Annotated in this window: 56 protein-coding genes and 1 riboswitch (2 of these 57 running past the window's edge); of the genes, 24 read left to right on the forward strand and 32 right to left on the reverse strand. The window is 57.5% G+C overall.

Features of this window, described 5'->3' with window-relative positions; translation table 11 throughout:
- The 3 genes from secA to ACR0B8_RS11450 all read left to right on the forward strand — a co-directional run.
- On the forward strand, window positions 1–1259 hold the 3' end of the coding sequence (secA, locus tag ACR0B8_RS11440) for a preprotein translocase subunit SecA (RefSeq protein WP_170349600.1). It extends 1459 nt beyond the left edge of the window; the window shows 1259 of its 2718 coding nt (coding positions 1460–2718); the start codon falls outside the window, past its left edge; its stop codon occupies window positions 1257–1259.
- Between the two features lie 100 nt (window positions 1260–1359).
- Window positions 1360–2283: a hypothetical protein gene (locus ACR0B8_RS11445; RefSeq protein WP_170396792.1), complete on the forward strand. Its 924-nt coding sequence runs from the start codon at window positions 1360–1362 to the stop codon at window positions 2281–2283.
- A gap of 25 nt (window positions 2284–2308) precedes the next feature.
- A complete protein-coding gene (locus ACR0B8_RS11450) occupies window positions 2309–3865 on the forward strand; it encodes a phosphate ABC transporter substrate-binding/OmpA family protein (protein ID WP_480658490.1) in 1557 nt (518 codons plus the stop codon).
- A 4-nt stretch (window positions 3866–3869) separates the two neighbouring features.
- On the opposite strand, the gene radC is transcribed toward ACR0B8_RS11450, so the two are convergent.
- From radC to dnaK, 9 genes are all read right to left on the reverse strand, one after another.
- Window positions 3870–4625 carry a RadC family protein gene (gene radC / locus ACR0B8_RS11455; RefSeq protein ID WP_170349597.1) on the reverse strand — a complete coding sequence of 252 codons (756 nt, stop codon included), beginning with the start codon at window positions 4623–4625 and terminating at the stop codon, window positions 3870–3872.
- Between the two features lie 110 nt (window positions 4626–4735).
- Window positions 4736–5698, reverse strand: coding sequence for a HesA/MoeB/ThiF family protein (locus tag ACR0B8_RS11460; protein WP_226689035.1), 963 nt, complete (start codon window positions 5696–5698; stop codon window positions 4736–4738).
- Window positions 5695–6291 (reverse strand): thiamine phosphate synthase, encoded by a 597-nt coding sequence (locus ACR0B8_RS11465; protein ID WP_226689034.1) that lies wholly within the window; start codon window positions 6289–6291, stop codon window positions 5695–5697. The genes ACR0B8_RS11460 and ACR0B8_RS11465 overlap by 4 nt, the downstream gene beginning before the upstream one ends.
- Entirely contained in the window at window positions 6288–7052 is a 765-nt protein-coding gene (locus ACR0B8_RS11470) for a thiazole synthase (RefSeq protein ID WP_226689033.1), read from the reverse strand. Before ACR0B8_RS11470 ends, ACR0B8_RS11465 begins: the two co-directional genes overlap by 4 nt.
- Before the next feature lie 2 nt (window positions 7053–7054).
- On the reverse strand, window positions 7055–7249 hold the full coding sequence (gene thiS / locus ACR0B8_RS11475; RefSeq protein WP_226689032.1) for a sulfur carrier protein ThiS: 195 nt from the start codon (window positions 7247–7249) through the stop codon (window positions 7055–7057).
- Window positions 7233–8210, reverse strand: coding sequence for an FAD-dependent oxidoreductase (locus ACR0B8_RS11480; RefSeq protein WP_226689031.1), 978 nt, complete (start codon window positions 8208–8210; stop codon window positions 7233–7235). Before ACR0B8_RS11480 ends, thiS begins: the two co-directional genes overlap by 17 nt.
- Window positions 8207–9010, reverse strand: a complete 804-nt coding sequence (thiD, locus tag ACR0B8_RS11485; protein WP_170361001.1) for a bifunctional hydroxymethylpyrimidine kinase/phosphomethylpyrimidine kinase — start codon at window positions 9008–9010, stop codon at window positions 8207–8209. Before thiD ends, ACR0B8_RS11480 begins: the two co-directional genes overlap by 4 nt.
- Before the next feature lie 43 nt (window positions 9011–9053).
- Window positions 9054–9160: riboswitch (TPP riboswitch) on the reverse strand.
- A 128-nt stretch (window positions 9161–9288) separates the two neighbouring features.
- A complete protein-coding gene (dnaJ, locus tag ACR0B8_RS11490) occupies window positions 9289–10443 on the reverse strand; it encodes a molecular chaperone DnaJ (RefSeq protein ID WP_170349590.1) in 1155 nt (384 codons plus the stop codon).
- 74 nt (window positions 10444–10517) lie between these two features.
- Complete coding sequence (dnaK, locus tag ACR0B8_RS11495; RefSeq protein WP_170349589.1) at window positions 10518–12425, reverse strand: molecular chaperone DnaK; 1908 nt, start codon at window positions 12423–12425, stop codon at window positions 10518–10520.
- A 212-nt stretch (window positions 12426–12637) separates the two neighbouring features.
- Between dnaK and ACR0B8_RS11500 the strand changes: the two genes are divergently transcribed.
- Window positions 12638–13240, forward strand: coding sequence for an alpha-ketoglutarate-dependent dioxygenase AlkB family protein (locus ACR0B8_RS11500; protein WP_170361003.1), 603 nt, complete (start codon window positions 12638–12640; stop codon window positions 13238–13240).
- Here the strand turns inward: ACR0B8_RS11500 and ACR0B8_RS11505 are convergent.
- Window positions 13237–14058 (reverse strand): ABC transporter permease, encoded by an 822-nt coding sequence (locus tag ACR0B8_RS11505; protein WP_170361005.1) that lies wholly within the window; start codon window positions 14056–14058, stop codon window positions 13237–13239. The two genes, ACR0B8_RS11500 and ACR0B8_RS11505, sit on opposite strands and share 4 nt — an antisense overlap.
- A gap of 122 nt (window positions 14059–14180) precedes the next feature.
- Here ACR0B8_RS11505 and cysQ point away from each other — a divergent pair, with 122 nt between their 5' ends.
- The 7 genes from cysQ (at window position 14181) to ACR0B8_RS11540 (ending at window position 22179) form a co-directional block, all read left to right on the forward strand.
- Window positions 14181–14978: a 3'(2'),5'-bisphosphate nucleotidase CysQ gene (gene cysQ / locus ACR0B8_RS11510; RefSeq protein WP_226689030.1), complete on the forward strand. Its 798-nt coding sequence runs from the start codon at window positions 14181–14183 to the stop codon at window positions 14976–14978.
- Window positions 14978–15778, forward strand: a complete 801-nt coding sequence (locus tag ACR0B8_RS11515) for a 3-deoxy-manno-octulosonate cytidylyltransferase (RefSeq protein ID WP_226689029.1) — start codon at window positions 14978–14980, stop codon at window positions 15776–15778. The genes cysQ and ACR0B8_RS11515 overlap by 1 nt, the downstream gene beginning before the upstream one ends.
- 70 nt (window positions 15779–15848) lie before the next feature.
- Window positions 15849–16832 (forward strand): UDP-glucose 4-epimerase GalE, encoded by a 984-nt coding sequence (gene galE, locus ACR0B8_RS11520; RefSeq protein ID WP_226689028.1) that lies wholly within the window; start codon window positions 15849–15851, stop codon window positions 16830–16832.
- Window positions 16833–16839: 7 nt separating this feature from the next.
- Window positions 16840–17877, forward strand: coding sequence for a glycosyltransferase family 2 protein (locus tag ACR0B8_RS11525; protein ID WP_226689027.1), 1038 nt, complete (start codon window positions 16840–16842; stop codon window positions 17875–17877).
- A gap of 166 nt (window positions 17878–18043) precedes the next feature.
- Window positions 18044–19030: a glycosyltransferase family 2 protein gene (locus ACR0B8_RS11530; protein WP_170361014.1), complete on the forward strand. Its 987-nt coding sequence runs from the start codon at window positions 18044–18046 to the stop codon at window positions 19028–19030.
- On the forward strand, window positions 19027–20727 hold the full coding sequence (locus tag ACR0B8_RS11535) for a beta-1,6-N-acetylglucosaminyltransferase (RefSeq protein WP_226689026.1): 1701 nt from the start codon (window positions 19027–19029) through the stop codon (window positions 20725–20727). Before ACR0B8_RS11530 ends, ACR0B8_RS11535 begins: the two co-directional genes overlap by 4 nt.
- Window positions 20728–20733: 6 nt before the next feature.
- Window positions 20734–22179 (forward strand): nodulation protein NodH, encoded by a 1446-nt coding sequence (locus ACR0B8_RS11540; protein WP_480658484.1) that lies wholly within the window; start codon window positions 20734–20736, stop codon window positions 22177–22179.
- Here the strand turns inward: ACR0B8_RS11540 and ACR0B8_RS11545 are convergent.
- From ACR0B8_RS11545 to hslO, 8 genes are all read right to left on the reverse strand, one after another.
- A complete protein-coding gene (locus ACR0B8_RS11545; RefSeq protein WP_170361020.1) occupies window positions 22163–22681 on the reverse strand; it encodes a L,D-transpeptidase family protein in 519 nt (172 codons plus the stop codon). The genes ACR0B8_RS11540 and ACR0B8_RS11545 overlap by 17 nt on opposite strands.
- A gap of 56 nt (window positions 22682–22737) precedes the next feature.
- Window positions 22738–23523 carry an ion transporter gene (locus tag ACR0B8_RS11550; RefSeq protein WP_170361215.1) on the reverse strand — a complete coding sequence of 262 codons (786 nt, stop codon included), beginning with the start codon at window positions 23521–23523 and terminating at the stop codon, window positions 22738–22740.
- Window positions 23524–23543: 20 nt separating this feature from the next.
- On the reverse strand, window positions 23544–24773 hold the full coding sequence (locus tag ACR0B8_RS11555; protein ID WP_226689024.1) for a class I SAM-dependent RNA methyltransferase: 1230 nt from the start codon (window positions 24771–24773) through the stop codon (window positions 23544–23546).
- 57 nt (window positions 24774–24830) lie between these two features.
- On the reverse strand, window positions 24831–26663 hold the full coding sequence (locus ACR0B8_RS11560) for an ABC transporter ATP-binding protein (protein WP_226689023.1): 1833 nt from the start codon (window positions 26661–26663) through the stop codon (window positions 24831–24833).
- Window positions 26660–28498 (reverse strand): ABC transporter ATP-binding protein, encoded by a 1839-nt coding sequence (locus ACR0B8_RS11565; RefSeq protein WP_170506386.1) that lies wholly within the window; start codon window positions 28496–28498, stop codon window positions 26660–26662. The genes ACR0B8_RS11560 and ACR0B8_RS11565 overlap by 4 nt, the downstream gene beginning before the upstream one ends.
- Before the next feature lie 191 nt (window positions 28499–28689).
- A complete protein-coding gene (locus ACR0B8_RS11570) occupies window positions 28690–29844 on the reverse strand; it encodes a CCA tRNA nucleotidyltransferase (RefSeq protein WP_170506389.1) in 1155 nt (384 codons plus the stop codon).
- A complete protein-coding gene (locus tag ACR0B8_RS11575; RefSeq protein ID WP_226689022.1) occupies window positions 29841–30446 on the reverse strand; it encodes a CoA pyrophosphatase in 606 nt (201 codons plus the stop codon). The genes ACR0B8_RS11570 and ACR0B8_RS11575 overlap by 4 nt, the downstream gene beginning before the upstream one ends.
- Window positions 30430–31407 (reverse strand): Hsp33 family molecular chaperone HslO, encoded by a 978-nt coding sequence (gene hslO, locus ACR0B8_RS11580; RefSeq protein WP_226689021.1) that lies wholly within the window; start codon window positions 31405–31407, stop codon window positions 30430–30432. Before hslO ends, ACR0B8_RS11575 begins: the two co-directional genes overlap by 17 nt.
- A 76-nt stretch (window positions 31408–31483) precedes the next feature.
- Between hslO and ACR0B8_RS11585 the strand changes: the two genes are divergently transcribed.
- Window positions 31484–31930: an NUDIX hydrolase gene (locus ACR0B8_RS11585; protein WP_170349572.1), complete on the forward strand. Its 447-nt coding sequence runs from the start codon at window positions 31484–31486 to the stop codon at window positions 31928–31930.
- Here the strand turns inward: ACR0B8_RS11585 and ACR0B8_RS11590 are convergent.
- Window positions 31927–33198, reverse strand: coding sequence for a PP2C family protein-serine/threonine phosphatase (locus ACR0B8_RS11590; protein WP_226689020.1), 1272 nt, complete (start codon window positions 33196–33198; stop codon window positions 31927–31929). The genes ACR0B8_RS11585 and ACR0B8_RS11590 overlap by 4 nt on opposite strands.
- Window positions 33199–33354: 156 nt before the next feature.
- On the opposite strand from ACR0B8_RS11590, the gene ACR0B8_RS11595 reads away from it, so the two are divergent.
- Window positions 33355–33684: an Hpt domain-containing protein gene (locus ACR0B8_RS11595; protein WP_170577957.1), complete on the forward strand. Its 330-nt coding sequence runs from the start codon at window positions 33355–33357 to the stop codon at window positions 33682–33684.
- On the opposite strand, the gene ilvA is transcribed toward ACR0B8_RS11595, so the two are convergent.
- Window positions 33681–34907, reverse strand: a complete 1227-nt coding sequence (ilvA, locus tag ACR0B8_RS11600; RefSeq protein ID WP_170577959.1) for a threonine ammonia-lyase IlvA — start codon at window positions 34905–34907, stop codon at window positions 33681–33683. The two genes, ACR0B8_RS11595 and ilvA, sit on opposite strands and share 4 nt — an antisense overlap.
- Window positions 34908–34965: 58 nt before the next feature.
- Window positions 34966–35733, reverse strand: a complete 768-nt coding sequence (locus ACR0B8_RS11605) for a hypothetical protein (protein WP_480658481.1) — start codon at window positions 35731–35733, stop codon at window positions 34966–34968.
- A gap of 141 nt (window positions 35734–35874) precedes the next feature.
- On the opposite strand from ACR0B8_RS11605, the gene ACR0B8_RS11610 reads away from it, so the two are divergent.
- The 4 genes from ACR0B8_RS11610 to msrA all read left to right on the forward strand — a co-directional run bounded on the left by ACR0B8_RS11610 (window position 35875) and on the right by msrA (window position 38669).
- Window positions 35875–37101: an argininosuccinate synthase gene (locus tag ACR0B8_RS11610; protein WP_170361039.1), complete on the forward strand. Its 1227-nt coding sequence runs from the start codon at window positions 35875–35877 to the stop codon at window positions 37099–37101.
- Window positions 37098–37538: a DUF1810 domain-containing protein gene (locus tag ACR0B8_RS11615; RefSeq protein ID WP_226689018.1), complete on the forward strand. Its 441-nt coding sequence runs from the start codon at window positions 37098–37100 to the stop codon at window positions 37536–37538. The genes ACR0B8_RS11610 and ACR0B8_RS11615 overlap by 4 nt, the downstream gene beginning before the upstream one ends.
- Window positions 37539–37618: 80 nt before the next feature.
- Entirely contained in the window at window positions 37619–37900 is a 282-nt protein-coding gene (locus ACR0B8_RS11620) for an SCP2 sterol-binding domain-containing protein (protein ID WP_226689017.1), read from the forward strand.
- Window positions 37901–37997: 97 nt separating this feature from the next.
- Window positions 37998–38669, forward strand: a complete 672-nt coding sequence (gene msrA, locus ACR0B8_RS11625; RefSeq protein ID WP_170361041.1) for a peptide-methionine (S)-S-oxide reductase MsrA — start codon at window positions 37998–38000, stop codon at window positions 38667–38669.
- Here the strand turns inward: msrA and ACR0B8_RS11630 are convergent.
- Both ACR0B8_RS11630 and ACR0B8_RS11635 read right to left on the reverse strand, forming a co-directional pair.
- Window positions 38666–39535, reverse strand: a complete 870-nt coding sequence (locus tag ACR0B8_RS11630; RefSeq protein ID WP_170361043.1) for a ribokinase — start codon at window positions 39533–39535, stop codon at window positions 38666–38668. The two genes, msrA and ACR0B8_RS11630, sit on opposite strands and share 4 nt — an antisense overlap.
- A 3-nt stretch (window positions 39536–39538) precedes the next feature.
- Window positions 39539–41794 carry an NADP-dependent malic enzyme gene (locus tag ACR0B8_RS11635; RefSeq protein ID WP_170506403.1) on the reverse strand — a complete coding sequence of 752 codons (2256 nt, stop codon included), beginning with the start codon at window positions 41792–41794 and terminating at the stop codon, window positions 39539–39541.
- 162 nt (window positions 41795–41956) lie between these two features.
- Between ACR0B8_RS11635 and mutS the strand changes: the two genes are divergently transcribed.
- Window positions 41957–44572 carry a DNA mismatch repair protein MutS gene (mutS, locus tag ACR0B8_RS11640; RefSeq protein ID WP_226689126.1) on the forward strand — a complete coding sequence of 872 codons (2616 nt, stop codon included), beginning with the start codon at window positions 41957–41959 and terminating at the stop codon, window positions 44570–44572.
- A 31-nt stretch (window positions 44573–44603) separates the two neighbouring features.
- Here the strand turns inward: mutS and ACR0B8_RS11645 are convergent, their stop codons facing one another.
- On the reverse strand, window positions 44604–45167 hold the full coding sequence (locus ACR0B8_RS11645) for a nucleotide exchange factor GrpE (protein WP_170349562.1): 564 nt from the start codon (window positions 45165–45167) through the stop codon (window positions 44604–44606).
- 10 nt (window positions 45168–45177) lie between these two features.
- Window positions 45178–46242, reverse strand: a complete 1065-nt coding sequence (hrcA, locus tag ACR0B8_RS11650) for a heat-inducible transcriptional repressor HrcA (RefSeq protein ID WP_170361045.1) — start codon at window positions 46240–46242, stop codon at window positions 45178–45180.
- A 112-nt stretch (window positions 46243–46354) separates the two neighbouring features.
- Between hrcA and rph the strand changes: the two genes are divergently transcribed.
- Genes rph through ACR0B8_RS11670 form a run of 4 tightly spaced genes read left to right on the forward strand, consistent with a single transcriptional unit; the run spans window position 46355 to window position 49180 of the window.
- Complete coding sequence (rph, locus tag ACR0B8_RS11655; protein WP_170349560.1) at window positions 46355–47068, forward strand: ribonuclease PH; 714 nt, start codon at window positions 46355–46357, stop codon at window positions 47066–47068.
- Window positions 47065–47679 carry an RdgB/HAM1 family non-canonical purine NTP pyrophosphatase gene (gene rdgB, locus ACR0B8_RS11660; RefSeq protein ID WP_170361047.1) on the forward strand — a complete coding sequence of 205 codons (615 nt, stop codon included), beginning with the start codon at window positions 47065–47067 and terminating at the stop codon, window positions 47677–47679. Before rph ends, rdgB begins: the two co-directional genes overlap by 4 nt.
- Entirely contained in the window at window positions 47669–48823 is a 1155-nt protein-coding gene (gene hemW, locus ACR0B8_RS11665) for a radical SAM family heme chaperone HemW (RefSeq protein ID WP_170361049.1), read from the forward strand. The genes rdgB and hemW overlap by 11 nt, the downstream gene beginning before the upstream one ends.
- A 3-nt stretch (window positions 48824–48826) precedes the next feature.
- The gene (locus tag ACR0B8_RS11670; RefSeq protein ID WP_170349840.1) at window positions 48827–49180 is read left to right on the forward strand and encodes a YbaN family protein; all 354 of its coding nucleotides are present in this window, start codon (window positions 48827–48829) and stop codon (window positions 49178–49180) included.
- Here ACR0B8_RS11670 and ACR0B8_RS11675 read toward each other — a convergent pair.
- From ACR0B8_RS11675 to ACR0B8_RS11705, 7 genes are all read right to left on the reverse strand, one after another.
- Complete coding sequence (locus ACR0B8_RS11675; protein WP_170361051.1) at window positions 49170–50063, reverse strand: ParB/RepB/Spo0J family partition protein; 894 nt, start codon at window positions 50061–50063, stop codon at window positions 49170–49172. The two genes, ACR0B8_RS11670 and ACR0B8_RS11675, sit on opposite strands and share 11 nt — an antisense overlap.
- A 20-nt stretch (window positions 50064–50083) precedes the next feature.
- Window positions 50084–50887, reverse strand: coding sequence for a ParA family protein (locus ACR0B8_RS11680; RefSeq protein WP_170349556.1), 804 nt, complete (start codon window positions 50885–50887; stop codon window positions 50084–50086).
- Window positions 50880–51494: a 16S rRNA (guanine(527)-N(7))-methyltransferase RsmG gene (gene rsmG / locus ACR0B8_RS11685; protein WP_170376533.1), complete on the reverse strand. Its 615-nt coding sequence runs from the start codon at window positions 51492–51494 to the stop codon at window positions 50880–50882. The genes ACR0B8_RS11680 and rsmG overlap by 8 nt, the downstream gene beginning before the upstream one ends.
- Window positions 51491–53359 carry a tRNA uridine-5-carboxymethylaminomethyl(34) synthesis enzyme MnmG gene (mnmG, locus tag ACR0B8_RS11690; protein WP_170424843.1) on the reverse strand — a complete coding sequence of 623 codons (1869 nt, stop codon included), beginning with the start codon at window positions 53357–53359 and terminating at the stop codon, window positions 51491–51493. Before mnmG ends, rsmG begins: the two co-directional genes overlap by 4 nt.
- 12 nt (window positions 53360–53371) lie before the next feature.
- Entirely contained in the window at window positions 53372–54658 is a 1287-nt protein-coding gene (mnmE, locus tag ACR0B8_RS11695) for a tRNA uridine-5-carboxymethylaminomethyl(34) synthesis GTPase MnmE (RefSeq protein ID WP_170396853.1), read from the reverse strand.
- Between the two features lie 30 nt (window positions 54659–54688).
- The gene (gene rho / locus ACR0B8_RS11700; protein ID WP_170349552.1) at window positions 54689–55960 is read right to left on the reverse strand and encodes a transcription termination factor Rho; all 1272 of its coding nucleotides are present in this window, start codon (window positions 55958–55960) and stop codon (window positions 54689–54691) included.
- A 122-nt stretch (window positions 55961–56082) separates the two neighbouring features.
- On the reverse strand, window positions 56083–56532 hold the full coding sequence (locus ACR0B8_RS11705; protein ID WP_170361059.1) for a CopD family protein: 450 nt from the start codon (window positions 56530–56532) through the stop codon (window positions 56083–56085).
- 404 nt (window positions 56533–56936) lie between these two features.
- Between ACR0B8_RS11705 and ACR0B8_RS11710 the strand changes: the two genes are divergently transcribed.
- Both ACR0B8_RS11710 and ACR0B8_RS11715 read left to right on the forward strand, forming a co-directional pair.
- On the forward strand, window positions 56937–57536 hold the full coding sequence (locus ACR0B8_RS11710) for a Maf family protein (RefSeq protein ID WP_480658475.1): 600 nt from the start codon (window positions 56937–56939) through the stop codon (window positions 57534–57536).
- On the forward strand, window positions 57533–57671 hold the 5' end (the start) of the coding sequence (locus tag ACR0B8_RS11715) for a shikimate dehydrogenase (RefSeq protein ID WP_170361063.1). It continues 695 nt past the right edge of the window; only the first 139 of its 834 coding nucleotides appear in the window; it begins with the start codon at window positions 57533–57535; its stop codon lies beyond the right edge, outside the window. Before ACR0B8_RS11710 ends, ACR0B8_RS11715 begins: the two co-directional genes overlap by 4 nt.

Consider the following 57671-nt stretch of genomic DNA (forward strand, 5'->3'; position numbering starts at 1 on the left):
TGGGTGCGGTGACTATCGCCACCAACATGGCTGGCCGCGGCACCGATATTCAGCTGGGCGGCAATGTGGAAATGAAGGTTCTGCAGGCACTGGCCGAAAACCCCGAGGCCGACCCGGCCCAGCTGCGTGCCGCTGAAGAATCCCGCCATGCCGAGGAAAAGGAAAAGGTTCTGGCAGCCGGTGGTCTTTATGTGATGGCGTCCGAGCGTCACGAAAGCCGCCGCATCGACAACCAGCTTCGTGGCCGTTCGGGCCGTCAGGGCGATCCGGGCCGCACCGTGTTTTACCTGAGCCTCGAAGACGACCTGATGCGAATCTTTGGGTCAGAACGCCTCGATAAGGTGCTGACCACCCTGGGCATGAAAGAAGGCGAAGCCATCGTCCACCCCTGGGTGAACAAGTCACTGGAGCGGGCACAGTCCAAGGTCGAAGGCCGCAACTTTGACATGCGCAAGAACGTCCTGAAATTTGACGACGTGATGAACGACCAGCGGAAGGTAGTGTTCAGCCAACGGCGTGAGATTATGTCTTCGGACGACCTGTCCGAAATCGTCTCGGATATGCGCGAACAGGTGATCGACGATCTGATCGACGAACACATGCCGCCAAAATCCTATGCCGATCAATGGGACACGGACGGTCTGCACGAGGCGGTCAAGGATAAGCTGACCATCGACGCCCCTGTACAGGACTGGGCCGCCGAAGAAGGCGTGGATGACGAGCAGGTACGCGAACGTCTGATCAACGCCGCAGACGAGATGATGGCGCAGAAAGCGGCGGCCTTTGGTCCCGAAAACATGCGCAACATCGAAAAACAGGTGCTGTTGAACACCATCGACGGTAAATGGCGCGAGCATCTGTTGACGCTGGAACATCTGCGCTCGGTCGTTGGGTTCCGCGGCTATGCCCAGCGCGATCCGCTGAACGAATACAAGAACGAAAGCTTCCAGCTGTTCGAGTCGATGCTCGATAGCCTGCGTGAGACCGTGACTCAGCAATTGTCACGCGTGCGCCCACTGTCTGAAGAAGAGCAGCGGGAAATGCTGGCGCAGATGCAAGCACAACAGGCTCAGGCGCAGCAGCAGGTCGAACAAGCGACCGAACGGGCCGAAGCGGTAGCCGAGGCCGAAGCCTCGGGCGATCCGCGTCCCGGCTTTGTCGAGGATGATCCAAGCACCTGGGGCAACCCGTCGCGCAATGACCGTTGCCCCTGTGGATCGGGCAAAAAATTTAAACACTGCCACGGGCGCCTGACCTAACGTCAGCGTAATTCAGACACATTGAGTCCTCCTCACGGCCACATATTGGCCGTGATTCAGAATCAATATGCGACTCGCTCCTTCAACTGGGGAGGGTGTCTTGTTTGTAATAAAGAACTACGTGACCACCGGCGGCACAGTCGTTTGCGCGCTGGCAATTGGTTACCTGATGCAAAATGGATTTCCTGCGTGGTCTGACGACGTGCAGGGCACTGAACTTGCGGCCGCTGATCAAGGTGCCGGTATTCCCGGGCTGGAGGACATCGTCTTGACCTCCTCGACCCCCGCCCAGGAAACGGTTCGCGCCATCCCTTCTGCACAACGAGTTGAGACTCCCAGCCGGTCAACCCCCTCTGATCACGCTGATTGTAGCCTTAGTGCCCGCGCACGCGCCGTGCCCGGTGCTGCCGCGCGCCTGATCATCAAGGCCCCCTGCCACGGTAATGAACGGATCGAGGTGCATCACAGTGGACTGACCGTAACCCAGCAGACAGACGCCAATGGCACGCTGGACCTGACCATACCGGCCTTGTCGGAATACGCGATCTTCCTGATCTCACTTGACGATCAGAAAGGGACCGTAGCCACCACTCACGTTCCCGACATCAGCCAGTATGCCCGCGTTGTATTACAATGGCAGGGCACGACCGAGCTGCAGATCCACGCGCTGGAATTTGGGGCCAGCTATGGGGATGCAGGTCATGTTTCGGCTCAGTCTGACTCGCAAGGCGCAGGCAGTGTCGTTCAGCTGACGCAACCGACCTTCAGCGATGCGCGCAACCTCGAGATCTATTCCTTTCCCGCCGCGCAATCGGATCAATCGGGCTCGATCGAATTGACGGTCGAGGCTGAGGTGACGTCAGAAAATTGCGGCACGGACCTGCACGTTCAGTCGCTGGAGTTGCGCGAAGACCGGAAACTGCGGCCGCGCGAATTAACGCTGAACTTTCCAGACTGCTCCAAAACAGGTGAGTTTCTGGTGTTGAATAATCTGTTCCAAAACCTGACAATCGCGGCAAACTAAAACCGCAGGCAGGCTCGAACTTCCTATGACATTTCTTCGTGTGGCGGCGGTCACACTGTTTTCGGCAACACTTTCCTCAGCCGTTCAGGCGCAGGATATCTCGCTCACCTCTCATGACGGCAAGGTCGAGGTGACAGGCACTCTGCTTGGCTTTGACGGAGAGTTCTACCGCGTCGACACCCAATTTGGTGAGCTGACGGTGGATGGCTCGGGCGTGACCTGCGATGGCCCTGCCTGCCCCAACCTGACCGATTTCGTGGGCGAACTGAGGTTTTCAGGTTCTTCCGTCATGGCCGAGAAGGTGTTGCCTGCCCTGTTGATGAGCTTTGCCGAACAGGAAGGGCTGTCAGTCACGTCCCGTCAGCCCGCTCCGGACAGTTTGATATACGAGCTTCATCAGGATGGGCGCGACGCGCCGCTGGGCCGATTCTATTTCGATATCGGCAATACCGGTCAGGGCTTTGCCGATCTGATCGCGGATCAGACCGACATTGTCATGGCTTTGCGCGAAATCCGCCCGTCAGAGCAAGAGGCTGCCGAGGCCGCTGGTTTGGGCGATTTGACCCACGCACGCCGGTCGCGGGTTATTGCGTTGGATGCGTTGGTGCCCATCGTGGCGCCGGACAATCCCGTGCCCCAAATCTCTCCGGCGGATCTTGCCTTGGTGTTTTCTGGCGCGATTGACAATTGGTCCACCTTGGGTGGACCCGACGCACCAATTGCTCTGCACCTGCCCGACGTCGGATCAGGTCTGGCACAAGGGGTCGAGGATCAACTGCTTTCACCCGCCAGTATCGATCTGTCTGATGCCGTTATCCGGCATAAGCGCAGCAGCGATCTGGTTCAAAAGGTCATCAAGGACCCTTTTGCCATCGGCATCGCTAGCCAGGCCGAGGCTGACGCGGCCCGCGCACTGCCCCTGACCGGTGGATGTGGTCACGTGTTGATGGCCACCCGGCAGACGATCAAGACCGAGGACTACCCGCTGACCTCACCCATGTTCCTGTACCTCCCCAAGCGCCGCCTGCCCCGTATTGCCCGGCAGTTTCTGGCCTATACCCAAGGCGACGCAGCCCAAAAGGCGATCCGCAATGCGGGTTTTGTCGATCAGGAACCCGAGATGATGCGGATCGGACTGCAGGGCGATCGTCTGGCCAATGCGGTGGCCTCGGGTGGCCCCGAGGTTGGGTTGGAGGAATTGCAGCGTATGGTCGATACCCTCAGACCCATGTCCCGGCTGTCGCTATCGGTCAGGTTCGAGGCAGGCTCGTCCCGCCCCGACGCACAATCACGGTCGAACATCCAGCATTTGGCCCAACAGCTTGAGGCCGGGACGCTGAATGCGCGCAAGCTGGTGTTCGTTGGTTTCAGCGACGGCGACGGAGCCGCGACTGCAAATAAGCGGATCGCCTTGCTGCGGGCCAAAACCGTTCGCAATGCGGTGTTGGCGGCGGTGGAAACTGCCATTCCTGATAGTGTTGAATTGCAAGTCGATGCGTTTGGTGAGGCGATGCCGATGGCTTGCGACGACACCGAATGGGGCCGAAAGATCAACCGCCGGGTCGAGATCTGGGTTCAGTAACTCGCTACAGATATCCCTGCGACCGAAAGCTCAGTTCATTCGATTTGCCGATGATCAGATGATCATGCAGCGTCAGCCCCAGGGCCAAACATGCGTCCTGTATCCGGTTGGTCATGTCGATATCTGATTGCGACGGGGTCGGATCGCCCGAAGGGTGATTGTGTACCAGGATCAAGGCTGACGCATTCAATTCCAACGCCCGTTTCGCAACCTCGCGCGGATATACCGGTACGTGATCGACGGTGCCCGTGGCCTGTTCCTCATCCGCGATTAGCACGTTCTTGCGATCCAGATAGAACACCCGGAACTGCTCCGTCTCGCGATGGGCCATCGTGGTGTGACAATAGTCCAGCAGTGCATCCCAACCTGAAATCACGTGCCGCTGCATCACCCGCGCGCGGGCCATGCGATGGGCGCAGGCCTCAAGTATCTTCAGATCGGTGATCACCGTGTCACCAACGCCCTTGATCTGACGCAGCCGTTCCTCGGGCGCGGTCAGAACCCGGTTGAAATCCCCAAACGTGTCCATCAGCGCCCGTGCCAGCGGCTTTACATCCTGCCGCGGGATTGAACGGAACAGCACCAGTTCCAACAGTTCATAATCCGGCATCGCCGCCGATCCGCCTGACATGAACCGTTCCCGCAGGCGTTTCCGGTGGTCTTTGATGTAGGACGGTAACCGACCCGAGGGCAGGGGTGCCACCGGGGCTTCGTCACTTTCAAACAGCATCGGGGCTTCGGCAAAGGCGTCCTGAGTCATGCGTTCAGATTTACGCAGAATCGGTTTCCGAAAGGTTAACGCGCCCAAACGACCCTAGACCCCTTTGGTCGATAGTCACCGGTTTCCACCTACCTCGTGTATCAATTCACTCATGTAGTTGAGGCTGCAACCAGGACAATCTCACCGGACCAATCCGATTGAATTTGCTCAGCCGCCCGCCATGCGCGCAATCCGCTAGAGCAACAAAGCGCAAGTCTTTTTCCTTTGTTAGGCTCTGTTTTCAGGGATTCAACAATGTCCCGACGTGCTCTGCTGTGAAGAGGCTCGGGGGCCTCGTCCCGGGTGCGCAGTTCAATGATCACATCATCTTCGGTCAATTGGCTGGCGGAAAGAAATCGAAAGTGGTGCGCCGGTTCCGGTGCGCCGTCAAATCTGAATGTGCTGTTGCGCAGCGTGCGGGCGTCAAACTGTACCAACTGTCCCAGAGGCGAGGGGTCCAGGCCAAGGATCACGCCCAGCGCCATTTGCGCCTGCAAGGCACCTATCACCCCAACGACAGGGCCCAGCACGCCGGCCGTTGCACAGTTCGCGCCGCTATCCGGTGCATCCGGAAACACCGCACGCAAGGACGGCGCGCCAGCACAAAACCCACCGACATAGCCGGTCAGCCCCAATACGGATGCGCTGATCAGCGGCTTGCCCTGCAACAAACAGGTATCCGACAAGATATAGCTGGCCGCATAACTGTCCGCGCAGTCCAGAACAATGTCAGAGCTGCGGACAAAATTTAACACATTCTGGTTTGTTAGAGCCTGATTCTCGGCCATTACGGTGATGTCACCATTCAGCGCCCGGCAGCGTTCTGCGGCGACTTTGGCCTTGGCGCGCCCACAGTCGGATTCAGCGAACAATGTCTGCCGATGCAGGTTCGATAGCGCGATTTCATCTCTGTCCAGGATGGTCAAATGCCCTACCCCGGCCCCGGCCAACAAGGGTAAGACCGGGGCGGCTAACCCGCCTGCGCCCACCACCAGAACCCGCGCTGCTGACAGGCGGGTCTGGCCTGCCGGTCCAACCTCGGGCAGGATCATCTGGCGGGCATAGCGGCTCATCTCGCGACCTCGATCCATTCGCGAACACGGGTTTCTGGATCGGAATTCAGCGTGATGTCCGTGACGACCGAGACGATGTCGGCCCCCGCCTGCAAGACGCCCGGCGCCCGCTCAACGCTCATGCCGCCAATCGCGACCAGAGGGATATCCCCTACCCGCGCCTTCCATTCGGTGACGCGTGGCAGGCCCTGCTGTTCCCATTTCATTTTTTTCAGGATCGTCGGATAGACCGGGCCCAAAGCCACATAGTCCGAGTCCATGGTCAGGACTCGCTCTAATTCATCATCATCGTGGGTGGAGACACCCAGTTTCAGCCCCGCCTTGCGGATGGCTTTCAGATCAGCCACGTCCAGATCCTCTTGCCCGAGATGAATCCACTCACAACCAGCGTCGATAGCCGCCTGCCAATGATCATTGACCACCAGCACGGTGCCGTGGGCACGGCATAGTTCCAACGATTGGGCGATCTGTTCCCGTATGACCACATCAAGCTGATCCTTAATCCGCAGTTGCACCAGCTTCACACCCAGGGGCAGCATCCGGCGCAACCAATCAGAGTGGTCGAAGATCGGATAAAATCGGCCTAACATCATGATAAGAAGGCCTTTCCGATTACCGGAGTTGACGGTTCGGCCATATCGCGCGCCTCGATCGGGTCGGCTTGATGCGCCAGTTGCCCGGCCTCAATCGCCAGTATCATCGCGCGGGCCATGGCCACAGGGTTTCCAGCACGAGCGACAGCGGTATTCAGCAGAACGGCGTCATAACCCAACTCCATCGCCTGCGCGGCGTGACTGGGCAGGCCGATCCCGGCATCCACAACCAATGGAACATTGGGGAACTCGGCCCGCATCGCGCGTAGAGCATATTCATTGTTCAGCCCGCGCCCCGACCCGATGGGTGCACCCCAAGGCATCAGCACCTCGCACCCGGCGGCCAGCAGACGCTCGCCCACGATCAGGTCGTCGGTGGTGTAGGGGAAAACCTGAAACCCGTCCTCGGTCAGTATGCGCGCGGCCTCGACCAGTTGAAACACATCTGGCTGCAAACTGTCAGTGTGGCCGATCAATTCCAGCTTGATCCAATTAGTGTCAAACACCTCACGCGCCATATGGGCGGTGGTTACAGCTTCTTTGACGGTGTGGCACCCAGCGGTGTTTGGCAGGATCAGCACGCCCAGCTCGCGGATCATCTGCCAGAAGGTCTGCCCAGCCCCAGATTCACGGCGCAAGGACACTGTGGCAACACCCGCGCCGCTCTCGCGAAACGCCTGTTCCAAAATAGCGGGGCTTGGATACTGCGCCGTTCCCAACATCAGCGGATTGGGCAGCTGAGTTCCGTAGAAGGTCTTCATCCTCAGCCTCCCTGCATCGGCGCGACGACTTCAACCCGGTCGCCATCGGTCAACTTTTGAGCAATGCGCAGACCCGAGGGCACAAAGTCTTCGTTTACAGCTGTCGCCACCCTCCCCAAGAACCCGCATTCGACCAACAGGTCCGAGAGGATTTCGGCGCGCACCTCGCGCAATTCACCATTAAGCACGATCTTCATCGACCATCTCCGAATGTTTGTTGTCCAACGCCAGATCGGCCACTCCCTGCGCCAGCGCTGGGGCCAGCAGATAGCCATGGCGGTACAGTCCGTTGGCATAAATCGTATGCCCCAGCCGCCGGATGCGGGGCAGGTTGTCGGGAAAAGCCGGGCGCAGATCGACACCGATCTCAAGCACCTCGGCCTCGCCAAAGGCGGGGTTCAGCGCATAGGCGGCGCTGAGCAGTTCCAGCATGGATCGGGCCGTGATGCGGCTGCTGTCTTCGCTTTCGATCATCGTTGCGCCCAGCATGTAGACACCATCCTCACGCGGCACGATGTACAGCGGCATCCTTGGATGCAGTAGACGTACAGGTCGCGTCAGGGTCACGTCCGGGCAGCGGATCACCAACATCTCTCCCTTGACGCCGCGCAGGTCGTGCAAAACCTCACGCGCGTGCAGACCGCGGCAATCGATTACATTCTCCAGCTGGGTCGGGGCCAGTTTCCGGTGGAAGACTACCCCTTGGTCCTGTAATTGGCGGTGCAGATCCCGCAGCGCCTGTCGTGGGTTCAGATGAGCCTCATCCGTGAAATGCAGACCTTTGGCGAAACTGGTTAAATCAGGCTCTAAATTGGCAATTTCAACCTGATTAATCTCGGTATACCCCCCGGTCCGACGGGCGAACCGACGCAAGTCCGGCAGATCACGCGGGTTGGCAACAACCAGCGTGCCTCGTTGTTCCACCCGAGTACGCGTAGACCACCACTCGAACGCAGCCTTTCCCAGCCGCAACACCGGTTCTTCAGCGTTTTCAAACTCGCACCATGGGGCCAGCATACCGCCAGCCCACCAAGAACACCCATGCGGGCCAGGTGGACCACTGGGATCAAAGATCTGAACCTTGGCCCCGCGCGACACTAGCTCGCTGGCTGCTGCCAGCCCGGCCACACCGGCCCCTATGACCGACCAGACCGTCACGCGGGCCAGACCCGATGGAAATGATGAACCGGGCCATGCCCCTGTCCGACCATCAGACCGTCAGCTTTAGCAATGGCCCCTTGCAGATACTCATGCGCCTGCGCGACCGCATCGGTCAGGCCCAGCCCTCGCGCCAGCCCGGCTGCTATCGAAGACGACAGGGTGCAACCGGTGCCATGCGTGTTGCGCGTATCGCACCGGGGGGCGGTGAATTCTGCCACAACTCCCGAAGGATCAAGCAAGACGTCGTGGCAAACGTCGCCGCGCCCATGTCCGCCTTTCATCAATACCGACCGCGCCCCCAGCCCGCACAGCGCCATCCCCTGCGCGATCATCTGATCGGGGGATTCGGCGTCCGAGGTGCCCAGCAAACAAGCGGCCTCGGGTAAGTTCGGGGTAAGCATGGTCGCTTGGGGCACAAGAACATCACGCAGGGTGCGAACCGCATCCTGTGCCAGCAAGGCATCGCCAGATTTGGAGATCATCACCGGGTCCAAAACGACGGGGCCATCAAACCCAGCGATGGCCCCGGCAACGGTTTGAATAATTTCAGGGGTCGCAAGCATGCCGATCTTGATCGCGCTCACATCCAGGTCGGTCAGCACCGCCTCGATCTGAGCGGCCACTACGTTGAGCGGTATGCCATGCACTGCGGTCACAGCCCGCGTGTTCTGCGCCGTGACCGCCGTGATCACGCTGGCCCCATACACGCCCAACGCAGACATAGCCTTGAGATCCGCCTGAATCCCGGCCCCACCGCCACTGTCCGAGCCCGCAATTGTCAGGGCAATATGCGCCATATCGTTGCTCCATCATCAGGGGGCAACGCAGCATGGAAAACGTCTGTGTGTGTAGACCGTTCCCTACGCCGGTATTGCCCGGATCAGGTTCGATGGGTTAGCGCATTCACGCCTCTCAGCCCCTTGATCAGGGCACCCCAACGGTTGGCGCGACAATCTCAGGGGATACGAAGGGATTCAAGGGCCAATTTTCGCGAAGTTCATGGACAAACTGGACCTATAAAACGAAAAAAGCCGACCCAAGGGGATCGGCCTTTTAGCAACTTGGTGGAGTGATCTTAGCCCTTCATCCCGTCCCAAAAGGATTTGACGGATGAGAAAAAGCTTTTTGATTCCGGGTGGTTATCCTCACCCAAATCGTCGAACTCTTTCAACAGTTCCTTCTGGCGGCTGGTCAGATTGACCGGCGTTTCCACCGCCAGTTCGATGAACATGTCGCCCACACCACCACCGCGCAGGGCGGGCATGCCTTTGCCGCGCAGGCGCATCTGACGGCCCGATTGGCTGCCTGCTGGTATTTGCACGCGGCCGCGGCCACCATCGATGGTTGGCACTTCGATCGAACCGCCCAGCGCAGCCTTGGCCATGCTGACCGGGACGCGGCAATACAGGTTCACGCTGTCGCGTTCGAACAGCTTGTGATCCGACACTTCGACAAAGATATACAGATCACCCGGAGGGCCACCGCGCATCCCAGCTTCACCCTCACCCGCCAGGCGGATGCGGGTTCCGGTCTCGACACCGGCGGGGATGTTGACGGACAGCGCACGCTCTTTTTCCACGCGGCCTGCACCGCCACAGGCTTTACAGGGGTTCTTGATGATCTGACCCAGACCCGAACAGGTCGGGCAGGATCGTTCGACGGTAAAGAAACCCTGCTGTGCACGCACCTTGCCCATGCCCGAACAGGTTGGACAGGTGGTTGGCTCCACTCCGCCTTCTGCACCCGATCCGTCACAGGCCGAACAGGCCACGGCAGCAGGAACACTGATAGTTTTCTGCAGGCCCGCGAACGCCTCTTCCAGCGTCACGCGCAGGTTATAGCGCAGGTCCGATCCGCGCGCCGCACGGCGCCCGCCACCGGGGCCGCCACGCTGACCGCCCATGAAATCGCCGAACAGATCGTCGAACACGTCTGAGAATGCGCTGGAGAAATCACCCTGACCAAAGCCGCCGCCCGGACGACCACCACCGCCGCCCATACCGTTTTCAAAGGCGGCATGGCCGAAACGGTCATATGCGGCCTTTTTGTCGGCGTCGCGCAGAACATCATAAGCCTCGTTGGCTTCTTTGAACTGCGACTCGGCATCCGGGTTGTCTTTGTTGCGATCAGGATGCAACTCTTTGGCTTTCTTACGAAAACCCTTTTTGATTTCATCCGCTGATGCGCCCTTTGATACACCGAGCACATCGTAGTAGTCGCGTTTTGACATCAGTATTTCCTTCAGCCTCAACGTATTTGGGCCGGCCCGGCAACCGGACCGGCCCACATTGGCCCGGTTACCCGTTAGTTACGCTTGTCGTCGTCCAGATCTTCGAACTCGGCGTCAACAATGTCGTCCTCACCCGGCGCAGCATCTGCCGCCGCAGGCTCATCCTCACCTTCTTCGGCTTGTGCCTTGTAGATGGCTTCGCCCAGCTTCATGGCCGCTTCGGTGACGTTCTGGATGCCCGACTTGATCTTGTCGGCATTCTCGGTCTCCAGTTCGTCCTTCAGCGCGGCAATTGCCAGCTCGATGGCTTCGATGGTGGTCGGGTCGACCTTGTCGGCATGCTCTTCCATCGACTTTTCGGTCGAGTGGATGAGGCTTTCCGCCTGGTTCTTGGCGTCGACCAGCTCGCGGCGTTCCTTGTCGGCTTCCGCGTTCTCTTCGGCGTCCTTGACCATCTTGTCGATGTCTTCATCCGACAGACCGCCCGAGGCCTGGATGGTGATCTTCTGCTCTTTGCCGGTGCCTTTGTCCTTGGCCGAAACCGAGACAATGCCGTTGGCGTCGATATCAAAAGTCACCTCGATCTGAGGCATGCCGCGCGGTGCAGGCGGGATATCTTCGAGGTTGAACTGACCCAGGATCTTGTTGTCCGCAGCCATTTCACGCTCACCCTGGAACACGCGGATGGTTACGGCGTTCTGGTTGTCTTCGGCGGTCGAGAAGACCTGAGACTTTTTGGTCGGGATCGTGGTGTTGCGGTCGATCAGACGGGTGAACACGCCACCCAGCGTTTCGATACCCAGCGACAGCGGGGTCACGTCCAGCAGAACCACGTCTTTGACGTCGCCCTGCAGAACACCAGCCTGAATGGCGGCGCCCATGGCAACCACTTCGTCCGGGTTCACACCCTTGTGCGGCTCTTTCCCGAAAAACTTGGTGACCTCTTCGATCACTTTCGGCATCCGGGTCATACCACCGACCAGAACAACCTCGTCAATGTCGCCAGCCGACAGACCAGCGTCTTTTAGAGCGGCCTGACACGGCTTCATCGACTTTTTGATCAGGTCCGAAACCAGCGATTCCAGCTTGGCACGGGTCAGTTTCATGACCATGTGCAGCGGCTGACCGTTCGAACCCATCGAGATGAACGGCTGGTTGATTTCGGTTTGCGAAGTCGAAGACAGCTCAATCTTGGCTTTCTCAGCAGCTTCTTTCAGACGCTGCAGCGCCATCTTGTCTTGCGACAGGTCGACACCGTGTTCCTTTTTGAACTCATCCGCCAGGTAGTTGACGATGCGCATGTCAAAGTCTTCACCACCCAGGAAGGTGTCACCGTTGGTCGATTTGACCTCGAACAGGCCGTCGTCGATTTCCAGAATGGTCACGTCGAAAGTACCGCCACCAAGGTCATAGACCGCGATGGTTTGGGTTTCTTCCTTGTCCAGACCATAGGCCAGCGCAGCCGCTGTCGGTTCGTTGATGATCCGCAGCACTTCCAGACCGGCGATTTTACCGGCGTCTTTGGTGGCCTGACGCTGTGCGTCGTTGAAATATGCAGGAACGGTGATCACGGCTTGCGTGACTTCCTCACCCAGATAGCTCTCGGCGGTTTCCTTCATCTTGCCCAGAGTGAAGGCCGAGATCTGGCTTGGGGAGTACTTTTCACCGCGGGCTTCAACCCACGCGTCGCCATTGCCGCCATCGACGATGGCGTACGGCACCATTTTCTTGTCTTTTTCGACTTCTGCATCATCCACACGACGACCGATCAGACGCTTAACACCAAAGATCGTGTTGTCGGGGTTGGTGACCGCCTGGCGTTTTGCAGGCTGACCGACCAGTCGCTCATCTTCGGTGAAGGCGACGATCGAGGGCGTGGTCCGCGCCCCTTCGGCGTTTTCGATGACCTTCGGCTGCGAGCCGTCCATGATGGCCACACACGAGTTGGTGGTTCCGAGGTCAATCCCGATTACTTTTCCCATATGTTCAATCCCTTTCTCTTCAAGGCGATGTCCCGAGGTCCGAACCCGTTATGGCACCCGGCCCCGATCTGATGTGCGCAACAGCCCTACACCATCGCGCGTCCCGGCGTATATAAGGGCGGGATCAGAGGCCTGCAAGCGTTGTAAAACGCTGGTTTTCGGGAATCTGTGGCCTTTTTGGCAAGGTTTTTGCAAGGATCGGGGACTCTCGGATGGCGCGGCTGCTTTTACGCGGTTTTGATATCAGGAAAGCCTGGCTGGACGGGCCCGCGCAGGAGCGGCTGATCGACAGCCTGCGGCCGATTCTGAAATCGGCCCCTTTGTTCCGGCCGGTCACGCCATCGGGTAAGGAAATGTCCGTGCGTATGACGTCGGCCGGGTCACTGGGCTGGGTCACCGACAAGACGGGTTACCGATATCAGGCGCAACACCCCAAAGGCGCGGTTTGGCCCGCGATCCCGGATCAGATTCTTGGTATCTGGCGCGACCTTGCCAGCGCGGATCGCGATCCTGATTGCTGTTTGATCAACTACTACGGCGAAGGGGCCCGGATGGGGTTGCATCAAGACAAGGACGAGGCCGATTTTTCCTGGCCGGTCCTGTCGATCTCACTGGGGGATGATGCCCTGTTCCGCATCGGCAACCAGACACGGGGCGGCAAGACCGAATCCATCTGGCTGAATTCGGGTGATGTGGTGATCATGGGCGGGCCCGCCCGGCTGACCTATCACGGCGTCGACCGCATCCGGTTCGGGTCTTCGAAACTGTTGCCCAAGGGTGGTCGGATCAACCTGACGCTGCGTGTGGCCGGTTAGCGGCGCGCCTCCCAGCTTTGGGACACATGCTGACGGGAAAAGAAAATTCCCAACAAGCCGATCAGCAGCAGGATCAGCCCCACCCAAAGCGCGTATTCCCAGCTGGTATTGCGAGGAAAATAATTGCGGAAAAGAAAACCGCGGCACTGATCGATGAGGTGAAACAGGGGGTTCCAGGTGAACATGGCCAACGTGGCACCGCCCAGCGCATTCGCCACGAACATTTTACCCGAAAAGATCATGTTCAAGCGCCGGTAGATATTGGTCAGGACTGTCACAAAAGTGGGAAACCACGGTCGCAGAGCCATGAAGACGACGCCAATTGCGCAGCCAACAAACCAGCTCAGGATCAACATGCCAAAAGCGCCGCCCGGTTCCTGAATTTCAATTGGCGCGACTGCTACACTGTAAATAAAGAGGATCACGATGATTGTCACAATCTGCGTGTAAAGCGCCCCAAAAGCGGTGGCCAACAGGACGACAACCATGTTCATAGGCGAATGCAGCATCATCGGGTTGTTGCCGGTCCCAACCCCCGCTACCGCGCTGACGGATTTGATATGGGTGATGAACAGAAACACGCCCGACAGCAGAAACAGGACAAATTCGCCGCGGATTCTTGCAATACGTGGTCCCAGGAAAGACAGGATCGTATATAACACCAAAACCAGGGCCAGAACCTGCAAGATGTTGATGATTATGGCCACGACCGCGTTGTGATGCTGGGACCGTATGCTGCGAACAACGGCGTGGAAAATCAGCTCGACCGTTGTGAACGCGCCGCCCAGTAAGGACTGGTTTCGCTTGAAATAATACACCCGAAGCGTCTTTCCCGTTTTTTCGCCTGCAATCTGTCACGAAATTCTTGCCGTTCCGTAACCGGCACATCATAAGGCCGTCAGGCTATTCGATCAACAAATCACAGGAACGGAGCTTTTTTGTGACCTACGACGCCCTCATTCCCGTCATTCGACGGCTGGCCCTGGAAGCCGGTGACAAGATCATGGAGATCTACAATTCGGATGATTTCGACGTAAAGGTCAAATCCGATTCCAGCCCGGTGACCGAAGCAGACGAAGCTGCCGATGCCCTGATTTCGGCCGGTCTGCGCGATGCCTTCCCGGATATTCTGCTGGTGACAGAGGAACAGGCAGCCTCGCATTCAGAAAAGGGTGACAGATTCCTGATTGTTGATCCATTGGACGGCACCAAGGAATTCATCAACCGGCGCGGCGATTTCACGGTGAATATTGCGTTGGTCGAAAACGGCGTTCCAACCCGTGGCGTGGTTTATGCGCCTGCAAAGGGCCGCATGTTTTATACACAGGCCGATGGTCAGTCGGTTGAAGAGACCGGAGCATTGGACAAAGCCCAGGCCGGGGAGGTGACTTCCATATCAGTGTCTAATCCGGACAATTCAGCGCTTATGATCGTGGCGTCGAAATCGCACCGGGATCAGGCCACCGAGGATTACATCAACAAATATCAGGTGAAGGACAGCAAGAGCGCGGGCTCATCCCTGAAATTCTGTTTGGTGGCCACGGGCGAGGCAGATCTTTACCCCCGCGTTGGCCGCACGATGGAATGGGACACCGCCGCGGGCCATGCCGTGCTGGCCGGTGCGGGCGGCAACGTGGTGCGCTTTGATGATCATTCACCGCTGACCTATGGCAAGGACGGCTATGCAAACCCGTTCTTTATCGCCTACGCTCCGGGTGTTGACCTGAAGGAGGCCTGATGTCCGTTCTGATCGCCATTCCCGCCCGCTATGCCTCGACCCGCTATCCGGGCAAACCGTTGGTTCCGCTGACCGGCGCCAATGGCACCGCGATGACGTTGATCGAGCGGTCCTGGCGCGCTGCCTGTTCGGTGTCGGGCGTCGACAAGGTGGTCGTTGCCACCGATGACGACCGCATCCGCGAAGTGGCCGAAGGGTTCGGGGCCGAGGTGGTGATGACCTCGGAAAGCTGCGGCAATGGCACCGAACGCTGCGCTGAGACCCATGCCAACCTTGGCGCTGGCTATGACATCGTGGTGAACCTGCAAGGCGACGCGCCGCTGACACCGCATTGGTTTGTCGAAGACCTGATCGCTGGCCTGCGCGCTGCGCCCGGGGCGGGCGTGGCCACACCCGTGCTGCGCTGCGATGGTGACGCGCTGAACAGCCTGCTAAACGACCGCAAGCACGGGCGCGTTGGCGGCACCACCGCCGTCTTCGCCGCGGATCACAGCGCCATGTATTTCTCAAAAGAAGTCGTCCCGTTCACCGCCGAGACCTACGCAGGCGAAGAAGAGACCCCGGTTTTCCACCATGTCGGCGTCTACGCCTATCGCCCCGATGCTTTGGCCGCCTATTCCACCTGGCCGGTGGGCCCGCTGGAACAGCTGGAAGGGCTTGAGCAACTGCGCTTTATGGAGAATGGCCGCAAAGTTCTGTGCGTTGAGGTTGAGGCCAAAGGTCGCCAATTCTGGGAGCTGAACAACCCGCAGGACGTTCCCAAGCTTGAGGAAATGATGGCCGCGATGGGGTTGGATTGAGCCATTTTCCCCCTGACCTAAACACACCTGTTGGCATAGCAGGGCACAAACTTCTTTGTCTGGAAGACAGATGACCAATATTCTTGTAACCGGCGGAGCTGGATATATCGGATCGCACGCCTGCAAGGCGCTGGCGCAGGCGGACTATACACCCGTGACTTATGACAACCTGATCACCGGCTGGCAGGACGCGGTGAAATTCGGACCGTTCGAACAGGGCGATCTGCGGAATCGCGCTCGGTTGGATGAGGTCTTCGCCAAATACCAGCCCGCCGCCGTAATGCACTTCGCCGCCCTCAGTCAGGTGGGCGAGGCGATGTCCCAGCCCGGCAGATATTGGACCAACAATGTCACCGGATCACTGAACCTGATCGAGGCAGCCGTGGCAGCCGGTTGCCTGAACTTTGTGTTCTCATCGACCTGCGCCACCTATGGCGAGCATGACAATGTGGTGCTGGATGAAGACACACCGCAACTGCCGCTGAACGCTTATGGTGCCTCAAAGCGGGCCATCGAAGATATCCTGCATGATTTCGAGGCCGCATATGGCCTGAACCACGTGATCTTCCGCTATTTCAACGTAGCCGGTGCCGACCCCGAGGGTGAAGTGGGGGAATTCCACCGTCCCGAAACTCATCTGGTGCCGCTGATGCTGGACGCCATTGACGGCAAGCGCGACGGGCTGACTGTGTTCGGCACCGATTACGACACGCCCGACGGTACCTGCATCCGCGACTATGTGCATGTCTGTGATCTGGTCGATGCCCATGTTCTGGGGTTGAACTGGCTGGAACAGGGCAAGGGCAGCCGCGTGTTCAACCTTGGCACCGGATCGGGCTTTTCGGTGATGGAGGTGATCGGCCATTCCAAAGCCGTCACCAACCGCGAGGTGCCCTATTCCATCGGCCCCCGCCGCGCTGGCGATTGCACCAAGCTTGTTTCAGGCTCGGTCCGCGCCGGGCAAGAGCTTGGTTGGACCCCAAAAAGATCAACGTTAGAGACTATGATCAGTGATGCCTGGCGCTGGCATCAGAACGGCAATTACGAAAAGTGAGCCATAGGTGACAGATCATGCAGCCGATAATCTTCCACCCATTGGATGGGTGCAGAAGTACCGGTTGCGTCTGAAACGACGGCGGTTGCTTTGGCGATCCTTTCGCAGCCGCCATCAGCTAGCCAGCCTCAAGGATCAGACCGCGCAAATCAGACCCGGCGCGGTACTGGCCTTCACCACGTTGCGCAATGAAATCAATCGCCTTCCGTGGTTCTTCCGCCACTATCGCGGGCTTGGGGTGGATCACTTTCTGGTCGTGGATAACGGCAGCGATGACGGCTCGGTAGAATTTCTGCGCGATCAGCCCGATGTGTCGCTGTGGCAGACCCTTAACAGCTATCGCGACGCGCGATACGGTTTGGATTGGCTGACATGGCTGCAAATGCGCTATGGCCACGGACACTGGACCTTGATGGTGGACGCGGATGAGCTGCTGATCTACCCCAACCACGACAGCAAATCCCTGCATGACCTAACAGGCACCTTGGACCAACAAGGCCACATCGCCTTTGGCGCGCTGCTGCTGGATCTCTACCCCAAGGGGCCACTGGGCGCGCAGCCCTATGACCCCGAAATGGACCCGACCAAAACCCTTAGCTGGTTCGATCCCGGCCCCTACCGGGCGCAGCGCCAAAGCCCATTGGGCAACCTGTGGGTGCAGGGTGGCGCGCGAGAACGGATGTTTTTTGCCGACAGGCCGCGGCATTCACCCACGTTGAACAAAATACCCCTAGTGCGCTGGTCACGGCGCCATGCCTATGTGAACTCGTGCCACTCGGCCCTGCCCCGACACCTGAACACGGTCTATGACGGCCCCGGCGGCAAGACGCCTTCGGGCGTGTTGCTGCACACCAAATTTCTTCCTGAGGTGGTGGACAAGTCATCGACCGAAAAAACCCGACGGCAGCATTTTCATGATCCCGACCTATTTGGGTCATATTATGATGCAATTGGAAACCGCCCCGACATGTGGACGCCTCAGTCCGTGCGTCTTGAGGGCTGGGCCCAGTTACAACAATTGGGTCTGATGGGGAAAGTTTGCTGAAAAGCAGCATATGTGACTAACGGTTTTTAAATTCGTTGCCTTGAAAGATGCATCAATGGCATAAAACGGCACTTGCCCGGCACCACTCTGGATCGTCCAGCCCCCGGGCATGCTCGCGTAACGAAAAAGGCAGTGCAAACGCGTGAGCCTGTTGGATTCATACCGAATGAGATTGCGGCGCAAGCGTCGTCTGGTGCGCTGCCTGCGCAAACGTCGGCAATTAAAGCCGATTTCCGACAAGACCAACAATATCCAACGCGAAGATGTCTTGTTGATGAGCGTTCTGCGGAACGAGAAAATCCGCCTGCCTTACTTTCTGGAATACTACCGCAGGTTGGGCGTCGATCATTTTCTGTTTGTCGACAACGACAGCGATGATGGCTCGGGCGAATACCTGGCAAGCCAACCCGACGTTTCGGTCTGGCGGGCAAATGCCAGCTATAAACAGGCTTCGTTTGGATTGGATTGGTCAAACTACCTGTTGCGAAAATACGCACACGGACATTGGGTTCTGACAGTCGACCCGGATGAGTTCTTTATCTATCCGTTCTGCGACACCCGTCCGATCCGCGCCCTGACCGATTGGCTGGACGGCTGCGCGGTACGCAGTTTCGGCACCATGCTGATCGACATGTATCCGCAAGGACCAGTGGATGCTCAGCCGTATCACGAAGGGCAGGACCCGTTTGAGATCGCCCGCTGGTTTGATGCTGGCAACTATATGATCACAAAGAACCCCGAGTATAAGAATCTGTGGATTCAGGGGGGACCTCGTGCGCGCGTGTTCTTTCGCGACACCCCCTTGCAAGCGCCTGCGCTGAACAAGATCCCCTTGGTCAAATGGGACCGTCGCTATGTCTATGTCAGCTCGACTCATTCGCTGCTGCCGCGTGGATTGAACCAGGTTTATGACGATTGGGGCGGTGAAAAGACCAGCGGCGCGTTGCTGCACGCCAAGCTGATCAGCACGCTGGGCGACAAAGCCCGCGAAGAGATGCAGCGTGGCCAGCATTACCGCCGCTCGGGCGAATATCGCGCATATGCCCAGGGGCTGGACGAGCAGCCGGTGTTTTGGTGTGACCGGTCCGAGAAATACATCAACTGGCGTCAGCTTGAGATCCTTGGCCTCATGTCGAAAGGAAACTGGGCATGAGCCGTCTGGGCGTTGTCATGCTGGTTCATACAGCACTGCACCGGGCCGAGCAGGTGGCACGGCATTGGACGGCATCGGGCTGTCCGGTGGTGATCCATGTGGACCGCAAAGTGCCGGATCAAGTTTATTCCGATTTCGTTGCCGCGTTCGCGGATGAAGCGTTGATCCGGTTCTCGGAACGCCATACCTGCGAATGGGGTAGTTGGGGAATTGTCGCGGCCTCACAATCCGCGGCCGAACTGATGCTTGACGCTTTTCCGGATGTACATCACGTCTACCTGTCTTCGGGGGCCTGCCTGCCCCTGCGGCCCGTGGATGAGCTGATCGACTATCTTTCTGACCGGCCTCGGGTCGATTTCATCGAAAGCGCAACGACCGCCGATGTCAGCTGGACGATCGGTGGTCTGGATCAGGAACGTTTTACACTGCGCTTTCCGTTTTCCTGGCGCCGGAACCGCAAACTGTTCGACGCTTATGTAAAACTGCAACGCGCCCTCGGGATGCGCCGCAAAATCCCCGAAGGGCTGATGCCGCATATGGGCAGCCAATGGTGGTGCCTGACCCGACAGACCCTGTCGGCCATTCTGCAGGACCCCAAGCGGCAGACCTATGACCGCTATTTCCGCCGCGTCTGGATTCCGGATGAAAGCTATTTCCAGACGCTGGCCCGACTGTATTCCACCCACATCGAAAGCCGGTCGCTGACCTTGTCGAAATTCGACTATCAGGGGCGACCACATATCTTTTATGATGATCATCTGCAGTTGCTGCGCCGCTCGGACTGTTTTGTGGCCCGAAAGATCTGGCCGCGTGCTGATCGGCTGTATCAGGCCTTTCTGACCGATCAGAGCAGCGCCATGCGACCAGCCGAACCCAACCCGGGCAAGATCGACCGGGTGTTTTCCAAAGCGGTCGAGCGTCGAACCCGTGGGCGCGACGGGCTGTACATGCAAAGCCGCTTTCCTCGCCACGGCAGTGAGAACGGCCTGACCTCATTCCCTTATTCGGTATTTCAGGGCTTTTCCGAGCTGTTCGAGGATTTTGAACCCTGGCTGGCTGAGACCACAGGCGCACGGGTGCATGGGCACCTGTTTGGCCCCGCTCGGGCCGAGTTTGCCAACGGGGACACGATCACAAACGGTGCGCTCAGCGATTGTGCGGTTCTGCGTGACTATAACCCAACTGCCTTTATCTCGAACCTGATCTGGAACACACGGGGTGAGCGGCAGTGCTTTCAATTCGGTCCCAGGGACACGCAAAAGATCAGCTGGTTTCTGGCGCGGGATAAGAACGCGCAAATCTCGGTTATCACCGGGGCCTGGGCGATCCCACTGTTCCGGTCGAACATGAATTTCGCCGATATCCGCTGTGAAGCGGCGCGCCTTCAACAGATTGAAACCAAACAGCTTGAGGTTCTGGGCTCGGTCTGGACCAAGGCGCAGGTGCGGACCTGGTCCTTGGCCGAATTTGTGGAATCTCCGATGGAGCCCATGCAGACCGTGATCGAGGAAATCGGCACCCATCGCGCGAACCATTTGACCGAGGCGCCAATAATGGTGGATTTGACTGGCTTTGGACAATTCCTCCAGAACCTCAAAAATCAGGGAATGCATCCTTATATGGTGGGGGATTTTCCGGCGGATGATATTTTCGGCGCGCGGGTTCGGCCATTCAAGAAACCCTATCTGGTGCAATAGTCTGTCATGACATCCAAGTTCGACTATTTCGTCATCCTCGCCGCGATGCGCACCGGGTCCAACCTGCTTGAGTTCAATCTCAACGCGCTTGAAGGCGTCACCAGCTTTGGTGAGGCATTCAACCCACATTTCATTGGTCGGCTGAAATCTGAAAGCCTATTGGATGTAACTTTGGAAGATCGTGACGGCGATCCGATGAAACTGGTACAGGCAATCAAAGATGCACCCGGCGAGTTAAATGGGTTCCGCTTCTTTCAGGGGCACGATGCCCGTGTGTTAGAGCCTGTTTTGGCTGACCCACGTTGCGCCAAGATCATTTTGACGCGCAATCCTCTGGACAGTTACGTTTCGTTGAAAATTGCGCGGGAAACCAAGCAATGGCAACTGAAGAACATCAAACGCCGCCGCGAAGCACAGGTAGAGTTTAATACGGAAGAGTTTGAATCCTATCTGGATAGACAGCAGGATTTTCAGCTCTTGTTGCTCAATACCCTTCAGCGAACGGGTCAAACCGGGTTTTACATTTCCTATGACGACCTGACCAATCTGGAGGTACTGAACGGGCTGGCCGCGTGGTTGGGTATATCGGCGCGGTCGGCTTCGATTGACGATACGATCAAGCCGCAGAACCCGGGCCCGACCCTGTCCAAGGTGACAAACCCGGAAGAGACCGAGCATGCCTTGGCCCGGATCGACAGTTTCAACCTGCATCGCACCCCGAATTTCGAGCCCCGGCGCGGATCGACCGTCGGCAATTATGTTGCCGCGCCGCATACGCCCTTGATGTTTATGCCAATACGCGGCGGGCTTGAGGCACCGGTGACCCAATGGATGGCCGATCTTGACTCGGTCAGCACCGACAAGCTGGTCACCAATCTGAACCGCAAACAGATGCGGCGATGGCTGCACGCTCATCTCGGACACCGAAAATTCACGGTGCTACAGCACCCTCTGGCACGGGCGCATTCGGCCTTTTGTTCCAACATCCTCAGCACCGGGCCCGGCGCTTACCTGAAAATCCGAAATATGCTGCGCAACCGATTCAAAATTCCGATCCCGGGTCAGTTGCGTGACGGCAATTACCCGGTTGATCAGCATTATGAGGCGTTTTCGGCTTTCCTAATCTTCCTACGCCAAAATCTGGCCGGACAGACGCCCGTTCGTGTGGATGGAACGTGGTGCAGCCAGTCTCAGGTATTAGACGGGATGGCATCCTTTGCTCTGCCTGACCTCATCCTGCGCGAGGATGAGATCGCAACAACCCTGCCCGATCTAGTCAGACGGATGGGGCATCACAGCCCACCAACACCCGGGTTTTGCGCGCCGGAAATCCCGTTCACGTTGGCCGAAATTTATGACGATAAATTAGAAACGCTGGCGGCTGAGGCCTACCAGCGCGACTATGTGCAATTCGGGTTCGGGGATTGGGAACCAGTTACGGGCGCAACGTGATCAGTGTGCCCTTGTTGACCATCGCATAGATCTCTTCGATCTCTTCATTCTTGACGGCGATACAACCGGCGGTCCAATCCGCTGTCTTCTTGGCGCGTTTCAGTTCCGACCGCTTTTTCGGCTGACCGTGAATGAAAATATCACCACCCGGATCAACACCGGCCGCCTTGGCCTGCGCGATATCATTGGAATTCGGATAGGAAATCCCCAGCGACAGGTGATAGCGACTGTTGGGGTTGCGACGGTCGATCAGATAACTGCCTTCGGGGGTGCGGCCATCACCGCGCTTGGTCTTTGTGCCATTCGGCGCAAAGCCCAGATCCACCTTATATTCCTTGAGAATGGTTTCGTTGTGCAGAAGATACAACTTCCGCGAACCCTTGTTGATGACCAATGAGGTCACCTCGGGGCCATCGTATGTCAGAAATCGTGGGCTAGCTGTGGCACAGGCCGAAAGGCCCAGCGTTGCCATAGCGCCCAATCCAAATGCTCGACGATCCATGTTTCACTGCCTGCTCTTTTTTTTCAGCATTATGCCAGATTTCCGAAAAACTGAAATCACTTTTTGATGTGCTGCTGTTCGGTCAGGCGGCGCTCGATGCTTTCCAGCCGTTCCAATACTTCGTCGCGATAGGCGTCAGTTCGCACCTCATCCTCGGCATGATGCGCATCCTGCATCGAGTTCACAATCAGACCGACCAGCAAGTTCACCACCGCAAAGGTGGTGACCATGATGAACGGAACAAAGAACAGCCAAGCATAGGGATAGACCTCCATCACCGGACGGACAATGCCCATGGACCAGCTTTCCAGCGTCATGATCTGGAACAGCGTATAGGCCGACAGACCTAGGTCGCCGAACCAGTCCGGGAAAGTGGCCGAGAACAGCTTGGTCGAGATCACGGCACCGATGTAGAACAGGATCGCCATCAACAGGAATACGCTGGCCATGCCCGGCAGGGCCGAAATAAAACCCTCGACCACCCGCCGCAGGCGCGGCGCGACCGAGATAACCCGCAGTACCCGCAGGATTCGCAACGCCCGCAGCACCGACAGCCCCCCGGCGCTGGGGATCAGGGCGATGCCGACAACGATAAAGTCAAAAACGTTCCAGCCGCTGAGAAAGAACCGTCGCCTGGTCGCCAACAGCTTCATGGCGATCTCGGCCACGAAAATGGCCAGACAGATTGTGTCCAGCGTCACGATCAGGGGTCCCGCGGCCTCCATCAGGGTTGGCGATGTCTCCATCCCCAACAACACAGCATTAAAGATGATGACCGCAGTGATGAACCGGCCAAAAGTGGGATGTTCGATGATGGTCAGCAGACGCTGATTGAAGCCCATATTGACACTCTCCTGTCTGCTCATGATGCGGACCCCCATACAAACCGCGCGGCAAGTTCCGTGTGTGACGACCATCGAAATTGGTCCACCACCTGTACCCATTCAAGAGTGTAGCCCGCATTAACCAGCGTTTTTGCGTCCCGCGCGAAGGTCACCGGGTTGCACGAGACATATGCAATCACCGGGCGCTGCGCCTGTGCCAGTTCGACAACTTGCGCCTCGGCCCCGGCGCGGGGCGGGTCCAGCACAACAGCGTCAAAGGATTTCAGCTCATCGGGCATCAGCGGGCGGCGGAACAGGTCGCGGGACTCGGTCGTGACCCGTTTCAACCCTTGCGCGCGGCGCCAGCCCTGATCCAGCGCATCCGTCATCGCGGCTTCACCTTCGACCGCGTGAACCTCGGCATTTTCGGCGAGGGGGAGTGAGAAGGTCCCACTGCCTGCAAACAGGTCGGCAATGCGCTTTTTACCCTGCGTCGCCTGTAATACTGACTGTAATAGAGCCTGTTCTCCATCTCTTGTCGCCTGCAGGAATGCTCCGGGCGGTGGCACAACCCCAGCATCCCCAAAGCGTTGCATCGGAGGTTGGCGCATTGCGATCACTTCACCATCCCAGCTAAGCCGCGCCAAGCCGTGCTTCTCGGTTGCCTGCGCCAATGCCAGTTCCAACGGCCCATCCAGCGGCTTGCCGCCCTTGACAGCCACATCCAGCCCGCCTTCGGACAAGGTCAGTGTCACGGCCAGCACGCCCTTGCGACTACTGCCCAGAATAGCCAGCGCCTCGGCCACCGGTATGGCAGCAATCAGGGCCGGGTCCAGCAGATGACAATCGGGGATTTCGGTGATCGTGTCGGACGCTCGGCCATGGAATCCGGCCAGCGTGCCCTTTTTGGTCCGACGCACGGCGATCGTGGCACGGCGGCGCGACCGCTCGGGAGAAGTATGGATCGGGCGCATCTGTGCCTCTAGCCCCTGCGCCGCCAGTGCAGTGCGCACCACTTCGACCTTCCAGTCGGCCACAAAATCATCTGCGGCGTGCTGCAATTGGCATCCACCACAGGCCTTGTAGTGACGGCAAGGAGGTTTCACCCGTTGGTCCGAGGGTGTTTCAACCCGTAGGTCAGTCAGCAGCTGCCCTATTAATGTACCACTTACCACCTCACCTGGCAGGGTACGCGGCGCGTAAACCGGGCCGTCAGCAATGCCGTCTCCCTGATGACCCAGGCGATTTATGGTGAAGTATTGCGTCATAAGGGGCCTGATACCGGGGCTTTGCGCGCAACAAAACCCCCTAGCACGCTTTGTGCGTTATTCGGCGGCTTCGGCCTGAATGAACCCGCCCGATTGGCGATGCCAGAACCGAGCGTACAGCCCGCCCTGCTCCAACAACGCATCATGGGTGCCGGATTCGACGATCTGCCCCTGATCCAAGACGATAATCCGGTCCATCTCGCTGAGCGTGGACAGGCGATGTGCAATCGCCAGGACCGTCTTGCCCTGCATCACCCGGTGCAGGGCGGTTTGAATCGACGCCTCAACTTCGGAATCCAGCGCCGAGGTCGCCTCATCCAGCACCAGAATCGGCGCATCTTTGAGGATAGCGCGCGCCAGAGCGATCCGTTGCCGCTGCCCACCGCTGAGCTTCACACCGCGTTCGCCCAGATGCGCGTCATAGCCGCTGCGGCCATGGGCATCCTGTAGGCTTAGAATAAAATCATGCGCTTCGGCCTTTTTCGCCGCTGCAATCATGTCGTCTTCTGACGCGTTTGGGCGGCCATACAGGATATTCTCACGCGCCGAGCGGTTGAACATCGCAGTTTCCTGCGTGACCATGCCGATCTGACTACGCAAACTGTCCTGCGTTACCTGGCTGACATCTTGCCCATCAATGCGAATAATGCCTTTTTCCCCGTCATAGAGCCTGAGCAACAACGAGACCAAAGTGGATTTCCCAGCACCCGAGGCCCCAACAATTCCCAGCTTTTCACCCGGATGCACGGTCATGCTCACATCGGACACACCACCCACATCGCGACCATAGGCAAAGCTGACATGGTCGAAATCTATCCGCCCCTCGGTCACTGTCAGGTCAGTGGCTTGCGCGGCGTCCTCGACCCGGTCGCGTTTGGCAAGCGTCTTCATACCGTTCTCGACCTCACCCACATTCGCGTAGAGCCCCATCAGTGTGAAACTGACCCAGCCGGTCATCTGCGCAATTCTGATCGAAACCGCGCCAGCCGCCACGATATCACCCGCCGTCGCAATCCCGTTTCTCCACAAAAGCAGCGTCGCGCCCAGCAAGAGAACCGGAAGAACCCCGGCCAGCACCATCAGGATAAATCGGAAGCTGGCGGACAATGCCCCGAAGGCCAACATCTTTTCGCGTAGATCAACCATCGAGTTTCGCGCGGCCTGATCCTCGAACGCGGAATGGGCGAACAGCTTTACGGTCTTGATATTGGTGATGGTATCAACCACTTGCCCGGACACCATGGCGCGCGCGCCAGCCCGCGCAGCAGACCGGGCGCGAATGCGTGGCAGATACCAGCGGATCAGCAGAAAATACACCACTAGCCACCCCGCGAAAGGTAACATCACCAGTGGATGAATAGACCCTAACAAAAGCAAAGAACCGGCAAGTGAGGCCAAGGCAAACACAATTGCACTGATTGTCTCGGACACGACCGAGGCCAGCGCATTCGACGTCTGCATCTGTTTCTGCGCGATCCGGCCTGCAAAATCATCGTCGAAATAAGTGACCGATTGGCCAAGGGTCCAGCGGTTCAGCTTGGCCAGCACCAGCGGCGGCACATTGGGCATGACGATATAGTTGTTCGTCACCGAAGACAGCCCGAACAGGGCCGGACGCAGCAACATGAAAAATGCCACCACGCCCAGAATCATCCACAGATTATCTGCGTTGAAAAAACCCTGAGGTCCATTTTCCGAGGCAAGATCGATCACCAGACCCAACATCCAGGCCGTTCCGGCCTCCATCGCGCCAGCCATGGCCGAAAAACTCGCCGCGACAAAAATCATCGGCCACGCGCCGGACAGACACCAACGGATGAACGCCCCCAGCGTTTGCGGCGGGGGCGTCTCAGAGTTTTTGAATGGATCTATAAGATCGGCAGCCTTCATTCCGCAGCCTCCGGGTTCAGGAAGCCACCAGATTGCCGCGCCCAGAACTGAGCGTAAAGCCCCCCATGCGCCAACAATTCGGAATGCCCGCCCTGCTCTACAATCCGACCTCCATCCATAACCAGAATACGATCCATCTGCGCAATGGTGCTCAGCCGGTGGGCAATGGCGATCACGGTTTTACCTTGCATCATGCCGTAGAGGGTCTCCTGAATCGACGCTTCGACCTCGGAATCCAGGGCGGATGTCGCCTCATCCAACAGCAGGATCGGTGCGTCTTTCAGGATCACCCGCGCCAGCGTCACCCGCTGCCTCTGTCCACCGCTCAGCTTCACGCCCCGTTCCCCCACATGCGCGTCATAGCCGGTGCGCCCTTGTGGGTCTTGTAGGTCGAGGATGAATTCATGCGCCTCGGCCTGTTTGGCGGCAGCGATCATCTGTTCCTCGGATGCCTCGGGACGACCATACAGGATATTGTCGCGCACTGACCTGTGCAGCAGCGCACTGTCCTGCTGAACCATGCCGATATGGCTGCGCAGACTGTCCTGCGTGACGCTCGCGATGTTTTGGTCGTCAATCAGGATCGCACCCTGTTCCACGTCGTAAAACCGCAAAAGCAGCTTAACTAGGGTCGATTTTCCGGCACCGGACCGCCCGATCAGACCAATCTTTTCACCCGGTTGAATGGTCATGTTGATATGATCCAGCCCACCGGTTTTGCGGCCATAGTGATGCGACAGGTCGCGGATGTCGATCTGACCTGTGGTCAGTTGCAAAGGTTTCGCATCCCGCGCATCCAGCAGGTCGATAGGCTGGGCAATCGTCTCCATCCCTTCAGCCACCACACCAAGCTGGCGGAAGAAACTGGTCAACGCCCACATGATCCAACCGGTCATCGCATTCAGTCGCAAGGTCAGTGCGGTCGCCGCTGCCACCACACCGACCGTGGCACTGCCCTGCATCCACAAGGCAATGGCCCAACCGACAACACCAACGATCAGCAGGCCGTTCAACGTCACCAGAACCACATCCATAATGGTGAAGATCCGCATCTCAACCTGGAAGGTGCGACGGGTTTCAGCGATGGCTTCGCGGGCATAGTCCAACTCTTGATCATTATGCGCGAACATCTTGACCGAATGGATGTTGGTGTAACTGTCCACCACCCGACCCGTCACCGCCGAGCGCGCATCCGACGCCGCCTTGGACGCCGGTCCGACCCGAGCGACCGTCCAGCGCACCAACAATGCATATAGTGCAAACCAGATCAGCAGCGGCAACAACAGGCGCGGATCGGCCGCCATCAACAGGATCGCCGCCCCGATCAGATAAGCCAGCGAGAAAGAAATCGCGTCAAAAACCTGAAACACCGCTTCGCCCGCAGCTGGGGGCGTCTGCATGATCCGGTTTGCGATACGGCCCGCGAAGTCATTCTCGAACCACCCCACGGACTGACGCAGCACGTGCTTATGCGCCCGCCAACGTATGATGGTGCCAAAGTTCGGCAGGATCGTGTTGTTCAGCAGCAGGACATCGACCACATGCAGCATCGGCCGTAACAGCAGCACAAACACAGCCATCAGAATCAATTCGGTCCCGTGGGCCTGCCAGACCTCAGCCGGAGGGCCAGACAACAGGTCAACCACGCGACCCATGTAATAAATCAGCCCGACCTCGACCGCGGCGACGATGACTGAAATCAGCGCGGTCCAGAAAAACACCCGCATGAAAGGTCGGGAATAATCCAGCATAAACGGCCACAGCCGCGTGGGCGGTGTGTCGGTCTCGGTATAGTCGGCAAAAGGGTCAACAAGGTTTTCGAAATAGCGAAACATGGAGAGTGCTCCGATTGAGCAGTAAATAGGTCATGCGAAGAAAGATGGCGCCAGAACACCACCCCTACGGGTCAAAGTGTTCCGGCTTTAGCCGAACCAGATCCCGTAATACATTCGCATCCCTCCATTCATGTGACAGGCGCACGAAACCACAAAGAAGTTGATTTGTCATCCCCTTTTGAGACTTCGTGTCAGATGCTCAGCAATTCCTCGCGGGTCAGAGCAAAGCCTGATGCAATCCAGCGCGCCTCAAGCTCGGCCAGTTTTTTGCCCAGCGCGGGACCGGTGAAATCGGGAATCAGGTCGGTGGCCTTGATCGGGAAATCAGCCTCAGCCCCTTTGTGCAGATCGGTGCGCAAGGTTTCGCTCCACGGCTGTTCAAGGAAGGCGCAGCGCAGCAGGGTTTCGTGCAAGCCGCCCTCTTCGCCATAGCGAAACCCCAGTTCGGCAACGCTGGCGGTACCGGATGCCTCATCCCGCATGCGGGTCAGACGTTGTAATTGCGCCTTGCTCAGGCGCAGGGTCTTGGCGATTTCTGGCGTTGTGATTGCGGCCAGACGCCGAATTGACTCAGGGGCGGCCCCGGCCTGTTCCTCTAGCGCTATCAACGGTACCAACGCACGGTCCTCGGCCCCTGGCAACAGCCGGGCCAGAACACCCGATTGACGCATCGCGGCAATCGAGGGTGCCGGATCGGGTGCGCCCATAAGTTTCAGAAGTTCAGCCCCGACCCGTTCACGAGACAGGCCCTCTAGCCCGTCCAGGTTGGACGCAATCGCCGCCAGAGCGTCCGGATCAAACCCAGCCTCTGCATCGCCGTACCAGGCGTGAAACCGGAAATACCGCAGGGATCGCAGGTAATCCTCTCGAATGCGGTTCTCGGCGTTGCCGATAAAGCGCACGCGGCGGGATTGTAGGTCAGGCAGCCCGTTCAACGGGTCGAGAATACTGCCATCGGGCCGCGCATAGATCGCATTCATGGTGAAATCGCGGCGCGCGGCGTCTTCTTCCACCTTGTCGGAAAATGCCACCACCGCCCTGCGGCCATCGGTTTCCACGTCGCGGCGAAAAGTGGTGATCTCATGCGGGGCACCGCCACTGACCACAGTGATCGTGCCGTGGTCGATTCCGGTGGGGATGGCCTTGAGGCCCGTTGCCTGCGCCAGCTCCATCACCCGTTCGGGGCGCGCATCGGTGGCGATATCGATATCCGAGACCGGCGCGCCCAGCAACGCGTTGCGCACGCAACCCCCGACGAACAACGCCTGCGCACCGGCGCCCGTCAACGCTGCACAGACCTTTTGCGTTGCCGGATCAGTAACCCAGGCCTCAGAAATTCGCGTCATTCATTCACCCGTGCGGCCAATCCCCGCAACATTCGGGCCGTCGCGCCCCAGATGTAGTAGGGGCCGAACGGCACCGTGAAATAATACCGTTTGTGACCACGCCAGCGGCGCGCTTCAACGATATAATTCGCAGGGTTGAGGACATGTGCAAGCGGAACCGAAAACACCTCGTCCACTTCGCCCGGTTCGGGGGTCAGTTGAAACGGTTCGCGCAGGATCGCGACAACCGGTGTAACGGTAAAGGACGTGACGGTTTCATGAGACGATAGGTGGCCCAGAATCTCGGGCAAGTCGGGCGGCAGACCGATCTCCTCCTGCGCCTCACGCAGGGCAGTGGCGGTGACATCTACGTCGCCTTGATCCTGCTTACCGCCGGGAAAGGCGATCTGGCCGGGGTGGTGTTTTAGAGCCGAGGATCGTTTCGTCAGAATCAGCCGCGGCGTGTCGTCAATCACCGTAATCGGAACCAGCACCCCCGCCGGGCGCAATTTGCGCCCTTCAGGCAGGATGGTTTCGGGGTTCAGGTCGAAATCGCTTGAACCATGGCCGGGGCGGCGCAGGGCCGCCCGCAGCTGGTCCGTAGGATCAGGCGTCGTCCGCATCAAAGCCGACCGAACCCGGTTCCAGTATGTAATGTGCGCCACAGAACTGACAATCGGCGGTTACCTTGCCTTCGGGCGTGGTCATCTTTTCGATGTCCTTGGCCGAATAGATCGACAGGCTTTGCCGCACACGATCTTCCGAACAGGTGCAGCCGAATTGCACGGACTGAGCGTCATAGACCCGCGGCTGTTCCTCGTGAAACAGCCGGATCAACAGGTCGGTCGGCGCCACCGAAGGCCCGATCAATTCGAGATCCTCGACCGTATCCAACAGGATGTTGACGCGGCCCCAGTTTTCACTCTCTTCCCCGTCGACTAGATCTTCGGCGGTCAGAATCTGCCCTCCACCTTGGCCGTCCGCCACAAAGGGCGAGGCCTTGGGCATGTGCTGCAGCATTACTCCGCCCGCACGCCAATGTTCACCGACGCCCGGCTCGGTCGATTTGCCAAAGCTGAGCGAGAACCGCGTCGGCAGCTGCTCGGATTGTGCGAAATACGCCTCGGCACAGGCAGAGATCGAGCCCCCCGCCAGCGGAGTGATCCCTTGATACGGCTGCGTGCCTTCACCCTGGTCGATCATGATGGCGAAATAACCCTCGCCCACCTGATCAAACGGCCCGCCATCGGTCAGGCGGTCGCGATCATAGCTGGCATAGGCGCGGATGCGGGCCGGCTCACCCTCGACCTTGGGCGCAAAGTAATCGGTCGCGATCATGCGCACCGGGCCCTTGGACTGCACCTGCAAAGACAGTTTCCAACGCAGCGAAACGGTCTGGCCGATCAACGCGGTCAGCAGGGCCATCTCGGCCACTAACGCCTCGACCTTTTCGGGATAGTCATGCTGCTTCAGGATGCCGTCCAGCGCGCCATCCAGACGGGCTACACGGCCGCGCATATCCGATACATCAAGTTGAAAGGGCAGGACAGTATCGTCCCACGCGATTTTCGTTCCAAGAGACATGGGGTTTCCTTACACGCCACGGGTTGGCATACCGGCACCATATAGGTTGAACAGATTGGGTTTGAAGGGGCCATACATGATCAGACGGTTCGGTGAAACCCCGGAAAAAGGGCGTACATATACACGCAGACCGGGTGTCTATGCGTTGCTGCCGCAAGGAAAAGACCTTCTGGTCACGTGGTATGACGATGGGCTGAACCCCGAATTGCAGCTGCCGGGCGGTGGCATTGATCCGGGCGAATCCCCGATTACCGCGCTGCATCGCGAAGTGTTCGAAGAAACCGGCTGGCTGATCGCCGCCCCGCGGCGGATCGGTGCGTTTCGCCGGTTCACCTTTATGCCTGAATATGACCTTTGGGCCGAGAAAATCTGCATGATCTACAGCGCCCGTCCGGTGCGCCGGATGGGACCGCCTCGCGAAGAGTTTCACGAAGCACTTTGGATGGAAACTGCCGTTGCGGTGCAGATGCTTGGCAACGAGGGGGACCGTCACTTTGCTACCCGACATCTGAACAGTTTCTAAGCTCCGTTATATTCAAAGAACACGGCGGACACGTCATCATCCATGCCGCTGCCCGGTGCCATGGCCTGCGTCAGGCGCCAGAACATGTCGTCCAGAAACTCGGTACCGCTGCGGTCGGGCGCACAATCGCGGGCCATCTGCTGCAGGCCTTCTTCCTCAAGCAAGCCGCCATCGGCCAGACGACACTCGGTAAAGCCATCAGAATACAGCATCAGTTTATCGCCAGGTTGCAGGTAAGTTTCGATCCGCTGAAAGGACACATCAGGCAGCAAACCGATGGGCAAGCCACCCTCGCCCAAAAATTCGGCACTGCCGTCTTGGCGCAATACAAGTGGATGCGGGTGCCCGGCCTGCACCATCTTAAGATGCCCGTTGCGCAGGTCGACAATAGCATAAACCATGGTGAAGTATTCTTCGACGCCGGCATCGGCCATCAGGCGGCAATTGAGCATCTCGGCCACCTGTTCGGGTGGCAGCAGAGCATAGAACTTGTCAAAGCGTTTTTCCATCGCCACGTTCTGATCGAAATGATTGCTGGACAGATAGCCGCCCAATCGTGCCGTCATCATCGCCGAGGTGATACCGTGGCCCGACACGTCAATGCTGTAAAACCCCAGCCGATTGACCCCGGGCGAGAACATCCCCACCAGATCACCGCCAATATGCCCGCAGGGTTTCAGCAGCATGCTGACCCGCGATTTCCCGAAATCCCGCGTCAGTTCGGGGACAAGGGATTCCTGAATTTTCCGGGCCTGAATCAGGTCTTTGTCGATGGCATCATGCGCCACGCGCAGGTCTTCTAACGCGGATTCGATCATCCGGTTCTTCTCGGACAGTTCGCGCTGCATATCCAGAATCCGCGCCCCGGCCGAGATCCGCGCGCGCAGCTCATCCGCCTCAAGCGGTTTGATCAGGAAATCGTCCGCACCAGCGTCCAGCCCGCGCGCCACCTCTTGCTTTTCACTTTTTGAGGTCAACAGGATGAAGTAACTGTATTGATCACTTTCCAGCGCCCGGAAGGCACGGCAGAATTCCAGCCCGCTCATCCCCGGCATCACCCAATCGCTGAGAACCAGATCCGGCGGGTCGGTGGCGCACATCTCGATCGCGGCGTCGCCGTTATCGGCCTCTAGCACCTCAAAGCCCCACTTTTTCAGCGAGGCCACCAGAATACGACGTTGCAGCCGGCTGTCATCGACGACCAGCACCTTTTGGATCGCACCAAAATCCTGATCGGACCTGGCCTCTGCCTGACTGCCCTCTGCCACCTGAACCCTCTGTACTGTGACCTTTACGGAACGCAGCGACCCTAGCGCAGGGCGGTTTAACATCCGGTGAAGGCGTCTTTGGCTTATTGCTTAACCCGCTCTTTACTTGCCGTGGGCTATCCAAGTCAGGTCGCGATATGTGTGGAGAGGCCGAACATGATCGACTGGTCCAGGGTCAGACAGCTGCGGGATGAGGTGGGTGCCAGCGAATTCGAAGAGGTGGTGCAGATCTTCCTGGACGAGGTTCAGGAAACCATCGACCGGCTGCATCAGGACACCGACCGGGCTGAGTTCGAACAGAACATGCATTTCCTCAAGGGCAGCGCGCTGAGTCTGGGGTTCGACCGGTTTTCCAAGCTGTGTCAGGACGCAGAGCGCAACGCCGCCGCTGGCAAGGCCAGTGACGTCGATCTGCCTGCCATCCTGACAGTCTATGACGACTCAAAAACTGTGTTCTTTGCCGAGAAAGCCGCGAACCTGTCCTAGATCACGAACTGGGCCAGCGTCTCGTCTTCGGTGATGTCGGTATAGGTAAAGCCAGCCTCGTCCAGATGCGCGAACAGGCGTGCGAAATTCTCGGGCTTACGGGTTTCGATGCCGATCAGGACCGAACCGAAATTGCGCGCCGACTTCTTCATGTATTCGAACCGGGCGATATCGTCTTCCGGCCCTAATATGCCCAGAAACTCTTTCAACGCGCCGGGGCGCTGCGGCAGGCGCAGGATAAAGTACTTTTTGACGCCGGAATAACGCTGCGCCCGTTCCTTGACCTCGGGCAGACGTTCGAAATCGAAATTGCCGCCCGAGGTGACGCAGACAACGGTTTTGCCGCGGATAAAGCTTTGCACATCGGTCACTGCCTCGATCGCCAGGGCGCCTGCGGGCTCAAGCACGATGCCTTCGACATTCAGCATTTCGATCATGGTGGTGCAGATACGGTCTTCGGACAAGACCAGCACGTCGGACAGGTGGCGATCCTTGAGCAGTTCAAACGGTTTCGCCCCGATCTTCCCGACCGCTGCCCCATCGACAAAGTTGTCGATATGATCCAACGCCACCGGATGCCCCGCCGCCATGGCCGCATGTAAACAGGCCCCGCCTTTGGGCTCGACAAACAGGCAATGGGTCCGATCCCCGAACCATGTCGCCACGCCCGAGGACATGCCGCCCCCGCCAACCGGCAGGATCACGTGATCCGGGACGCTACCCAGCTGCGCCTCAACCTCGACAGCCAGAGACGCCTGCCCCTCGATCACATCCTCATCATCAAAGGGCGACAGAAAATGCCCGCCCTGCTGCGCACACCACGCCTGCGCAGCGGCCAGCGTGTCGTCGAAATAGTCTCCGGTCAGGTGAATTTCGATGTTTTCGCCGCCAAAAATGCGGGTTTTCTGAATTTTCTGCTGCGGCGTCGTCACCGGCATGAAGATCACACCACGCACGTTCAGGTGCTTGCACATGAAGGCCACGCCCTGCGCATGATTTCCCGCGCTGGCGCAGACGAAAAGCTCTTGCCCCTGCTGCTTGCGCATGGCGTTGAACGCACCACGGATTTTATACGACCGCACCGGGCTGAGGTCTTCACGCTTGAGCCAGATGTCAGCACCAAACCGATCAGACAGATGGGCATTCCGCTGCAGAGGCGTCGCGGGAAAGACGGTGCGCATCGCCTGTTCGGCGGCGCGGGCGCGGGTCATGAAATCAGTCATGACCGTTTCAGTGGCCTATCCCGACTAAAAGAGCAAGGAATACATATGTGTACGCGGGTTAGGCGAGCTCGCGTTTTTCGATGAAGACGCCGTACATAGTTGTCAGGATACTGACGTTGATCAGCGGCAAGATCAGCATCGTAACAAAAACTGAGATTATCAGTCCCATGACTGGTACCGCGATCACTAGCCCAACCAAAAATTGCATCAGGAGCTGGAAAATGAAGGACAGAAAAATAAGCAGTAGGATTTGACCGTTTGAGCCCGCCGTTGCATGCCATGCATCATAAAATGTCATTGGTTTACCAATCGCCGCCCCCGGTAAAACGGGTGAAAAACGGTAAAAACCAATCCACAGCCCGGCAACTAGAACCACCCACACCACTATACCGATAGGGACCGAAGCTTGTATCGCACTGCCGGCAATAAACGATCCCGGCACCATTAGACCAATAGCAAACAGCCCCAAAAGCAGAACCCGCCCAAGATAAGCTAAGACCCGATCAAACTTGAACGGCGGCAACATCCCGCGAGGATACTCTTCAAGCAATACGAAGCGATGCCATGAAACCACGATCCAGAAAATGACAATCGTGAAAACGACAGCGAGGCTCAGGAAGAAAGCAACGAAAGATCCCATCGTAACGCCCTCCGGAAAACCAGTAGTGCGACTGTCGAAATTCTCAAACGGAATATCGAACACAAAAAAGAGACCAACCATTAACGCACCACCGATCAGCGCTGGCACAACAGAAATTTGCATTGCCTCTTTCAGGTTCCGCAAAACCATTTTTAGCGAATGCACGAAAATCTCGAGTCCCAACATCTGAAAACTGCCCTCTCAACTAAACCTTTTTCTCTTTGCACTCGTTTCATCTCAATTCCTGCCCCGCGTCAACGCAGATAACTTGCCCCCACGTTCAAAACCCGTTAGGGGCCAAGCGTCTTACGCATAAGGGGAAGTCAGATGTCCGCGCCCAAGAAAGTTGTTCTGGCCTATTCCGGTGGCCTTGATACCTCGATCATCCTGAAATGGTTGCAGACCGAGTATGGCTGTGAGGTCGTGACCTTCACCGCCGATCTGGGTCAGGGTGAAGAGCTGGAGCCCGCCCGCCAAAAGGCCGAGCTGCTGGGGATCAAGCCCGAAAACATCTATATCGAGGACATCCGCGAAGAGTTTGTTCGCGACTTCGTCTTCCCGATGTTCCGCGCCAATGCGCAATACGAAGGCCTGTATCTGCTGGGCACCTCAATCGCGCGTCCGCTGATCTCGAAGCGTCTGGTCGAGATTGCCGAGGCCACCGGTGCCGACGCCGTTGCACATGGCGCGACCGGCAAAGGCAACGATCAGGTGCGGTTCGAACTGGCCGCCTATGCCCTGAACCCCGACATCAAGGTCATTGCACCCTGGCGTGAATGGGACCTGACCAGCCGCACCAAGCTGTTGGAATTTGCCGAAGCGAACCAAATCCCAATTGCCAAGGACAAACGCGGTGAGGCGCCGTTCTCGGTCGATGCCAACCTGCTGCACACCTCGTCCGAAGGTAAGGTTTTGGAAGACCCCGCAGATCAGGCGCCAGACTATGTCTATCAGCGTACCGTCCACCCCGAGGACGCACCGAACGAGCCCGAGTTCATTGAGATCGGCTTTGAAAAAGGCGACGCGGTCAGCATCAATGGCGAGGCGATGAGCCCGGCCACGATCCTGACCAAACTGAACGAATATGGCGGCAAGCACGGCATTGGCCGTCTGGACCTGGTCGAAGGCCGCTTCGTGGGTATGAAATCGCGCGGTATTTATGAAACACCCGGCGGCACCATCCTGCTGGAAGCGCACCGTGGTATCGAATCCATCACCATGGACCGTGGCGCGATGCACCTGAAAGATCAGCTGATGCCGCAATATGCCGAGCTGATCTATAACGGCTTCTGGTACAGCCCCGAGCGGGAAATGCTGCAAGCCGCCATCGACAAATCTCAGGATCATGTCACCGGCACCGTCCGCGTGAAACTGTACAAAGGCTTGGCCTCAACCGTGGGTCGCTGGTCGGATCATTCGCTGTATTCTGAAGAGCATGTGACGTTCGAAGATGACGCCGGCGCCTATGACCAAAAAGACGCGGCCGGATTTATCCAGTTGAACGCGCTGCGCCTGAAATTGCTGGCGGCGCGGGATAAGCGCCTGTCCAAGTGATCGACGACGACGACATCAACGACGAACTCGATCTGTTCATCGAAGCGCAGGACGCGGTCTGGTCCGACGTCCTGCGCGAATTGGAACAAGGACAGAAAACCAGCCACTGGATGTGGTTTGTATTTCCGCAATTGGCCGAACTTGGCCGGTCTCACATGGCGCAGCTGTACGGGATCGAGGATTTAGATGAGGCCACAGCCTATCTGGCTCATCCAGACCTCCGCCAGCGCCTGACCAAGGTTGCTGGGTTGATGTTGCAGCACAAGGGGCGCGATGCCAGTGACATTCTGGGTGGGATTGACGCAAAGAAACTGCGGTCCTCGATGACGTTGTTTGCATCCGTGCCCGGAGCTCCGTCAGAGTTTCAGACTGTTCTTGATGCCTTTTATGATGGGCAACCCTGTGAGCGGACCCGGCAAATCCTGCAAATGTCGTGACTGCAGGGTCCAGTTGGGTCACCCTTGCACAAGAACGCCCATTCTCTTTACGCATAGGCAAATTAGTGAAGGGGACAAAGATGCTGCAGGACATCGCCAACGGCATTCAGCAAGGCTTGGATGGCAAAAGCTTTGAGGGCTCGCTGAAATTCGATTGTGGCGAGGATGGTGTCATCGTTCTATCCGAAAATCGGGCCAGCACACAGGATCGCGACACCGATTGCACCATCCGCATTTCGCAGGACAACCTGACCAAATTACTGACGGGCAAGCTGAACCCGATGACCGGCGTAGCATTGGGCAAGCTCAAGATTTCGGGCAATATGGGTGTGGCGATGAAGCTGGGACAGCTGCTAGGTTAAGACGATAAACTCGTCTCACCACCCCGTGACAAACCATGTCAGCGGATTGCGCCAACGCATAAGTCAGGGCAGCCTTATCCCGAAAAGGAGACCTGCCATGACCCGCATCGCCTATCTCGATTTTTTCAAACCTACGCTTCAGTTCACGCTGATCGCTCTTGTCGCCCTGCTGCGTGCCGCCCCGGCACCCGCCGCCGGGTCCGAAACCCTGACGGTTGCAGGGGGCTGTTTCTGGTGCGTAGAATCCGATTTCGAATCCGTTCCGGGCGTGACTGGCGCCGTGTCGGGTTTCACCGGTGGCAGTACCGCCAATCCAACCTATGATCAGGTCACCAAAGGCGGAACTGGCCATTACGAGGCGGTTCAGATCACCTTTGACCCGGCCCGCGTTTCCCGTGAAACCCTGCTAAGTATGTTCTTCCGTTCGGTCGACCCAACGGATGCGGGCGGTCAGTTCTGTGACCGGGGTGACAGCTACCGTACGGCCATTTTCGTCTCTAACGCTGGGGAAAAAGCCCTGGCTCAGCAAGCCAAGACAAGTGCCCAGAACGCGCTGGGGCAACAGATCGTGACGCCAATCCTGCAGCAGGGGGCATTCTATCCGGCTGAGGCGTATCACCAGGATTACTATAAAGGGAACAAGCTAGTCCTGACCCGCTTTGGCCCCAAACGCCAGCACAGCGCGTACAAAGCCTATCGCAAAGCCTGCGGCCGTGATGACCGGGTCAAGCAGCTTTGGGGCAGTGACGCACCGTTCGCGGGGTCTTAATCGAGCCGCGCTTCGCGCACCTCTTTGAGATCGGGAATAACATCAGCTGTGCCGTGCCGCGTGACCATCAAGGCCGCGGCACGGTTTGCTTGTGAAATCACCTGTGCCATTGGCATTCCACGATCCATTCCTGCCAGAACATAGCCGGTGAAAGTATCCCCTGCGCCAGTGGTATCCACGGCCTTTACCTTGTGCGCCGGAAAATCCGTAGCGGCGCCACGATGGTAATACCGCGCTCCTTTTGACCCCAAAGTGACGATTACATGCTCGACCTCAAGGTCGGTAACGGATTGCCCGGTTGCCTGCTGTAGTTGTTCAGCCTCGATCTCATTCAGGATCAGAAAATCCAGATACGGCAACACGGCCTGAACCGCGTCAGCCTGGAACGGTGCGGCGGCATAGCAGACAGTCAGCCCCAGATCGCGCCCCATCTTTGCGGCTTCGATCTGTAGGTTGGTTTCGTTCTGCATCACCAGCACATCGCCTTGCAGGGCCGAGGACAGCGCTTGCCCCAACTGACCCTGAGTGATCGCGTGGTTTGAACCGGGGAACAGAATGATGTTGTTCTCACCCTGTGCGTCCACCGCAATGATGGCATGACCGGTCGGAACCTCGACTCCAGTGATATGGCGCGTGTCCACGCCATATTCGGTCAGACGATCCAGCGCCCAGCGCCCATCCGGCCCCACGGCCCCGATATGCGCCACTTGCGCCCCGGCCCGTGCGGCCGCCACAGACATATTTGCCCCTTTGCCACCCAGATACCGATCCAGCCGATTGGCTGAAAGCGTCTCTCCCGGTCCGGGCAGGTGCGGCACGTCATAAATCATGTCCGCGTTGATCGAGCCGAGGTTCCAGATCGTCATGGCTTAAGCAATATCGCACGAGGCCAGGATGGCCATGTTCAGAATATCATTCGCCGTCGACCCGGTCGAACAGATCTGGATCGGCTTGTCGACACCAGACAGGATCGGGCCAATCACCGTGGACCCGCCCATTTCCTGCATCAGCTTGGTCGAGATCGACGCCGAATGCCGAGCGGGAACGATCAGGATATTCGCCGGGCCGGTCAGGCGCTGGAACGGATAGCCTGCCTGTTGATCCTCGTTCAGGGCAACGTCCACGGTCATCTCGCCCTCGTATTCGAAATCCACTTTGCGCTTATCCAACACGACAGGCGCGCGGTGCATCTTTTCGGCCCGTTCCGACACCGGATACCCAAAGGTCGAGAAACTGACGAAGGCCACGCGCGGCTCAAGCCCCATATGACGGGCCACGGCGGCTGAGCGTTCGGCGATATTGGCCAGGTCATTCTCATCCGGCCATTCATGCACCAGCGTATCACCGATCAGCACGATCCGCCCCTTGTGCAGCAGCGCGGTTACACCTACCGCACCATGCGCTTTGTCCGCGTCGAACACGTGATTGATCCGGTCCAGCACATGCGCCGATTTGCGCGTGGCCCCGGTTACCAGGCCATCACCGTGCCCATGCGCCAGCATCAGGGATGAGAACACATGCCGGTCACGTGCCGCCAGGCGGTAAATATCCTTGCTATCAAAACCTTTGCGCTGCAAGCGCTTGTACAGGAAATCGGTATAGGTCTCGAGATGCGTGGTGTTGGCGGCATTCACCACCTCCAACTCGCGCACGGCATCGCCCAGCCCGGCCTCTTCCAGCTTTTGTTTTACGTCATCGGGGCGACCGACAACCAGGGCCTTGCCGAATCCAGACCGCTGATAGGTCACAGCAGCGCGCAGTACACGTGGATCGTCACCTTCGGCGAAGATCATGCGGCTTTGCGCTTGGCGCGCACGGGCGTTCAGACCGCGCAGGATGCTGGCGGTCGGGTCCATGCGGGATTTGAGGCTCAGCTCATAGGCGTCCATGTCGATGATCGGACGCCGCGCTGCGCCGGTATCCATGCCCGCCTTGGCCACGGCAGGTGGGATACGATGGATCAGTCGGGGATCAAACGGTGTCGGGATGATATAATCGCGACCGAAGGTCAGCGATTTGCCATAAGCCATCGCAACCTCATCCGGCACATCCTCGCGCGCCAGACGGGCCAGCGCATGGGCGCAGGCAATCTTCATCTCGTCATTGATGGCACGGGCGTGAATGTCCAGCGCACCCCGGAACAGATAGGGGAAGCCCAGCACGTTGTTGACCTGGTTCGGATAATCGCTGCGTCCGGTGGCGACGATGGCATCCACACGCACCTCATGCGCTTCTTCCGGCGTGATTTCAGGGTCGGGGTTGGCCATGGCGAAAATCACCGGGTTGTCGGCCATGCTGGCGACCATGTCCTGCGTGACCGCGCCTTTGACCGACACGCCCAGGAACACATCCGCGCCGTTCATAGCGTCTTCCAGCGTGCGCAGATCAGTGGTGATGGCGTGTGCCGATTTCCACTGGTTCATCCCTTCGGTACGGCCCTGATAGATTACGCCCTTGGTGTCGCAGACGATGCAGTTTTCATGCCGCGCACCCATCGCCTTGAGCAGTTCTATACAGGCGATCCCAGCAGCACCTGCACCGTTCAGAACGATCCTCACATCCTCGATCTTTTTGCCCGAGATATGCAGCGCGTTCAGCAGACCTGCCGCGCAGATCACCGCCGTGCCGTGTTGATCATCGTGAAAGACGGGAATGTCCATCTCTTCCTTCAGGCGCTGTTCGATGATGAAACACTCGGGCGCCTTGATGTCTTCCAGATTGATGCCGCCAAAGGTCGGCCCCATCAGCTTCACCGCGCGGCAGAATTCATCTGGGTCTTCAGTGTCCAACTCGATATCGATCGAGTTCACATCGGCAAACCGTTTGAACAGGACCGATTTCCCCTCCATCACCGGTTTTGAGCCCAACGCGCCCAGATTTCCAAGACCCAGAACCGCCGTGCCGTTCGAGATTACCGCGACCAGATTGCCCTTGTTGGTATAGTCATAGGCCGTTTCGGGGTTTTCCGCGATTGCTTCACATGGAACAGCGACACCGGGACTATAGGCCAGCGACAGATCACGCTGGGTTGTCATGGGAACCGTGGCCTGTACCTCCCACTTGCCGGGGGTGGGGTCCAGGTGAAAGGCCAGGGCTTCTTCGTCGGTAATTTTCGCTTTGGGCATCTGATATGTCGTTTCTTTACATCTGTTGGGCTGTCGCCTCATAGCGCAGGAAAACGCGCGCCTCAACGAGAATGAGTTTTCGGCTTTTACAGAAGATGCGGGATTTGTAAGGTCGCGTCCGGAACACGCCAAAAGGGGTCAGCCTTGTCCACAGTCACGCCGATGATGGCGCAATATCTCGAAATCAAAGAGGCCCACGCCGATGCCCTGCTGTTCTACCGTATGGGCGATTTCTACGAGATGTTCTTCGAGGATGCCGTCAACGCAGCCGAGGCGTTGGATATCGCCCTGACCAAACGCGGCAAGCATAACGGCACCGACATCCCGATGTGCGGTGTGCCTGTTCATTCCGCCGAAGGTTATTTGCTGACCCTGATCCGCAAAGGCTTTCGCGTGGCCGTCTGCGAGCAGATGGAAAGCCCGGCCGAGGCGAAAAAAAGAGGCTCTAAGTCGGTGGTAAAGCGCGATGTCGTGCGTCTGGTGACACCCGGCACATTGACCGAAGATGCCCTTTTGGAAGCCCGCCGCCACAACTTTCTGGCCGCCTATGCCGAAGTGCGGGATGAGGCCGCACTGGCCTGGGCTGATATCTCTACCGGGGCGTTTCACGTAATGCCTTTGACAACCGTGCGGCTGAGCCCCGAACTGGCACGGCTTGCCCCGTCCGAACTGATCGTTGCCGACGGATCGGAACAGGCTTTGCAGGAACCAGTCCGTGATTTGGGAATTTCGCTAACCCCCATCGGCCGCGCCAGTTTTGACAGCACGGCCGCCGAAAAACGTATTTGCGGATTGTTCCACGTGGGCGCTTTGGATGCGTTTGGAAATTTCGGTCGGGCCGAGGTTTCGGCAATGGGTGCCTTGATTGACTATCTTGAGATCACGCAAAAGGGCAAACTGCCCCTGCTGCAGACCCCCTTGAAGGAATCAGAGGATCGCGTTGTCCAGATCGACGCCGCCACACGCCGCAATCTGGAACTGACCCGGTCCTTGTCGGGTGGTCGCGCCGGATCCCTATTGTCGGTGGTCGATCGCACCGTCACTCCGGGCGGGGCAAGGTTGCTTGAACAGCGCCTGTCCAGCCCCTCGCGCAATCTGGATGTGATCCATGCCCGGCTGGATGCCGTAAGTTTTGCAGCTGAGGACAGCTTGACCGCTTCAGACCTGCGCGATGCCCTGCGCAAAACCCCCGATCTGGACCGCGCCCTGTCGCGCCTGTCGCTGGAACGGGGTGGCCCTCGTGATCTGGCCGCCATCCGCAACGGAATGACGCAGGCAGCTGCTATTGCAGGTATCTGTGACACACAGGATTTGCCGGTTCTGCTGGCCACCGCAGTGCAGAACTTGATCGGGTTTGACGATCTTTTGACCTTGTTGGATGAGGCCCTTGTGGCAGAACCGCCCCTGCTGGCCCGTGACGGCGGTTTCATCGCTCCTGGCTTTGACACTGAACTGGATGAGGCCCGTACGCTGCGCGACGAAGGCCGATCCGTCATTGCGGGATTTCAACAGAAATACGCAGAACACACCGGCATTGCTTCGCTGAAGATCAAGCATAACAACGTGCTGGGTTATTTCATCGAAACCACGGCCACCCATGCCGAGAAGATGCTGAACCCGCCATTTTCTGAGACCTATATCCACCGCCAGACCACTGCCAATCAGGTGCGCTTTACGACCGTCGAACTGTCCGAGATCGAAACCCGCATCCTGAACGCCGGTAATTTGGCATTGGAAATAGAAAAGAGGCTCTATCAAAGGCTTTCTGACGAGATTCTGACCCTCGCCGCGCGTCTCAACCAAGCCGCCCGGGGGCTCGCCGAGCTGGATTTGACCACCGCAATGGCCGATCTGGCGCGCGGAGAAAATTGGTGCCGTCCCCAGGTCGACACATCGCGCGCCTTCCACGTGCAGGGTGGACGTCATCCGGTTGTGGAACACGCGCTGCGCCAACAAAGCGGCGATGCCTTCATTGCCAATGATTGCGATCTCAGCGCGGATCAGGGCGCGGCGATCTGGCTGCTGACCGGTCCCAACATGGCGGGTAAATCGACTTTCCTGCGTCAGAACGCCTTGATTGCCCTGCTGGCCCAGATGGGCAGTTATGTTCCCGCTGAACAGGCGCATATCGGTGTGGTCAGCCAATTGTTCAGCCGCGTCGGCGCATCCGACGATCTGGCCCGGGGCCGTTCGACCTTTATGGTGGAAATGGTCGAGACTGCCGCCATCCTGAATCAGGCCGACGACCGCGCGCTGGTGATTCTCGATGAAATTGGCCGTGGCACGGCCACCTATGACGGCCTGTCCATCGCCTGGGCCACGCTGGAACATCTGCACGCCGCCAACCAATGCCGCGCGCTGTTCGCCACCCACTACCACGAACTCACCGCCCTGGCCGGCAAGTTAGAGGGTGTCGACAACGCCACCGTGGCAGTCAAGGAGTGGGAAGGTGAGGTCATTTTCCTGCACGAAGTCCACAAGGGGGCCGCCGACCGCTCCTATGGGGTGCAAGTCGCGCAGCTTGCCGGTTTGCCCGCATCGGTGGTGGATCGAGCCCGCGTCGTACTGGACCAGTTGGAAAAAACCGAACGCGAAGGCGGCAAACAAAAGGCGCTGATCGACGATCTGCCGCTATTTTCCGCCGCTCCGCCGCCCCCGCCACCTGCACCCAAGGCATCGCCGGTCACGGATATGCTGGACGACGTGCTGCCTGATGAGCTGACCCCGCGCGAGGCGCTGGACCTGATCTATAAACTGAAAGAGGCGACCAGATCCTGACCGCCTCAAAAAATTTTGGTTTTAAAGCCGCTTAGCTTGCAGGTGTCGACGACACACCCACTTGCGCCGGTCGCAGCAGACGATCATGCAGCATGAAGCCTTCGGCCGAGACCTGAATGATGTCACCGGCGCGGGTTCCAGGAACCGGCGCTTCGAACATCGCCTCATGCACGTTTGGATCAAATCGATCACCAACCTCGGGCGTGATCACTTCGATCCCGTGTTTTTGGAACACATCCTTCAGCGCCCGCATGGTCAGCTCGATCCCTTCCAGCAGACCGGCGGCCACTTCTTTTTGTTCATCGGTCGCAGCTTCGAGTGCGCGCTTCATGTTGTCGTAGACCGGCAGCATATCACGCGCCAGTTTCGAGCCACCGTATTGCTCGGCATCGCGCCGCGCTTTGTCGCCACGCTTACGGGCGTTTTCGGCATCTGCCAGCGCACGCATGAACTTATCTTTGTAATCGTCGCGCTCTGCACGCAACTCATCCAGCTCTAGCGCTTCGTCGCTGAACTCGGCGATTTCTTCGGCCAGCTCTTCAGCCTCTGCCATTGCGATATTGTCCAGGAAGTCTTCGTCTTTGGGCTCTGCCATCTCTTACCCTCTAGCTCCGGTCGGATATCAGCTTGCCGACCAGTTGCGCCGTATAATCCACGATCGGTACGATCCGTCCATAATTCAAACGCGTGGGCCCGATGACCCCGACCGCACCAATTATCTTTCGATCAGCGTTCATATATGGAGACACCACCAAAGAGGAACCCGAAAGTGAGAAAAGTTTGTTCTCAGAGCCGATAAAAATGCGCACACCCTCGCCTTCTTCGGTCAATTCAAGGAATTCCGCGATGTCTCGTTTGCGTTCCAGATCATCAAACAGGGAGCGGATTCGGTCCAGTTCCTCAACTTCACCCGGTTCACCCAGCAGATTCGCCCGCCCTCGCACAATCAGACGGGCCGAGTCGCCTCCATCCCCGTCCCAAGCCGCCATGCCGCTTTCGACCATTTCCCGCGCCAGCACGTCGATCTCTTGTTTACGCGCGTCAATCTGCGCCTGCATCTGACGGCGCACTTCGCCAAGCGTGCGGCCTTCGATCAACGCGTTCAGGAAATTCGCCGCTTCACGCATCGAACTGGGAGTCTGCCCCGGTGGCGGTGTAAACAGGCGGTTTTCAACGTGCCCGTCAGCAAAAACCAGCACAACCAATGCACGGTCATGAGCTAACGAAACAAATTCGATATGCTTGATCTCGGATTCTTGCTTGGGGGTCAAAACTAAGGAGGCACCATGTGTCACGTGTGACAAGGCCGAACCCACGCGATCCAGCATCCCGCCCACATCGCCTGCGTTAGACCCTAATGTTTCGTCCAGCTTCTGCCGATCAGCGGCGCCCAGATCGCCAACCTCAAGCAAACCATCGACAAACATTCGCAAGCCTTGCTGCGTCGGAATGCGCCCCGCACTGACATGGGGGCTGTCGAGCAAGCCCAGAAACTCCAGATCCTGCATCACGTTGCGCACGGTGGCAGCGCTGACTTTTTCCGACAATGTGCGGGTCAGGGTGCGGCTGCCAACGGGCTCACCGCTGTCCAAATAGCTTTCGACGATCAGCCGGAACACCTCACGTGACCGGTCGTTCATCTCGTTCAGAATTTTGCTCGCTTCGCTCATCAGCGGTCCCCTGCTGGGCCGTCATTAAATCGCAGGCATATGAAAGGTCAATCGGGGTTGCATCGTAAGCCATGAGGGCGTTATCCCCAACCCAGCAAACAAAGGATTTTCCATGCGACCCTCAGGACGAGATTTAAGCGAAATGCGCGCCGTTTCAATCGAAACGGAGTTCACCAAACATGCCGAAGGTTCCTGCCTGATCAAAATGGGTGACACCCATGTACTGTGCACCGCCACGATCGAGGATCGCGTACCCCCCTTCATCAAAGGCTCGGGTCTGGGCTGGGTTACGGCTGAATACGGTATGCTGCCCCGCGCCACTAACACTCGGATGCGGCGCGAGGCGGCGTCGGGCAAGCAAGGTGGGCGCACCGTTGAAATCCAGCGCCTGATCGGTCGTGCCCTGCGCGCCGGTGTGGACCGGGTAGCCCTGGGCGAGCGTCAGATCACTGTGGACTGTGATGTGATCCAAGCCGATGGGGGCACTCGTTGTGCTTCGATCACTGGTGGTTGGGTTGCACTGCGGCTGGCGGTGAACAAACTGATGAAGGCCGGGGACGTAATCTCGGATCCGTTGATAGACCCTGTTGCAGCGGTTTCTTGCGGTATTTATGCCGGCCAGCCCGTTCTGGATCTGGACTACCCAGAGGACAGCGAAGCAGGCGTGGATGGCAATTTCATCATGACCGGTTCGGGCAAATTGATCGAGGTGCAAATGAGCGCCGAGGGTTCCGTCTTTAGCCGCGCGCAGATGGATCAGCTGATGGATCTGGCCGAAAAAGGTGTGGCCGAGCTGGCCGCAGCCCAGAAAGCCGCAACCGCATGACCCGTAAGTTCGACGGCGACAGGCTGCTGGTGGCCACGCATAACAAGGGCAAGCTTGAGGAGATGAAACATCTCCTTGAACCCTTCGGCGTGACCATTGTTGGCGCGGCTGAGATGGACCTGCCCGAACCGGAAGAAACCGAGGACACGTTCGTCGGAAATGCCCGGATCAAGGCCCATGCTGCAACCAAGGCTACTGGTCTGCCTGCCCTGTCGGACGATTCCGGGATTACCATTGATGCGCTGGATGGCGCTCCGGGCGTTTACACCGCTGATTGGGCCGAAACCGGTGATGGTCGAGATTTCCTGATGGCCATGACCCGCGCCCACGATGAGCTAGAGGCTAAAGGCGCCGCCCATCCCCGCACGGCGCAGTTCCGATGCACTCTGGTACTGGCCTGGCCCGATGGGCATGACGAGGTGTTCGAAGGTATCGCCCCCGGTCACTTGGTCTGGCCCATCCGCGGCAAGGACGGGTTCGGCTATGATCCAATGTTTGTCCCGGACGGGTACGACATTACCTTTGCCGAGATGGATCGCTGGGAAAAGAACAAGATCAGCCATCGCGGCCGCGCTGTGGAAATGTTCGTGAAGGGCTGCTTTGGCGGATGATTGGCGCAACGGGGGCTTCGGCCTGTACGTGCATTGGCCTTTTTGCGAGGCCAAGTGCCCCTATTGCGACTTCAATAGCCATGTTTCACGTAATATCGATCAAAAACAATGGCTTAATGCATATTTGGATGAGCTGCGCCGCACGGCTGCCGAAACACCAGGCCGGGTTTTAAACACGATCTTTTTCGGCGGCGGCACGCCGTCGTTAATGGACCCAGACACTGTCGCCGCTGTGATCGATCAGGCCCGCGCCCTCTGGCATCCGGCCAATGACATGGAAATCACGCTTGAGGCCAATCCGGGCTCGGTCGAGGCTGGCCGTTTTGCCGCATATCGGGACGCCGGGGTGAACCGCATCTCGATGGGGATTCAGGCGCTTAATGACGAAGATTTGCGTCGATTGGGTCGCATTCACACTGTGGCTGAGGCACGTTCTGCCTTTGATATTGCCAGAAATTGCTTTGATAGGGTCAGTTTTGACCTGATCTACGCCCGCCAACACCAAACCCCCGAAGACTGGCGAGCCGAACTGACCGAAGCCCTTTCGATGGCTGTCGACCACCTGTCGCTGTACCAACTGACCATCGAGAACGGAACCGCCTTTGGGGATCGCTATGCCGTTGGTAAACTGCGTGGCCTACCCGAAGATGACAGCGCTGCCGACATGTATTTGGAAACACAGGACATCTGCGAGGCACATGGCCTGCTGACCTACGAGATTTCCAACCACGCACGCCCCAGCGCTGAATCACAGCACAACCTGATCTATTGGCGCTATGGCGACTATGTCGGCATCGGGCCTGGTGCCCATGGGCGCGTCACCTTGAATGGTCAAAAACTGGCTACAGAAACCTACCTGTCCCCAAACGCTTGGTTAACTGCCGTCGAAAAAGGCAGCGGAGAAAAAGAACGCTCTCCCCTAACAGCGCAAGAGCAGGCCAAAGAATACCTTATGATGGGGTTAAGAGTTGTAGAGGGTCTAGATATTGATAGGTATAATGCCCTGGCAGATCACCCGTTGCCGCAGGACAAATTGGCCGATCTAACAGAATTTGGAATGATCAAACAGACAAATGGCCGATTGATTGCCACCAAAGATGGGCGCGCCGTTTTGAATGCGGTGATCCGGGAACTTTTGGGATAGATGATGCAATATGTTTGGGCCACCCTGGGTTTGATTTGCGTTGGCTTCGCGGTGGTCGGCATCGTTCTGCCCTTATTACCTACTGTTCCCTTTTTGCTGCTGGCCGCGTTTTTCTTTGCACGGTCGTCTTCTCGCCTGCACAACTGGCTGATTACACATCGCACTTTCGGCCCGTTGATTGTTGACTGGCAAACGTCCGGCGCTATCCGACCTGGGGCAAAAAAGGCGGCCACCATTTCGGTTGCCGCCGTGTTCGGGCTATCGGTTCTGTTGTCCCTGCCGTCTCATGTCCTGATCATTCAGGCCGTGGTTTTGGGCGCGGTGATGCTGTTTATCTGGACCCGGCCTAACGGCTAAGCTTGGCGCACAGATCGTCCAACTGATCCAGGTTTTCATAGGTCAGCACCACTTGCCCGGTTTCTGTTCCAGCCTTGTGATTGATCGCAACTTTCATCGCCAGAATTGCCGACAGGTCTTTTTCCAAGGCTCGAGTATCAGCGTCTTTACCCGCATCCAGATTCCGGGAACGCGGGGCAGCTTTCGCCGGATCTGCCTGTTGTTTTTTCACCAGCGCTTCGGTTGCGCGAACCGAAAGCCCATCCCGTACTACGATTTTCGCCAGTTCTGATGGGTTTTCGGCCGTTATCAACGCTCGTGCGTGCCCAGCAGACAGCTTACCTTCGATGACCAGCGTCTGAACGTCCAAGGGCAACGACAGCAAGCGCAATAGGTTCGCAATATGACTGCGGCTTTTCCCCAAGGCTTCGGCCAACTTCTCTTGAGTATGCCCGAAACGGTCCATCAACTGCTTATAGCCAGCAGCTTCTTCGACCGCATTCAGGTCAGCCCGCTGTATGTTTTCGATAATGGCGACTTCCAACACCTCTGTGTCGTCAAACTCACGCACAATAACCGGAATATCATGCAACTGCGCCATCTGAGCAGCGCGCCAACGCCGTTCCCCGGCTACGATTTCATATCCACCATTGCTGATTTCCCTCACAATCAGCGGTTGAATAATGCCCTTTTCTTTGACCGAGGCTGCCAGTTCATCCAATTGATCCGCTGAGAATGTACGGCGCGGCTGGTTTGGGTTGGCCTGCAGCTTTTCAATCGGAACTTTCATGTCCGGACGACGCGGTTCTGTAGTCACCAGACCTTCGGCTTCCTGCGTTACATCTGCCATCAGGGCAGATAGTCCCCGGCCCAAACCTCTGGGTTTTGATTTTTTGACGGCCACTGCGCCCTCCTCACTGCCGCTCAGGCAGCGGCATTTTTGTTCTTGTGAATGACTTCACGCGCCAAATGTCGATATGCCATCGCACCCAACGATCCCGAGTCATACTGCAAGACCGGCAAGGCGTATGACGGCGCCTCACTGACCCGCACATTTCTGGGTATCTTGGTTTTAAATACCATCTCACCCAGATTGTCACGTGCATCCTTTTCAACCTGGCGAGACAAGTTGTTGCGGTTGTCATACATGGTCAACACAACACCTTCGATTCTCAGGTCCGGATTCGCAGTTTGCCGGACCTCTCGGATCGTCAACATCAACTGCGAAAGCCCCTCCAGTGCAAAGAATTCACTTTGCAGGGGAACCAGAACGGAATGGGCCGCTACCATCGCATTCACAGTCAGCAAGTTCAGAGATGGCGGGCAGTCAATCAGCACAAAATCAAGCTCAAACTGGTCGATCGAGGTCTGGCGCAAGGCGTCATGCAACAAATAGCTGCGTTTTTCATTGGAAATCAGTTCGATATCCGCCGAGCTTAGATCAACGGTTGCCGGTATTACCAGCAACCCGCCAATTTCTGTCTCTTGTACCACAGCTTCAAGCGGTGCATCGTCCAGGATCAAATCGTATGTGGTCCAATCCCTGTCCTCAACACCCAAACCGGTTGACGCGTTCCCCTGCGGATCCAGATCCACCACAAGAACCCTGCTTCCTGCTTCTGCCAAACCGGCCGCAAGGTTGATCGCAGTTGTTGTTTTTCCCACCCCACCCTTTTGATTGGCGACCGCAATTATCCGGGGCCCTGAGGGACGAGACAGATCAACCACGCGATACTCCTTTGATCCTTAGAATAACAGCTTGGGGCTCAGTTAAACTTGTAATCGGCTCGCAGTCGAAATTCCATTCCTTGCGCGCGTCATTCAGCTCTTTTTTCCAGCTTGCGCCTTTCGGCAACAGCGCCGTACCGGACTCTTTTAAATGCCTGTCACAAAAGGACAATAACGTGGGCAGATCCGCAAGGGCGCGGGCAGACAAAATATCGGCGTTCAACGGATCCACGGATTCTATCCTTTTTGACACAATAGAACAGTTCGCCCCGCATTCCCGTGCAACGCTACGCAGAAAGGCAGATTTACGCTGATCGCTTTCTACAAGTGTAAATCGCGCCGCTGGCGCTTCTTCTATAGCCATGATCGCGCAAACCATGCCAGGGAACCCACCGCCGCTGCCCAAATCTACCCAATTATGGAACACATCCGAACACCGGTATACCTGCACTGAATCCAGAATATGCCGTGACCAGATGTCATTCAGGCTGTTGCGCGACACCAGATTTATCTTGGGATTCCAGCGCCGAACCAGCTCTACATAGGTTTCAAGACGGCTAAATGTTTCACGTGAAACATCTAAACCTTTAAATACCTCATAGCTCATGCCTTTCGGACCTTTTGCTCTCGCCTCAACTTGGCCAGCAGTAAGGTCAAAGCGGCGGGCGTCACGCCCTCTACCCGCCCGGCCTGAGCAATATTGATCGGCTTTGCCTCAGACAGTTTTTGTTTCATCTCAGAGGATAGGCCTTCCAACGCCGAATAATCGAAATCGCGCGGTATTTCATAGGATTCATCGCGTTTCATGGCTTCAACGTCTTTTTTCTGGCGCGCAATATAGTTCGCATAAAGCGCATCCCGTTCGACCTGGCTTCGGATATCTTCCTCAATATCTTGCAAACCCGCCTCAAGCGGAATCAGATCATTGAACGTAACATCAGGAAAAGCCAGCAAAGCCATGCCATCTCGGCGATTTCCGTCCTGATTGACATTGATTCCAACTGCACGGACCTCCTTTGGTGAATAAGTCCGGTCTGTCAGTATTGACTTGGCAGCTGTAAGTTTCTCTATCTTTTCATCAAATCTTTCAGCCCGCGTATCACCAACACATCCAAGGTCAATTCCAAGAGGTGTTAATCGCTGATCAGCGTTATCAGCCCGAAGAGACAACCTGAACTCTGCTCGAGAGGTGAACATCCGATAAGGTTCTGCAACCCCTCGCGTAGTCAAGTCATCGATCATAACGCCTATATAGCTGTCAGCACGCGTGAAATGAACGGGTTCCAGATCCAGGACAGCGAGTGCTGCATTCAGACCAGCAACAAGCCCTTGTGCGGCTGCTTCTTCATACCCTGTAGTCCCGTTAATTTGTCCGGCAAGATATAGCCCCGGGGCATCAGGCAAGGACAAGGACGACGTCAGAACACGGGGATCAATATAGTCATATTCAATTGCATAGCCCGGTTGCAGGATCTCCGCCTTTTCCAGACCTTTGATCGACCGCACATAATCATGCTGGACGTCCTGCGGAAGCGAAGTTGAGATCCCGTTTGGATAGATCGTGTGATCATGGATCCCTTCAGGCTCAAGGAAAATCTGATGGGATTCTTTCTCGGCAAACCGAACAATCTTATCCTCAATCGAAGGGCAATATCTGGGCCCGACCCCATCAATATGACCGCCATACATTGCCGACCGTGACAGATTTTTTTCAATTATCTCATGTGTACGCGCATTCGTATGCGTTATTCCGCACGAGATTTGGGGTGCGACAGCTGACTCAGATAAAAACGAGAATAGCGTCGGATCTTCGTCTCCATCCTGCCGCTCTAGATCTGACCAATCAATGGTTCGACCGTCCAACCGGGGTGGTGTACCTGTTTTCAATCGCCCCATTGGAAGGTTTAAGCTGTCCAATCGCTCTGCCAGTTTGACAGAAGGTCGGTCCCCCATTCGCCCGCCGGGTCGGGAAACGTCTCCGATATGAATCACACCACGCAGAAAGGTCCCGGATGTAAGTATCACGGCCGAGGCATGAATCTCGGACCCATCTGCCAATTGTATTCCGACGATACGAGCTCCATCTGTCAGAAAATCTGTGACCTCCCCGACCACCACGGATAAATGCTCTTGCGCCTGTGTCACTTTCTGCATGGCATCACGATACAGTGCCCGGTCTGCCTGAGTCCTTGGGCCCTGCACAGCAGGCCCTTTGCGGCGATTCAGCAATCTAAATTGAATACCGGCCTGGTCCGCAACGCGGCCCATGACACCATCCATCGCGTCGATTTCGCGAACCAGGTGGCCTTTCCCCAAACCCCCAATGGCAGGATTGCAGGACATCACTCCAATATCGGACGCAGACAGCGTCACCAATGCCGTCTCAACCCCCATGCGTGCAGCGGCATGGGCGGCCTCGGTTCCGGCATGTCCGGCGCCAATCACAACAACATCGAACTTTGAATGTTTCACGTGAAACACTCCTTACTTACCCAGGCAGAAACTGGAGAATATTTCATCCAAAAGGTCTTCGACCCCTATTCTGCCGACCAATGTTTCAAGGGCGCGGATAGCCGTCCGCAACTCTTCTGCCGCGATATCATACAGGTCCGGGCCTGATTCCAGAACTGTCATCGCCGCGACCAAAGCTGCCTTGGATTCATTCAGTGCGACTCGGTGGCGTTCACGGGTTGCAATACCATGGCTTGTGGATCTCTCACCCAATACACACGATATATGGGAAATTAGCTGATCAATTCCATGACCGGTTTTCCCGGAAATCCCGCCCTTATCGTCCCCGCGCAGGTCAGATTTCGGAAAAAGCTGAATGTCACCTTCGACCATGGGAACACCAAGGTCTGAAGGGTCTTCGGTCAGAAATACCCGCAAATCAGCCGCGTCCGCACGTTTACGGGCCAGCTTAATCCCAAGGTTTTCAACGTGATCTTCGGTTTCGCGCAACCCTGCGGTGTCCAGCAAAGTCACAGGCAAACCACCGAGATCCATGCGAACTTCAATAACATCACGAGTTGTGCCGGCATATTCCGACGTGATCGCGGCCTCTCGACCCGCCAACGCATTCAGCAAGGTCGACTTGCCTGCATTTGGAAGGCCAACAATGGCAACTTCGAACCCGGTCCGGATACGTTCGGCAATTTTTACACCGTCCGCTTCGCGTTGCAGGTCTTGCATGACTCCGGTCACCAATGTGCAGACCTCAGGTGTGACGTCGGTTGGAACCTCTTCATCGGCGAAATCTATCACGGCTTCCAGCAGAGACGCCGCCCGGATCAGGTCACGGCGCCAGCGTTCGGCCAAGCCACCCAGCTCTCCGGCCAAAATGGTCTGGGCCTGTTTACGCTGCGCCTCGGTTTCGGCATCGATCAGATCGGCCAGACCTTCGACCTGCGTCAGGTCCATCTTGCCGTTTTCCAATGCACGGCGCGTGAATTCCCCGGGTTCCGCAAGCCGCAACCCAACCGTATCGGACAAATTGCGCATTAGCGCATTAACCGAAGCCGTGCTGCCGTGTATCTGCAACTCTGCGACGTCTTCACCGGTAAAGCTCGCCGGGGCCTGGAAGGTCAGAACTAACCCATCATCCAAGCGCGACCCATCAGCTGCACACAAAGACCGAAGCCGCATACCGCGGGGCGGTAGCGGGCTGCCGGTCAGGTCGGCTGCGGCTGAATGCGCCAAAGGACCCGAGAGGCGGATGACCGCCACCCCTGCTTTACCCTGGGCGCTGGCCAAGGCGAATATCGTATCCATTCGAAGGCCTCGCGTCGGTTAAGACCTGTATCAGGTATTCATCGAGTCGAAGAACTCACCGTTGGTCTTGGTCTGCTTCAACTTAGACAACAGGAACTCGATCGCATCAGTGGTGCCCATCGGGTTCAAGATACGGCGCAGAACAAAGGTCTTGGCCAGATCACCTTTGTCGACCAGCAGGTCCTCTTTCCGGGTGCCGGATTTGAGGATGTCGATCGCCGGGAACACGCGCTTGTCTGCGATCTTACGATCCAGAACGATTTCCGAGTTACCCGTGCCTTTGAATTCTTCAAAGATCACTTCGTCCATCCGGCTGCCGGTATCGATCAGCGCGGTGGCGATGATGGTCAGCGATCCGCCCTCTTCGATATTCCGCGCAGCACCAAAGAAGCGCTTGGGCCGTTGCAGAGCGTTTGCATCCACACCACCGGTCAGAACTTTACCGGATGAGGGGACCACAGTGTTAAACGCTCTACCAAGTCTTGTGATCGAATCTAGAAGAATAACAACATCTCGTTTATGCTCGACCAAACGCTTGGCTTTTTCGATCACCATCTCGGATACGGCGACGTGGCGTGTTGCAGGTTCATCAAAGGTCGAGGACACAACCTCACCCTTTACCGAGCGCTGCATGTCGGTCACCTCTTCGGGGCGTTCATCGATCAGCAGAACGATCAAATAGCACTCCGGGTGGTTCTGTTCGATCGAATGCGCGATGTTTTGCAAGATCACCGTCTTACCAGTCCGCGGCGGCGCCACGATCAAAGACCGCTGTCCTTTACCGATAGGTGAGACCAGATCAATCACCCGGGCCGACTTATCTTTGATGGTGGGATCTTCGATCTCCATCTTCAGACGTTCATCGGGATACAAAGGCGTCAAGTTGTCGAACAGGATCTTGTGTTTGGCTTTTTCAGGCTCTTCAAAATTGATCTTGGTGACTTTGATCAGCGCGAAGTACCGCTCGTTCTCATCCGGTGCTTTGATATCACCTTCGACCGTATCCCCGGTGCGCAGCGAATGCTGACGGATCATATCCGGTGAAACGTAGATGTCATCTGGGCCCGGCAGATAGTTCGCTTCGGGTGAACGTAGAAAACCAAAGCCGTCCTGCAGCACTTCAAGCACGCCATCACCGCCAACGGTCCAGCCTTCATCGGCGCGTTCACGCAGAATCTGGAACATCATCTCGCCCTTGCGCATGGTCGAGGCGTTTTCGATTTCCAGCTCTTCGGCCATCGCCAGAAGGTCTTTGGGGCTTTTGGCCTTAAGGTCAGCCAGATTCAGGGTGTCAGTTGTCATGATATATACCTTCGCCGCAGGCATCGCGGCACGAAGTGGAATTTCAGTACGGAAGATACGCCGCCCGGACGGGCGTGTTGATATCTACATAAGCGCGGCTGACTGCGGAGTCAAACAGGCCCTCAGAATTTCAAAATGACCGCCAGAACGATGGCAACCATCAAAATGGTGGGAACCTCATTCATCATGCGGTACTGGCGCCCAGTGAGCGTATTTCGGCCCTCTAAGAAGTCTTTGCGCCGCGCCATCAGCCAGTGATGGAACCAGGTCATGCCGATCACGGCAGAACCTTTAATCCAGGGCCATGCAAAATCCCAACCGACAATGCCTGGTGTGAACACCATGATCAGGCCACACACCCACGCCACAATCATTGCCGGGCGCATAATCACGCGCAGCAGCTTTTCTTCCATTTCAAAGAAAATGGTTTCAGCACCATCGACGGCTTGCGCCTTTTCTACGTGATAGACGAATAGTCTGGGCAAATAGAATAAGCCGGCCATCCACGAGATCACGGCCATGATATGTAAAGACTTCACCCACGGGTAAATCGTGAAAAGAAGATCGGTCATCCTGGCTCCGGGCGTTGCTCGGAACTCTCCCTAATAAAAAAATAAGAAAAGAAAAAGGAAGATGGTTTTGTAGGGTGAACAAAATTCGTGGATTACTTTTTTACACATGTGTTTTCCCCAGGTGGACATTTTTACGCGTCAAAGCGATGATTCTGTTAATAGTGAAAATAATGTAATTAAATCAATGTGTTAAGTCGTATTTACAAAAGATGCTCTGGGGATAAGTTTCTGAGTATATGTGGAGTTCCCGCTTATCCCGTCATTCCGACTTATCCTTGTCCCGGATGGACAGCGTTCGAGCGACTCAGGGAAGATCTGCGCGAATATCCCGGGGTTGCGTGTCAATCGGAAAACCATACAAACCATTCAAGAACGCTCAACGATTTGCACACGGGGTTGTCCACATGTCTGTCCCCATCATCCTGGCCTCAGGCTCATCCATACGTGCGCAGCTGCTGGAAAACGCAGGCGTGCCGTTTTCCGTTCAGGTCGCGCGCGTGGATGAGGATACCATGAAACGCGCGTTGCTGGCTGAGGAAGCATCCCCTCGGGACATCGCCGATGCACTGGCTGAGATGAAGGCGCGCAAGGTCAGCGACAAAAAACCAGGTGCGATGGTTCTGGGGTGCGATCAGGTGTTGGATTTCAACGGGAAGCTGTTGTCGAAACCGGAAACGCCCCAGGAGGCGCTGGCGCAGCTCAAGGCGATGCGGGGCAAGCGGCACATGCTGTTGTCGGCGGCGGTGATCTATCAGGATGGCGAGCCGATCTGGCGCCATGTCGGGCAGGTGCGTTTGCGCATGCGGATGAGTTCGGACGCGTACCTGCGCGACTATATCGACCGCAATTGGGACAGTATCCGGCACGCGGTGGGGGCTTATAAGCTGGAAGAAGAAGGCGTGCGCCTGTTCGCCACCATTGACGGCGACTATTTTAATGTCTTGGGTATGCCCCTGTTGGAACTGCTCAATTTTCTGGCCGTCAAAGGGGTGATCGACCAATGACACATAACCGAATTCCGCTGGCCGGAGTAATCGGACACCCGATTGCGCATTCCAAGTCGCCCCAACTGCATGGTCATTGGTTAAAGAAATATGGGCTGGCCGGGCATTACATTCCCGTGGACGTGGCGCCCGAGG

The organism is Ruegeria sp. BH6 (genome assembly GCF_056538105.1).

Excerpts from the sequence above, each read along its gene's own strand:
- ACR0B8_RS11450 (WP_480658490.1), top strand. The coding sequence starts at position 2,309 with ATGACATTTCTTCGTGTGGCGGCGGTCACACTGTTTTCGGCAACACTT.
- radC (WP_170349597.1), bottom strand. The coding sequence starts at position 4,625 with ATGACTCAGGACGCCTTTGCCGAAGCCCCGATGCTGTTTGAAAGTGAC.
- ACR0B8_RS11460 (WP_226689035.1), bottom strand. The coding sequence starts at position 5,698 with ATGAGCCGCTATGCCCGCCAGATGATCCTGCCCGAGGTTGGACCGGCA.
- ACR0B8_RS11465 (WP_226689034.1), bottom strand. The coding sequence starts at position 6,291 with ATGATGTTAGGCCGATTTTATCCGATCTTCGACCACTCTGATTGGTTG.
- ACR0B8_RS11470 (WP_226689033.1), bottom strand. The coding sequence starts at position 7,052 with ATGAAGACCTTCTACGGAACTCAGCTGCCCAATCCGCTGATGTTGGGA.
- thiS (WP_226689032.1), bottom strand. The coding sequence starts at position 7,249 with ATGAAGATCGTGCTTAATGGTGAATTGCGCGAGGTGCGCGCCGAAATC.
- thiD (WP_170361001.1), bottom strand. The coding sequence starts at position 9,010 with ATGGCGCATATTGCCCTGACAATTGCGGGCTCGGACAGTGGCGGTGGG.
- dnaJ (WP_170349590.1), bottom strand. The coding sequence starts at position 10,443 with ATGTCAAAACGCGACTACTACGATGTGCTCGGTGTATCAAAGGGCGCA.
- dnaK (WP_170349589.1), bottom strand. The coding sequence starts at position 12,425 with ATGGGAAAAGTAATCGGGATTGACCTCGGAACCACCAACTCGTGTGTG.
- ACR0B8_RS11500 (WP_170361003.1), top strand. The coding sequence starts at position 12,638 with ATGGCGCGGCTGCTTTTACGCGGTTTTGATATCAGGAAAGCCTGGCTG.
- ACR0B8_RS11515 (WP_226689029.1), top strand. The coding sequence starts at position 14,978 with ATGTCCGTTCTGATCGCCATTCCCGCCCGCTATGCCTCGACCCGCTAT.
- galE (WP_226689028.1), top strand. The coding sequence starts at position 15,849 with ATGACCAATATTCTTGTAACCGGCGGAGCTGGATATATCGGATCGCAC.
- ACR0B8_RS11530 (WP_170361014.1), top strand. The coding sequence starts at position 18,044 with ATGAGATTGCGGCGCAAGCGTCGTCTGGTGCGCTGCCTGCGCAAACGT.
- ACR0B8_RS11535 (WP_226689026.1), top strand. The coding sequence starts at position 19,027 with ATGAGCCGTCTGGGCGTTGTCATGCTGGTTCATACAGCACTGCACCGG.
- ACR0B8_RS11540 (WP_480658484.1), top strand. The coding sequence starts at position 20,734 with ATGACATCCAAGTTCGACTATTTCGTCATCCTCGCCGCGATGCGCACC.
- ACR0B8_RS11545 (WP_170361020.1), bottom strand. The coding sequence starts at position 22,681 with ATGGATCGTCGAGCATTTGGATTGGGCGCTATGGCAACGCTGGGCCTT.
- ACR0B8_RS11550 (WP_170361215.1), bottom strand. The coding sequence starts at position 23,523 with ATGGGCTTCAATCAGCGTCTGCTGACCATCATCGAACATCCCACTTTT.
- ACR0B8_RS11555 (WP_226689024.1), bottom strand. The coding sequence starts at position 24,773 with ATGACGCAATACTTCACCATAAATCGCCTGGGTCATCAGGGAGACGGC.
- ACR0B8_RS11560 (WP_226689023.1), bottom strand. The coding sequence starts at position 26,663 with ATGAAGGCTGCCGATCTTATAGATCCATTCAAAAACTCTGAGACGCCC.
- ACR0B8_RS11565 (WP_170506386.1), bottom strand. The coding sequence starts at position 28,498 with ATGTTTCGCTATTTCGAAAACCTTGTTGACCCTTTTGCCGACTATACC.
- ACR0B8_RS11570 (WP_170506389.1), bottom strand. The coding sequence starts at position 29,844 with ATGACGCGAATTTCTGAGGCCTGGGTTACTGATCCGGCAACGCAAAAG.
- ACR0B8_RS11575 (WP_226689022.1), bottom strand. The coding sequence starts at position 30,446 with ATGCGGACGACGCCTGATCCTACGGACCAGCTGCGGGCGGCCCTGCGC.
- hslO (WP_226689021.1), bottom strand. The coding sequence starts at position 31,407 with ATGTCTCTTGGAACGAAAATCGCGTGGGACGATACTGTCCTGCCCTTT.
- ACR0B8_RS11585 (WP_170349572.1), top strand. The coding sequence starts at position 31,484 with ATGATCAGACGGTTCGGTGAAACCCCGGAAAAAGGGCGTACATATACA.
- ACR0B8_RS11595 (WP_170577957.1), top strand. The coding sequence starts at position 33,355 with ATGATCGACTGGTCCAGGGTCAGACAGCTGCGGGATGAGGTGGGTGCC.
- ilvA (WP_170577959.1), bottom strand. The coding sequence starts at position 34,907 with ATGACTGATTTCATGACCCGCGCCCGCGCCGCCGAACAGGCGATGCGC.
- ACR0B8_RS11605 (WP_480658481.1), bottom strand. The coding sequence starts at position 35,733 with ATGTTGGGACTCGAGATTTTCGTGCATTCGCTAAAAATGGTTTTGCGG.
- ACR0B8_RS11610 (WP_170361039.1), top strand. The coding sequence starts at position 35,875 with ATGTCCGCGCCCAAGAAAGTTGTTCTGGCCTATTCCGGTGGCCTTGAT.
- ACR0B8_RS11620 (WP_226689017.1), top strand. The coding sequence starts at position 37,619 with ATGCTGCAGGACATCGCCAACGGCATTCAGCAAGGCTTGGATGGCAAA.
- msrA (WP_170361041.1), top strand. The coding sequence starts at position 37,998 with ATGACCCGCATCGCCTATCTCGATTTTTTCAAACCTACGCTTCAGTTC.
- ACR0B8_RS11630 (WP_170361043.1), bottom strand. The coding sequence starts at position 39,535 with ATGACGATCTGGAACCTCGGCTCGATCAACGCGGACATGATTTATGAC.
- ACR0B8_RS11635 (WP_170506403.1), bottom strand. The coding sequence starts at position 41,794 with ATGCCCAAAGCGAAAATTACCGACGAAGAAGCCCTGGCCTTTCACCTG.
- mutS (WP_226689126.1), top strand. The coding sequence starts at position 41,957 with ATGATGGCGCAATATCTCGAAATCAAAGAGGCCCACGCCGATGCCCTG.
- ACR0B8_RS11645 (WP_170349562.1), bottom strand. The coding sequence starts at position 45,167 with ATGGCAGAGCCCAAAGACGAAGACTTCCTGGACAATATCGCAATGGCA.
- hrcA (WP_170361045.1), bottom strand. The coding sequence starts at position 46,242 with ATGAGCGAAGCGAGCAAAATTCTGAACGAGATGAACGACCGGTCACGT.
- rph (WP_170349560.1), top strand. The coding sequence starts at position 46,355 with ATGCGACCCTCAGGACGAGATTTAAGCGAAATGCGCGCCGTTTCAATC.
- rdgB (WP_170361047.1), top strand. The coding sequence starts at position 47,065 with ATGACCCGTAAGTTCGACGGCGACAGGCTGCTGGTGGCCACGCATAAC.
- ACR0B8_RS11670 (WP_170349840.1), top strand. The coding sequence starts at position 48,827 with ATGCAATATGTTTGGGCCACCCTGGGTTTGATTTGCGTTGGCTTCGCG.
- rsmG (WP_170376533.1), bottom strand. The coding sequence starts at position 51,494 with ATGAGCTATGAGGTATTTAAAGGTTTAGATGTTTCACGTGAAACATTT.
- mnmE (WP_170396853.1), bottom strand. The coding sequence starts at position 54,658 with ATGGATACGATATTCGCCTTGGCCAGCGCCCAGGGTAAAGCAGGGGTG.
- rho (WP_170349552.1), bottom strand. The coding sequence starts at position 55,960 with ATGACAACTGACACCCTGAATCTGGCTGACCTTAAGGCCAAAAGCCCC.
- ACR0B8_RS11705 (WP_170361059.1), bottom strand. The coding sequence starts at position 56,532 with ATGACCGATCTTCTTTTCACGATTTACCCGTGGGTGAAGTCTTTACAT.
- ACR0B8_RS11710 (WP_480658475.1), top strand. The coding sequence starts at position 56,937 with ATGTCTGTCCCCATCATCCTGGCCTCAGGCTCATCCATACGTGCGCAG.